The sequence below is a fragment of the Klebsiella sp. 64 genome, assembly GCF_018223915.1.
GTDB lineage: Bacteria > Pseudomonadota > Gammaproteobacteria > Enterobacterales > Enterobacteriaceae > Klebsiella > Klebsiella pneumoniae.
This window is the reverse complement of the sequence record NZ_JAGRQZ010000005.1, coordinates 228,374-284,974: the sequence shown is the minus strand read 5'-3', so window position 1 is coordinate 284,974 and position 56,601 is coordinate 228,374. Positions and strand designations below refer to the sequence as shown.

Here is a 56,601-nt window from a genome sequence, read left to right as displayed (position 1 = left end):
CTGCGAGGGAGATCTGTTCCGACAGGTCTGCCGCCGGAATGATCAGCTGCGCCAGGCTAACGCTGTAGTTGGGGATAAAGACGACCTTCAGCTTGTCGCCAATCTGCGGATCGTTATTAATCACCGCCGCCACATCGTTGATCAGGTGAATAATGTGCTTGGCCATATAGTAGGCCGAGGCCGCCTTACCGGCGAAAATATTTACCCGCGGCACCCACTCGGCCTGCGGATCGGCCTTGATCCGGTTATAGCGGGTGATGACGTGCAGCACATTCATTAGCTGCCGTTTGTATTCATGGATACGTTTGATCTGCACATCAAACAGCGCCTTCGGATTGACCACCACATTGAGCTGTTGAGCAATATAGCTGGCCAGCCGCTGTTTGTTCTCAAACTTGGCCTGACGCACCGCCTGATTGACCATCGGGTAGTCGATATGCTGTTTCAGCTCATCAAGCTGACTCAGATCGGTCCGCCAGGTGCGGCCGATATGCTCATCCAGCACTTTCGACAGCGGCGGGTTGGCCAGCGCCAGCCAGCGGCGCGGCGTCACACCGTTGGTCACGTTGATAAAGCGCATTGGGAAGATTTTGGCGAATTCGGCAAACAGTGACTCCACCATCAGTCGGGAATGCAGCTCGGACACCCCGTTGACCTTGTGGCTGACCACTACCGCCAGCCAGGCCATCCGCACACGGCGGCCGTTAGACTCGTCGATAATCGAGGTGCGACTGAGGAGGTCGGTATCGTTCGGATACTGCTCCTGCAAAGTCTTGAGGAAATAGTCGTTAATCTCGAAGATAATCTGCAGATGGCGCGGCAGAATTTTACCCAGCATATCCACCGGCCAGGTCTCGAGCGCTTCGCTCATCAGGGTGTGGTTGGTATAGGAGAAGACCTGACAGGTCACCTCAAACGCCTCGTCCCAGCTGAACTTATGTTCGTCGATAAGCAGACGCATCAGCTCCGGTATCGACAGCACCGGGTGGGTGTCATTCAGGTGGATGGCAATCTTGTCCGCCAGGTTGTCATAGGTCTTATGCAACATGTAATGGCGACTCAGGATATCCTGCACCGTGGCCGACACGAGGAAATACTCCTGGCGCAGGCGCAGCTCGCGGCCGGAGTAGGTCGAGTCGTCCGGATAGAGCACGCGGGAGACGTTTTCGGAGTGGTTTTTATCCTCTACCGCGGCGAAGTAGTCGCCCTGGTTGAATTTACCGAGGTTAATTTCGCTGCTGGCCTGCGCGCTCCACAGACGCAGCGTGTTGGTGGCGTCGGTGTCAAAGCCGGGGATGATCTGGTCGTAGGCTTCCGCAATGATCTCCTCCGTCTCAATCCAGCGGGTTTTCTTTCCTTCCTGCTGAATGCGGCCGCCGAAGCGCACTTTATAGCGGGTGTTGTGGCGCTCAAACTCCCACGGGTTACCGTACTCCAGCCAGTAGTCAGGAGACTCTTTTTGTCGGCCATCGACAATATTCTGTTTAAACATCCCGTAGTCGTAGCGGATGCCGTAACCGCGTCCCGGCAGACCCAGCGCCGCCAGGGAGTCAAGGAAGCAAGCCGCCAGACGGCCCAGACCGCCGTTGCCAAGCCCGGGGTCATTCTCTTCATCGATCAGCTCTTCGAGATCAAGCCCCATCTCCGCCAGCGCGCTGCTCACATCGTCATAAATGCCCAGCGACAGCAGCGCATTCGAGAGGGTGCGGCCGATCAGAAACTCCATCGACAGATAGTACACCTGGCGCACTTCCTGGGAGAGCTGCGCGCGGTTGGAGCGCAGCCAGCGCTCCACCATGCGATCGCGAACGGCAAACAGCGTGGCGTTAAGCCATTCATGCTTGTTGGCGATGGCCGGATCTTTACCGATGATAAACATCAGTTTATAGGCAATAGAATGCTTTAACGCCTCAACGCTCAGCGTCGGTGATGCATAGCTAAAGGGTACATTCATAACAATGACTCCAGTGGTTACATCAAGCGTTGATAAAGTTCGCGATAGGAGTTCGCGGCAACCTGCCAGCTAAAATCCATATTCATCGCCTGACGCTGCACGTAGCGCCAGAGCGACGGGCGCGACCAGAGGACAAAGGCGCGACGGATAGCGCGCAGCAATGACAGCGCATTGCTGTCCTCAAAGACAAACCCTGTCGCCAGACCATCGGCCAGATTCTCCAGCGAACTGTCAGCGACGGTGTCCGCCAGACCGCCGGTGCGGCGCACCAGCGGCAGCGTCCCGTACTTCAGACCATACAGCTGGGTCAGGCCGCAGGGTTCAAAGCGGCTCGGGACCAGAATGACGTCGGCGCCGCCCATAATGCGGTGGGAGAAGGCCTCATGGTAGCCAATCTGCACACCCACTTTGCCCGGGTGTTCGGCGGCGGCGGCGAGGAAACCTTCCTGCAGCACCGGATCGCCGGCGCCCAGCAGCGCCAGCTGGCCGCCCTGCTCAAGCAGACCCGGCAGCGCTTCAAGCACCAGGTCCAGCCCTTTCTGGCTGGTAAGACGGCTGACGACGGCAAACAACGGCGCTTTATCATCGACCTTCAGGCCCATGGCAATCTGCAGCTGACGCTTGTTCTCCGCCTTCTCCTCCAGCGTGTCGCGATCGTAGCGCATCGGCAGCAGCAGATCGTTTTGCGGGCTCCAGATACCGTCGTCAACGCCGTTGAGAATTCCCGACAGCCGACCTTCATGATGGCGCTGGCGCAGCAGCCCCTCCATGCCGTAGGCGTACTGCGGCTCGGTGATCTCGCGCGCGTAGGTCGGGCTCACCGCCGTAATATGGTCGGCGTAGTAGAGGCCGGCCTTGAGAAACGAGATCTGCCCGTTAAACTCGAGGCCATGCATGTTATAGAACGACCAAGGCAGCTCAATGTCATTCATATGCCAGGAGTAAAACATCCCCTGGTACGCCAGGTTGTGCACGGTAAACACCGATTTAGCCGGGCGTCCGCGCGCCGCCAGGTAGGCCGGCGTCAGGCCGGCGTGCCAGTCATGGGCATGCACCACATCCGGGCGCCAGAACGGATCCAGTCCGCTGGCCATTTCACTTCCCACCCAGCCCAGCAGCGCAAAGCGCAGGACGTTGTCGGGATAAGCGTGCTGGTTGGTATCGTGGTAAGGGCTCCCCGGACGGTCATAGAGATGCGGGGCGTCTATCAGGTAGATCCCCACGCCGTTAAAGTGGCCGTACAGCAGCGTGATCCGCCCGGCGAAGGTATCCCGGCGGGTCACCACCTGGGCATCCACCACGCCGCGACGGATATCGGGAAACGCCGGCAACAGCACGCGCGTATCGATACCCTCCGCGATTTGCGCCGCCGGCAGTGCGCCGATGACGTCCGCCAGACCGCCCGTCTTTAACAGCGGGAACATCTCAGAACATACATGTAAGACCTGCATTAGCGCTCCTGTTTGTGCCCTAATTTCCGCAGCATGTCGCGGGTCACCAGCACGATACCTTCCTCTGAGCGATAGAAGCGGCGTGCATCCTCTTCCGCATTCTCACCAATCACCATTCCTTCCGGGATAACACAGGCGCGGTCAATCACGCAGCGACGCAGGCGGCATGAGCGCCCCACCCAGACATCTGGCAACAAGACTGCCGAATCAATGTTACAGAACGAATTCACCCGCACGCGCGGGAACAGCACCGACTGCACCACCACCGACCCGGAGATAATGCACCCCCCGGAAACCAGCGAGTTCAGGGTCATGCCGTGACTACCGGAGCGGTCCTGCACGAACTTCGCCGGCGGCAGCGATTCCATATGGGTGCGGATCGGCCAGTTCTGGTCGTACATATCCAGCTCCGGCGTGACTGACGCCAGATCGAGGTTAGCCTTCCAGTAGGCTTCCAGCGTCCCCACGTCGCGCCAGTAAGGTTCGGCGTTCGGGTCGGACTGCACACAGGAGAGCGGGAAAGGATGTGCATAAGCCATGCCAGCTTCGGTGATCTTCGGAATGATGTCTTTGCCGAAATCGTGGCTGGAGTTCTCGTTGCGATCGTCTTCTTCCAGCAGCTCATAAAGATAGGCGGCGTCAAAGACATAAATGCCCATGCTGGCCAGCGATTTGGTCGGGTCGGTCGGCATCGCCGGCGGGTTGGCGGGTTTCTCGACAAACTCAATGATTTTTTCGTTTTCGTCGACCGCCATGACGCCGAAGGCGGATGCCTCTTCAATGGGCACCGGCATGCAGGCCACGGTGCAACGCGCCCCTTTTTCGACATGGTCGATCAGCATGCGCGAGTAGTCCTGCTTATAAATATGGTCGCCCGCGAGGATCACCACGTACTCGGCCTTGTAGCGGCTGATGATATCCAGGTTCTGCGTCACCGCATCCGCCGTGCCGCGATACCAATTTTCGCCATGCACGCGCTGCTGAGCCGGCAGCAGATCGACAAACTCGTTCATCTCTTCGCTGAAGAACGACCAGCCGCGCTGGATGTGCTGCACCAGCGTGTGCGACTGATACTGGGTAATAACGCCGATGCGGCGGATCCCTGAGTTAATGCAGTTAGATAATGCGAAATCGATAATACGGAACTTGCCGCCAAAGTGAACGGCAGGTTTCGCACGCTTAATGGTGAGATCCTTCAGCCGGGTGCCACGCCCGCCCGCGAGGATCAACGCCACGGATTTGATGGGTAATTGACGCGCCAGCATCAGCGGATCGTTTTTTTCAAGCCTAACCATGATTAACTCCTTTTTACACCCCCGCTTTCCAGCTCATCCCGCCGCGCCGCCGCCACGGGTGCAACCGAAAGCTTCAGGGCTTACGACCTTTGAAATACGCACACTCCGTGCGCGGGCCCATGCCAGACAGCCATGATGACCGGATTATCCTCTCCGGCGAATGGAGGAACGGCGCGCCATTCCCCCTCGGGTAAAACCATATCCACCACCTCTGCGGTGGCGTTCAGCGTGAGCAGCCAGCGATCCGACAACTGGATCTGCATACACGCGGCCCCCTGCTGCCACTCCGCGGCAGTCAGGGGCTGGGCGTTGCGATTAAGCCAGCGGACGTTGCCATCCCCCTCCTGCCACCAGCGGTTGCGGGTGAGCGCCGGAATACGGCGCCGCAGGTGGATCAGCGCCGCGGTAAAGGCGGTTAATCCCGGGTTCGCCTGGCGCCAGTCCAGCCACGTCAGGGCGTTGTCCTGGCAGTAAGCATTATTGTTACCGTGCTGGCTGTGGCCCTGTTCATCGCCCGCCAGCAGCATTGGCGTCCCCTGAGCCAGCAGCAGCGTCGTCAGCAGCGCATGCGCGCTGGCGCGCCGCCGTTCAATCACCGCAAAATTCGCTTCTAATCCTTCTATACCATGATTGTTGCTGTAGTTATTGTTAGTCCCATCGCGATTCTCCTCCCCGTTTGCCTCATTGTGTTTCTGATTGAAACAAACGCAGTCGCGCAGCGTGAAGCCATCGTGGGCCGTCACCAGGTTGACCGTCGCCGATGGCGGTTTGCCATCGCGGGCAAAGAGATCGCTGGAGGCCGCGAAACGTTGGGCAAAATCCCCCAGGGAGACATTTTGCTGTAGCCAGAAGCGTCGGGCGCTATCGCGAAAATGGTCATTCCATTCAGCGAACAGCGGTGGGAAATTACCCACCTGATAGCCGCCCGGGCCGATATCCCAGGGTTCCGCAATCAGTTTCACCTGCGACAGCACGCTGTCGCGGCGGATAGCCTCAAACAGCGGCGCATCCTGGCGGAATTCCGGCGTCCGCCCCATCACTGAGGCGAGGTCGAAGCGAAAGCCGTCGACATGGCACTCATCCACCCAAAAGCGCAAACACTGGCGCGCCCACTCCACCACGCCGGGGTGGCTAAGATTGAGCGTATTACCGCACCCGGTCCAGTTGTGATAATCGCCATCCTCCCTTACCCAATAATAGCTACGGTTGTCGATTCCGCGCAGGGAGACGGTGGGCCCTTCGAGATCGATTTCCGCACTATGGTTGAGCACGATATCCAGAATCACTTCGATACCGGCGGCGTGCAGCGCCTTAACCGCATCGCGAAACTCATCCAGGGCGCGATCCGGGTCGCTGGCGTAGCGCGGATCCAGCGCGAACCACGCCAACGGGTTGTAGCCCCAGTAGTTGCTTAACCCCATCCGCTGCAGTCGCGGCTCGCTGGCGAACTGCGCCACCGGCAACAGCTCAAGGGCGCTGATGCCCAGCGATTTGAAGTAAGCGATCATCGCCGGGTGGCCCAGCGCTTTATAGGTTCCGCGAATGGCTTCCGGTAGCTGCGGATTAAGCAAGGTGAGCCCTTTCACGTGCGCTTCATAAATCACCGTTTCCCCCCATGGGGTACGCGGCGGTTTATCGCCACGCCAGTCATAGCGCAGATCCACCACCTGCGATTTTGGCGCGACCGCGGCGCTGTCGCGGCGATCGGGCTGCCACATGCCGCCGTGCAGGCGCTCATCGTCAGGCAGATCGCCCTCGACCCGGTGGGCGCTGGGATCGATCAACAGCTTGGCCGGGTTAAAGCGGTGCCCCTGCGCCGGGTCCCAGGGACCATGTACCCGATAGCCGTAGCGCAGGCCCGGCCCGGCGGCGGCCAGCCAGCCGTGCCAGATGTCGCCGCTGCGCGCCGGGAGATCGAAGCGTTGCTCGTTGCCCTGCTCGTCGAATACGCACAGCTCCACCCGCTCCGCATGGGCGGAGAAGAGGGCGAAATTCACCCCCTTGCCGTCATAGCTGGCGCCCAATGGCGCAGGTTTGCCTGCCGCGAGTGAGGTCATTGCGCCTCCCGGACCAGCCAGATCGTCGCCAGCGGGGGCAGGGTCAGCGACAGCGAATGTTCGCGGCCATGGCTGGCGATAGCGTCGCTTTCCACCACGCCGCCATTGCCCTGATTGCTGCCGTGATAGTGCATGGAGTCGGTATTTAGCGCCTCGCGCCAGCGGCCCGGCTGGTTAATGCCGAAGCGGTAGTCGTGGCGCGGCACCGGCGTGAAGTTGCTGGCGACGATAATCTCGTTGCCCGCCCGGTCACGGCGTACAAAGACAAACACCGAGCGCTCATGGTCGTCGACCACCAGCCATTCGAAGCCGTAGGGGTCAAAATCCAGCTCGTGCAGCGCTTTATGATGACGGTAGGTATGGTTCAGGTCGCGCACCAGCCGCTGGACGCCGTGGTGCCAGTTGTCGCCGCCCTCCAGCAGATGCCAGTCGAGGCTAACGTCATGGTTCCACTCGCGCCCCTGAGCGAACTCATTGCCCATAAACAGCAGCTTTTTCCCCGGGAAGGCGAACAGCCAGCCGTAGTAGGCGCGCAGGTTGGCGAACTTCTGCCAGGCATCGCCCGGCATGCGGTCGAGAATCGATTTTTTGCCGTGCACCACTTCATCGTGGGAGAGCGGCAGCACAAAATTCTCGGTGTAGTTGTAGAGCATGCCGAAGGTCATTTTGTCATGATGGTAGCGGCGATGCACCGGATCGAGCTTCATGTAATCCAGGGTGTCGTGCATCCAGCCGAGGTTCCATTTGAACCAGAAACCGAGGCCGCCGCCGGCTGGCGGACGGGTCACCCCGGCAAAATCGGTGGACTCTTCCGCCATGGTGACCGCGCCCGGCGTCTGTTCGCCAAGGATGCGGTTGGTGTTGCGCAGAAACTCAATGGCTTCCAGATTCTCCCGACCGCCGTATTCGTTGGGGATCCACTCTCCCGCCTTGCGGCTGTAATCGCGATAGATCATCGAGGCCACCGCGTCGACCCGCAGCGCATCGATGCCGAAGCGTTCGATCCAGTACAGCGCGTTACCCACCAGGTAGTTGCTGACTTCCCGACGTCCGTAGTTGTAGATCAGGGTATTCCAGTCCTGGTGATACCCCTCGCGCGGATCGCTGTGCTCATACAGCGAAGTGCCGTCAAACGAGGCAAGGGCAAAATCATCCGCCGGGAAGTGGCCGGGCACCCAGTCAAGAATGACGTTCAGCCCGGCGGCGTGCGCGGCATTGATAAAGTAACGGAAATCGTCGCGGGTGCCGAAGCGGCGGGTCGGCGCATAGAGCCCGGTGGGTTGGTAGCCCCAGCTGCCGTCGAACGGGTGCTCGTTAACCGGCAATAGTTCGAGATGGGTGAAGCCCATCCATTTCGCATAGGGCACCAGCTGGTCGGCCAGCTCGCGGTAGCTCAGCCAGAAATTATTATCGGTATGACGGCGCCAGGAGCCGAGATGCACTTCATAGATAGAGATCGGGGCATCAAACTGGTTCGCCGCTCTGCGGTCCGCTGGCTGTTCCACTTTGGGCGGCAGGTCGCAGATAAGCGAGGCGCTTTCCGGACGCATTTGCGACTCAAAGGCGTAAGGGTCGGCTTTGACCCGCAGATTGCCGTGGGCGTCAATCAGTTCGAATTTATACAGCTGGCCATTATGCGCGCCGGGAACGAACAGCTCCCAGATCCCGGACTCTTTGCGGAATCGCATCGGGTGGCGACGGCCATCCCAGTAGTTAAACTGCCCCACCACCGATACGCGGCGGGCGTTCGGCGCCCACACCGAGAAACGGGTACCGGTGACGCCGTCCATGGTGGCAGCGTGCGCGCCCAGCGTTTCGTAAGGGCGCAGGTGGGTCCCTTCCGACAGCAGCCAGACGTCAAGGTCCTGCAACAGCGGACCAAAGCGATAAGGGTCATCGATCAGATTCTGCTGCCCGTGCCAGGTGACGGCCAGCTGATAGCGAAAAGCGTTTTTACGCCGCGGCAGGACGCCGCTGAAGAAACCACGCGAGTCGAGACATTCGAGCTTGCCGACTTTGCGTCCGGTTTTCGGTTCAATAACCCACACGTCGGTGGCATCGGGTAATAATGCGCGCACTTCCAGCCCGGCGTCAGTACGGTGCATGCCGAGCACGGAAAAGGGATCCGCGAAATGACCGGCGATTAGCGCATTAATCACGTCTCTATCAATATGATTAGACATGCTTTCATCCTGTTGTAAGTGTCGCTCATTCCTGTAACTGGCGACTTTTTTTGACCTGAACGGCGCAGTGCTCTCAGCATCCTCCTGCTCCGTCCCACCTTCAGGTAAGGAATTCCTTACTTAAAGCATAGCCAAGGCTGAGTTACCTCCGTGGGGAAAAATCTATCATCCGCGTTTACTCCTTGTATTACGCAAAAAAAAAGGGGGCTTGAAGACCCCCTTTCTGTTCATCCTGGGCTTACGCCAGCTGGCGAAGCATCCGGCGCAGCGGCTCCGCGGCGCCCCACAGCAGCTGGTCGCCAACGGTAAAGGCCGATAGATACTCCGGCCCCATATTCAGTTTACGCAGGCGTCCTACCGGGGTGGTCAGGGTGCCCGTCACCGCGGCTGGGGTCAGCTCGCGCATGGTAATCTCACGATCGTTCGGTACCACTTTGGCCCACGGGTTGTGCGCGGCCAGCAGCTCCTCAACGGTCGGGATAGAAACATCTTTCTTCAGCTTGATGGTAAACGCCTGGCTGTGGCAGCGCAGCGCGCCAACGCGAACGCAGAGGCCATCTACCGGGATAACGGACGAGGTGGCGAGGATCTTGTTGGTCTCCGCCTGGCCTTTCCACTCTTCGCGGCTCTGACCGTTATCCAGCTGTTTGTCGATCCACGGGATCAGGCTGCCCGCCAGCGGTACGCCAAAGTTATCGACCGGCAGCTCGCCGCTGCGGGTCAGCGACGTCACTTTGCGCTCAATATCCAGGATGGCGGAAGCCGGGTCCGCCAGCTCCGCGGCCACATGATTATGCAGCTGCCCCATCTGGCTCAGCAGCTCGCGCATATGACGCGCGCCGCCGCCGGAAGCCGCCTGGTACGTCGCCACGCTGACCCACTCCACCAGATCCTGAGCAAACAGGCCGCCGAGGGACATCAGCATCAGGCTGACGGTGCAGTTGCCGCCGACAAAGGTTTTCACGCCGTTGTTCAGGCCGGCGGTGATCACATCCTGGTTAACCGGGTCGAGGATAATGATCGCATCGTCCTTCATGCGCAGCGAAGAAGCCGCGTCAATCCAGTAACCCTGCCAGCCGCTTGCGCGCAGCTTCGGGTAAATCTCGTTGGTGTAATCGCCGCCCTGGCACGTGACAATAATGTCCAGCGCCTTCAGCGCGTCCAGATCGAACGCATCCTGCAGCGTGCCACCGGTGCTACCGCCGAATGACGGCGCTGGCTGTCCCAGCTGGGAGGTAGAGAAGAACACCGGGCGAATGGCGTCGAAATCGCGCTCTTCAACCATGCGTTGCATGAGAACAGAGCCGACCATTCCGCGCCAGCCGATAAAACCAACATTTTTCATAACGTATTCCTGCGAGGTGTGTGCTGTTTGTGCCTGGCCAGTTTCCAACTGGATTATCCCTCACCTTACAAAATGCAGCTAAAGTCGCAAGTGAAATTAATCAATGATTGCTGAACAATCAGAAAAGCAACTTATCCTGCACATTGTCCACCGTCGCTGGTCGTCGTCAAAAGCGCAACGATTATCGGGGAAAACCCCCGGGGAATGGAATATTTTCCGTCGCTATTTTATTGATCCTGATTATGGATTAAGCGTGAAATCTGGTGCTTTTCCGCTTGCCAAAAAAAAGCGACAAACCCAGTCACAGCAAGGGCTGACGAGGGATACGAGCATCGTCGTAGCGCTAATAAGGGCCAATAGCTGGCAAGGAAAAGAGGGAAAAAGGGCGGCTTATTGCAAAGAAGCCAGGGTAAGCAGCGTTACCCTGGCTTTTTATTTCCCACGAGCGGGAGATGAGCGGGCTTAGCTCAGCAGCTGGAAGGCGATCATACCGACAATCGCCCCGGTGGTGCCAAGGATGGTTTCCATCATGGTCCAGGTCTTCAGCGTCTGGGCTTCACTGGCGCCGGTAAATTTACCGAACAGCCAGAAGCCGGCGTCGTTCACGTGGCTTACCACAATCGAGCCGCCGGCGATACAGATAGACAATGCCGCCATCTGCGCGCCGCTGTAGTTCAGCTGCTCAATCACCGGCATCACCAGGCCGACCGCCGTCAGGCACGCCACGGTGGCAGAGCCCTGAATGATACGCACCGCCGCCGCCAGTACGAAGCAGGTAATAGCGATCGGCAGCCCCATTCCGGTCAGCGCTTCACCAAGCGCCGGGCCAACGCCGGAGTCAACCAGCACCTGCTTGAAGACGCCGCCAGCCCCGATCACCAGCAGAATAATCCCGGCCGGCTGCAGCGCGTGGCCGCAAATCTCCATCACCCGGTCTTTCGCCATTCCCTGACGTACCGCCAGACCGTAAATCGCCACCAGGCAGGCCACCAGGATCGCGGTGAACGGGTGGCCGATAAACTCGAACCATTCGTAGGCAGTGGAACCCACCGGCACAAAGCGCGCGGCGATGGTTTTCAGGCCAACCAGCACCAGCGGCAGCAGGATCAGCGCCAGGCTGAAGCCGAAGGAGGGCATTTTGCCTTCGCCGAGATGCGGTTCCGTGACGTCGTCAGGAATATGCAATTCGACGTAGCGGCTGATGAAGTTGCCCCATAGCGGACCGGCGATAATCATCCCCGGAATGGCCGCACACAGGCCAATCAGGATCATCCAGCCAAAGTCGGCGTGCATTTGCGACGCCAGCAGCATCGGCGCCGGTCCAGGCAACAGAAACGCCGCGGCGGCGGCAACGCCGGCAAACAGCGGGATCACCAGCTTCACGAGGTTAGTACCGGTATGGCGCGCCATCGAGAAGGCGACGCTAATCAGCAGTACGATCGCCACTTCGAAGAACAGCGGCAGCGCGCAGATGAGACCGGCGAGACCAATCGCATAGTGCGCGCGATTGTGGCCAAAGGATTTGAGCATCTTGACGGCAATCTGATCGACCGCCCCCGTTTCATGCAGGATCTTACCGAACATCGCGCCGAGCGCGACGACGATCGCCAGGAAGCCCAGCGTACCGCCCATCCCTTTCTCCATCGTCGCCGCGATTTTATCCAGCGGCATGCCGGAGAAGAGGCCGGCGCCAATAGAAACCACCATCAAAGCCACGAAGGCGTGCATTCGCGCCTTCATGACTAAAAACAGCAGCAGCAATACCGAGCCGACTGCTGTTAAAACAAGCGTTAAAGTACTCACTAGTGACTGCCTTTGTTGATCACCTCGATGGTGCTGGCCACCACGCCTTCCAGCGGCTGGTCGATATCGACGATAAGCACATCGCTCTCGTCGGCGCCTGGTTCCTGCAGCGTTTCAAACTGCGTCACCAACATTTGGGTTTTAAAGAAGTGCCCTTTACGCGCCTTCAGACGGCTTTCGATCACGTCGAAATCGCCTTTCAGGTAGATGAAGGAGAGGTTCGGGTTGCCCTTGCGCAGAATGTCGCGATAGCTCTTCTTCAGCGCCGAGCAGACGATCAGCGACACCTTGTTGGTACGCTGCATGGCGAACGCGGCGTCATTTAGCGCCTGCAGCCACGGCGTGCGGTCGTCATCGTTGAGCGGCTCGCCGGAGGCCATCTTGGTGATATTGCTGCGCGGATGGAGAAAGTCGCCGTCAAGAAACGCGGCATGCAGTTGATGCGCCACTTCGCTGGCGACAGCGGATTTTCCGCTGCCGGAAACGCCCATCAGGACATAGACGTGGTGATCATGGTTAGTCGTGCTCAAAGCGTCCTCCCACTGGACTGGTACGCCGCGCCGGGGCTGACTCATCCAGCGCGAAGGCGGCGTATCGGTTAATTGTTACGGGTAACTGTTATCGGTAACATTGTCATGCCGGACCTGTGGAGAAGCAATATCCATTCGTGCCAGATGTGAATATGTGTGATCTACTTCAAACTTGTCAGTTTAAATTGATCCGCCCGGTGACAATGTGAAACCTAAATCTAACATCTTAGGGGTAATCGCTTCACCACGAATGCGCGCCAGCAGCCGTTCGGCGCCGATGCGCCCCATTCGCTCGCGCGGGGTCAGGACGCTGGCCAGCCGCGGCTCCATCACCTGGCCGATATCATGGCCGTGGAACCCGGCGATCGCCATATCATCGGGTATCTTCAGCCCCAGACGCTGGCACTCGAACGCCGCGCCGACCGCGAGGTCATCGTTGGTGCAGAAGATGCCGTCGAGCTGCGGATATTCGCGGCGCGCCTGGCGCATCAGCTCAATCCCCGAAGAATAGGACGAGGATTGCTCCACCATCACGCTGTAGGGCGTCATCCCGGCGTCAAGCATCGCCTGCTCGTACCCCTTCTGTTTGATGATAGTACGTTCATCAAGACGCGCCCCCAGATAGGCGACATGGCGATGGCCGCGGGCGATGATCGCCGCGGTCATCTGCCGGGCGGCTTCAAAGTTATCAAACCCGACGGCAATATCGAGACACGGCGACCGGCTGTCCATCAGCTCCACCACCGGAATGCCGGCGACTTCGATCATCTTCAGGGTGCGCGGCGTATGGGTGCGTTCGGTGAGGATCAGGCCATCAATGTTCCAGGAGAGCATCGATTCGAGGCGTTTCTCTTCCATTTCCGGCTTATAGCCGTAGTGCGCCAGCATGGTTTGATAGCCGAAGGCGTCGGTGACGCTTTCGATACCGCGCAGTACTTCCGAAAAGACCTGATTGGTTAACGACGGCAGCAGCACGCCGATGGCGCGGCTGGTGGCGTTGGAAAGAATGTCAGGGGCGCGATTGGGAATATAACCCAGTTCATCGAGGGCAACGGCAATCTTGCCACGCAGCGCTTCGGAGACCTGCTCCGGGTTGCGTAAATAGCGACTGACCGTCATTTTGGTCACGCCGACAAGATCGGCTACATCCTGAAGTACGGGTCTTTTCTTTTTCATCGTCCTGACTGTGATCAACGGGAAACATTTTCTCAGTTTATCACGGACAAAGCGCAACCTTCCCTAACATGAGGGAAGGCTGCGCAATTTATTTAACCTGGCTCAGATAACTATCAAACCGGCGGCAGATCGAACAGCAGGATCTCGCTATCGCTGTCGGCATGAACCGAAATCGCCTGCTCGTCCCAGATGGCCAAACCGTCGCTGGTGGTGGCTTTGGTACCGTTGATGGTCACTTCGCCTTTGACCACCTGGATCCACACGCGGCGTTCCGCGGCAATCTGGTGAACCGACTGCTCATCTTTCAGCAGCGCCCAGCGATAGAGTTCCATATCCTGGTACACCTTCAGCGAGCCATCTCGCGCATCCGGCGACAGCACCAGCTGTTTGCCCTGGGCGGCGTCGAAGCGGCGCTGCTCGTAGCGCGGGGTAATGCCGGTTTCTTCCGGAATAATCCAGATCTGATACAGACGCAGACGATCGGTTTTGCTCGGGTTGTACTCAGAGTGGCGCACCCCGGTACCCGCGCTCATGATCTGGAACTCGCCCGCCGGCACCTGCTCTTTGTTGCCCATGCTGTCCTGGTGCTCCACCGCCCCTTCCAGCACATAGGTCAGGATCTCCATGTCTTTGTGCGGGTGGGTACCGAAGCCCTGACCGGCGTCGATGACGTCGTCGTTAATCACCCGCAGGGCCGAGAAGCCCATAAAGTTCGGGTCATAATAGTTGGCGAAAGAGAAAGTATGCCAGGAATCCAGCCAGCCATGGTTAGCGTGGCCACGTTCGTTCGCTTTGCGTAAATAGATCATGTTGCACCCCCGTATGTTGTCGATGGAGTCAGTGTGGACCCATTTCGCCGGCGATCATAGAGGGTGAAAATTGACTCCTCTGTTCAAAAAATATGAACAAGCGCAGAAGAGCCAATTTGACTTATCGGGTAAGGGTAATGGTGGCCGGTGAAGGCTGCTCAAAGCCGCGCTGCAGGATCTCCATATTGGTGAGAACGTCAGTTTCCTTGACGTAATTCGGCTGGCCGTTGACGAGGGTGTCGTACAGCGCGTCGTACACCCGACCATAATCGCCGCTCTCCAGCGGCACCGCTTCGCGCACCATCTCCCCTGCCTCGTTGACATACACCAGCTCGCCAACGCTGTCGTCCGCGCCAAATCCCGGCTCGCCCGGCATGATATTGGCCTTCAGGCTGGTCTCCTGCTGGTCAATGCCGTACTTCACAAACGAACCTTTGTGCCCGTGAACGATAAATTTCGGGTAATCGATCTGCACCAGATGGCTGGTCTTAACGATGGCCTTCATATCGCCGTAGAACAGCTGGGCTTCAAAGGTGTCATCCGGGTTGGCTTTATTGCGCAGCGAGCGCAGATCGTAAGAGACATGGTCCGGGCGGCCGAACAACGAAATGATCTGATCCAGGGTATGCACGCCAAGGCCATAGAACTCGCCGTTTTGCGGACCGCCGGGGTTGGTCTCCGCCAGCGGGCGGTAGTTATCGAAATGGCTTTCGATCTCCACCAGTTCGCCGAGTTTCCCGCTCTCAATCACCTTTTTGGTGGTCAGGAAGCAGGAGTCGAAACGGCGGTTCTGATAGGGCGTCACCGTCAGGCCTTTGCTGTTCGCCAGGGCAAACAGAGTTTTTGCTTCCTCCAGCGTCGGGGTGAACGGCTTTTCCACCAGCACGTTTTTTCCTGCCTCCAGCGCCTTTTTCGCATATTCAAAATGGCTGTCGGCGTGAGTGCAGACCACCACCAGCTTGACCAGTGGATCGTTTAATACTTCTTCAAGGTCGCTGGTGAAATGAATATGGGAATACTGCGGCGCCTGCTCCTCGGGCTTCGCCCGGCGGCGGTAAATGTGCGCTACCTGCCAGCGGTCTTTGCGGTGCAAAACGTAAGGAAGGTGATAGCGGGTGGTGCTTTTACCAAAGCCAATAAATGCGCAGTGCAGAGTCATAACGCTGTCCTTAGTTAATGAGCTACCTTCAACCATAGCGCAAGCCGGTCCCTCACTTCATCCTCTCTGTTTGCTTGCAGTGAAGATTCGTTAGGAAAATAGTTCGAGTATCACTCATACGTAATTATTAATAACTTATTGATTAATAAGTGATTAAATCAGCAGTTTTCGGCAAAAAACCTTGATCGCCATGGCAAAACTGCGGATAAGTGGAGAGCAAACCAGGAGGTTGCTGATGACTAACGGAGTAGCCAGCCGCTGCTGATGGACAAACAGTATCTCGCCATAAACGGCGCCCTTTTTTTCTGGCTTCTCGCGCTGATCGCCTGGTCTGTCGATGCAAGCGCGCTGGCGCGCCTGGCGGCCGCCTGCGCGCTTATCGCTTTCCTCCTCCATAGCCAACGGAACAAGATTAACGCGATGTTTATTAAGAAAAATAAAACGGAACCTCTGATATCAGAAGCAGCCACGCCTCCGGCAATTAACCCAGAACCCGAAGCGGTCGCCAGCAAAAAACACGAGACTACGGTCATCGCCAGCGGGGTGCATTTCGTCGGCAATATAGTCGCCAGCGGCCATGTCTATATCCACGGTCAGGTCACCGGCAACATTGAGGCCAAAGAGCATTTGATTAAGGTAATGCGTGAAGGCCAGGTGGAGGGCAACGTCAGCTGCCGGGAGCTAATAATTGACGGCAAGGTGCAGGGCCAGTGTCATGGCGACAGCATCACCATCGAGGAGCACGGCCATCTGGAGGGTACCCTCGCCTATCGCGCGCTGGCGATCAAGAAAGGCGGCGTTTTTAGCGGTCGCGCTGAAATGCTGGCCGCCGCGGAGAACAAAAGTCATATTCTCGGTCTGGTAGCAGACGCACCCTCCAAAACCGACGCGGAGCCCGTCAGGCCGCAGAGCGCCTGAGATAGCAGCAAAAAAAAAAGCCAGCACCCGGCTGGCTAAAGTAATACTGGAAGCAATGTGAGCAATGTCGTGCTTTCAGGCTTTCCGCAAGGGTCTCCCTGAATGCAGGACAATAATAATCATTCTCATTCGCACTTGTCTACTTTTTTTTGCAAATAATGCGTGTTGACTCGAACGCCGTAGTCAGTGATGTTTAAAGGGACTTTTCACCTGAATGAGGAACAAGGAATGAGTGACATCGTGATACGCCATGCTGAACCGAAAGATATTGACGCGATTCGTCAAATTCACGCCCAGCCGGAGGTGTATCACAACACGCTACAGGTCCCTCATCCATCCGAACATATGTGGCGGGAGCGGCTAACCGATACGCCCGGCGTGAAGCAGCTGGTGGCCTGTATCGATGAGCAAGTTGTCGGCCATTTAAGCATTGCCGTCGTCCAACGTCCCCGCCGTAGCCACGTCGCCGATTTTGGTGTCAGCGTGGATTCGCGCTGGCACAACCGCGGCGTCGCCAGCGCGCTGATGCGCGAGATGATCGACCTGTGCGACAACTGGCTGCGCGTCGAGCGTATTGAGCTGACGGTGTTCGCCGATAATGCCCCGGCGATTGCGGTGTATAAGAAGTACGGCTTTGAGATCGAAGGCACCGGCAGGCGTTACGCGCTGCGCAACGGTGAGTATGTGGATGCGTATTATATGGCGAGAATGAAGTAGCGTGTTGCCGGGTGGCGGCTTCGCCTTACCCGGCCTGCGTTCGCACAGTTGTAGGCCCGGTAAGCGCAGCAGCGCCACCGGGCAACACATCAATACCCCGCCGTTAAATCATCCGGCGAACGCGGATCGGAGGCGCCATACAGCATGCCGTCCGGTCCCACCATGATGCTCTGGGTACTGCCCATCGCCTCTTTCAGCGCCACTTTCTGCCCCTTCGCCTCCAGCAGCTTGAGGGTATCCGGGCTAAAGCCTTTCTCCACCCGCAGCTCATCCGGCAGCCATTGATGGTGGAAACGCGGCGCGTTGGTGGCTTCCGCGACGTTCATCCCGAAATCGATGGTATTGACCACCATCTGCAGTACGGTGGTGATGATCCGACTGCCGCCCGGGCTGCCGGTCACCAGCCAGGTTTTGCCATCTTTCACCACAATGGTCGGCGACATTGACGACAGCGGGCGTTTTTTCGGCTCCACCGCATTGGCGTCGCCGCCCACCAGACCATAGACGTTAGGCACGCCGGGCTTCGCCGAGAAATCATCCATCTGGTTATTGAGCAGAATGCCGGAATCACCGGCCACAATGCCGGTACCGAAGGTGGTATTCAGCGTATAGGTCACCGCCACCGCATTGCCGTCTTTATCGACCACCGAGAAGTGGGTGGTCTGGTTGCTTTCATAGGGCGCCAGCTTGCCCGGACGGATCTGGCTGGAAGGCTTCGCCTTGTTGACATCAATCTCGGCGGCGATCGCTTTGGCGTAAGCCTTGCTGGTCAGCGCCTGCCACGGCACGTTGACGAAGTCAGGATCGCCGAGATATTCGGAACGGTCGGCATAGGCATGTTTCTCCGCCTCCGCCATCACCTGCATGGCGTCGGCGCTGCCAAAACCATATTTCTGCATATCGAAGTTTTCGAGGATATTGAGGATCTGCACGATATGGATCCCGCCGGAGGACGGCGGCGGCATAGAGTAAACCTCATACCCGCGATACTCGCCGCTAACCGGCGTACGCTCCACAGCCTTATAGCCGGCGAGATCGGCTTTGGTGATTAGCCCGCCGTGCTTTTTCATCTCGTCAGCGATCTGGTCGGCGATGGCCCCTTTATAGAAGGCGTCCGGGCCGTGCTCGGCAATCAGCTCCAGGCTCTTACCGAGGTTCTTCTGCACCAGCCGATCGCCCTTTTTCAGCGGCTCGCCGTTCTTCCAGAAGATCGCTTTACTATTTTCATGCTGCGGGATCACTTCGCTGCCGTAGGTCTTCAGATCGTCCGCCAGCGCATCGTTAACGATAAACCCCTCTTCCGCCAGCTTAATCGCCGGACGGATCACTTTGTTCAACGGCATGGTGCCATACTTTTCCAGCGCGAGGGAGAAACCGGCGACGCTGCCTGGCGTGCCGGAGGCCAGATGCGAAGTCAGTGATTTTTTACTGTCCGGGTTGCCCTGGTCGTCAAGGAACATGTCGCGGGTGGCCTGCTCTGGCGCCATTTCGCGGAAATCGATCGCCGTGGTCTTGCCGTCTTTAGTCCGCAGCATCATAAAACCGCCACCGCCAATATTCCCGGCCTGCGGATGGGTGACCGCCAGCGCGTAGCCTACCGCTACCGCCGCATCGACAGCGTTACCGCCCTGGCGCAGGATATCCACGCCGACGCGGGTCGCCAGCGCGTCCACCGAGGCCACCATCCCCTGCCGGGCGCGTACCGGGTGGAACACATCTTCCTCTACGCCATAAGAGACCGGCGGCGGCGGTGGCGGATTGGCGGCGACGGTAAAGCTGCCCCCCGCCAGCAACGCAGCGATGACCACCTGACGCCATATTGTTGTTTTTATCATTGTCTTACTCCTGAAAGGTAGGTTTCATTCCCCGCTTAAGCCTGGTTGATAACTCCTAAAAAATCATTGTTATGGCAGATTCGAGGTACACTTAAGTGATCCCACGCACGGGAGGAGAAAACCATGAAAGCGATTCTGTTTCTGGCGGCGCTGATGCCGCTTGGCGTATTAGCCCAGCCGATCAATATTAATAACAACCCTAACCAGCCGGGTTACGTGGTCCCCAGCCAGCAGCGCATGCAAAATGAGATGAAGATCCAGCAACAGCAGCAGCAGAGCATGCTGAAGCAGGATCTGAACAATCAGACCCGCTCGCAGCAGCAGCATTTGCAAAACCAGCTGCAGACTAATCAGCAGCGCGCGGCCCAGGGCGGCAATCTGAATGCGCCGCAGCAGGTGCGGCCAAATAACAACGGTGGGATGCTGCGGCAGACTAATCCGTAAAGATCGTCCGCCGCAAATCCGTCTTAAGGCTGGAAATTCGGCCCGATGACATCAATGGCATCGGTGCAGATGCAGTCTACGCCCCAGCGCAGCAGTTCGGCGGCGCGCTGGGGTTTATTGACCGTGTACACCAGAATGTGCAGGCCGGCCTGTTTCAGGCTCGCCACCCGCGCCGCATCCAGCAGTTTGTGATTGAGGTGAATCGACACGCAGCCCAACCGGGTGGTCAATTCGCGCCAGTCATCGCGCCACTCATCCAGCAGCAGCCCGCGCGGCAGCTCGGGCGCGGCTTCCTGCGCCGCCTCCAGGGCGTCGATTTCAAAAGAGGAGAGCAGCGGCGCGGTCATGCCTTGCCATAGATCGCGCGCGGCCAGCGCCACCACTTTCCCGGTCTGCGGCCCCAGCCCGGTGGTCGGCTTAATTTCGATATTCGCCATCATGCCGTGACGACGGCAGCGCTCCGCCACCTGGGAGAGCAACGGCAGCGGCTCGCCCTTAAATTCACGGCTGAACCAGCTACCGGCATCGACCTTCAGCAGATCGTCCCACGCCAGCTCGCCCGCCACGCCCCAGCCATTGCTGGTGCGTTCGAGATTATCGTCATGCAGCAGAAAGATCTGCCCGTCCTTCGACAGCTTGGCGTCAAATTCAATCATCGTGTGCCCGTAGCGGGCGCCGACGTCGATAGCCGCCAGGGTGTTCTCCGGCGCCAGTTTACCGCCGCCGCGATGGGCGACGATGCGGGGATAAGGCCAGTTACTCATGCGCGTTGTCCTGTTTCACCATCAAAGAGGTGCAGATGTTCCAAAGGCAGATGCAGCCATAGCGTGCTGCCTGCCGCCGGGCGCTGCTGGTGCGGCAGTCTGACCACCAGCTTCTGTTCGCCCCAGCGCCCGTGAGCGAGGTTATCGGCACCTAAAATTTCCAGGGTGTCCATCAGCAGCGGAATGCCGCCTTGCGCCTGCGAGCTTAAGATAAAATGCTCCGGACGGATACCGAGCGTCATTTTACGCCCAGCGTGGCGCCGGTGCTCATGATTCGTCGGCAGCTGCATGCCGCCCGCCAGCTCAAAGCGACCGCCGTCATCGCTGATGCGCCCTTCCAGCAGGTTCATGGCCGGGCTGCCGATAAAGCTCGCCACAAAGCGGCTGGCTGGCTTCTCATACACTTCCACCGGGGTGCCGATCTGCTCGGCAACGCCTTTGTTCATCACCATCACCCGCTGGGCGAGGGTCATCGCCTCCACCTGGTCATGGGTGACGTACAGCGAGGTGGTTTTCAGGCGGCGATGCAGCTGCTGCAATTCCAGACGCATCTGCACGCGCAGCTTGGCGTCGAGATTTGACAACGGTTCGTCGAAGAGGAATACCGCCGGGTCACGCACGATAGCGCGGCCCATCGCCACGCGCTGGCGCTGACCGCCGGACAGTTCCCGCGGGCGGCGCTTGAGCAGACCATCCAGCTCAAGAATGCGCGCCGCCTCCTGCACCCGCTCGGCGATCAATCCCTTACCCATGCCGCGAATCTTCAGCCCCCACGCCATGTTCTCTTCCACGCTCATATGCGGATAAAGGGCATAGTTCTGGAACACCATCGCGATGCCGCGATCTTTCGGCTCCATCTCGGTCACCCGTTTGCGATCGATCCAGATATCGCCGCTGGTCACCCGTTCAAGTCCGGCGACCATCCGCAGCAGCGTTGATTTCCCGCAGCCCGACGGGCCGACCATGACGATAAATTCCCCGTCCGCCACGTCCAGCGTCAACGGTTGAATTACCTGGGTTTTGCCATCCCAGCTTTTGCTTACTGCCTGTAGTTTTAAACCAGCCATTTTATTTCTCACTATCGACCAGGCCGCGCACAAACGCGCGCTGCATGGCTAAAACGATGACGACCGGCGGGATCAGGGTCAGCAGCATCGCCGCCATCACCTGATTCCACTGGGTAGTACCTTCGCCGGTGGCGATCATGCCTTTAATACCGGCGACGGCGGTGCCAAGATTCACATCCTGAATAATCAGCAACGGCCATAGATACTGGTTCCAGCCGTAGATAAAGGTGATGACGAACAGCGCGGCGAGGTTGGTTTTCGACAGCGGCAGCACGATGTCGCGAAAGAAGCGCATCGGCGAAGCGCCATCGATACGCGCCGCTTCAATCAGCTCGTCCGGCAGGGTCATAAAGAACTGGCGGAACAGGAAGGTAGCGGTGGCCGAAGCCATCAACGGCAGCGTTAACCCGGCATAGCTGTCGAGCATGTTGAGGTTGGCGATCACCTCCACCGTCGGGAAAATACGCACCTCGACCGGCAGCATCAGGGTGATAAAGATCATCCAGAAGAACAGGTTACGCAGCGGAAAGCGGAACCAGACGATAGCGAACGCCGAAAGCATCGACACCACGATTTTGCCGACCGTAATGGCGAACGCCATGATGAAGCTGTTGAGCATCATCAGCCAGAACGGCGCGCTGTTGACGCCGACGCCGTTCACCCAAATGGTCTTCATGTTCTCCAGCAGATGGCTACCGGGGATCAGCGTCATCGGCGTTTCAAATACCGATTTGTTATCCAGCGTCGCCGCCACGAAGGCGACGTACAGCGGGAATAAAATGACGGCGATACCCAGGATCAGCATGGTGTGGCTGAAAATCGTCAGCCCGCGACGGTTCTCAATCATTGGTAACGCACCTTACTTTCAACGTAACGGAACTGCACCACCGTCAGGATAATGACGAGGAACATCAGCACCACCGACTGCGCGGCGGAAGCGGATAGATCGAGCCCGGCGAAACCTTCGCGATAGATTTTGTAGATCAGAGTGGTGGTCGCCTGCACCGGGCCGCCAGCGGTGGCGGCATCGATCACCGGGAAGGTGTCGAAGAAGGCATAAACCAGGTTGACCACCAGCAGGAAGAAACTCACCGGCGCAATCAGCGGCAGCGCCAGCTTAAAGAAGCGTCGAATCGGCCCGGCGCCGTCGATGGCGGCGGCCTCAACCAGCGAACGCGGAATCGACTGCAGCGCGGCGAAGAAGAACAGGAAGTTGTAGCTTATCTGCTTCCACACCGAGGCGAAGACCACCAGAAACATCGCCTGGCCGCTGTTCTGCGCATGGTTCCAGTCATAGCCCAGCTCGCCGAGGAAATGGGTGATCAGCCCGCGCCCGGGGTTAAAGAGGAAGATCCACAGCACCGCCGCGACGGCGGGGGCCACGGCGTACGGCAGCAGCATCAGCGTTTGATAAAAGCGGCTGCCGCGCACCACATAGTCGACCAGCGCGGCGAAAAACAGTGAAATGAGCAGGCCGCTGACGGTCACCAGGGCGCTAAATTTTATGGTGGTCCAGAACGAGTCCAGGTAGTACGGATCGTGGAACAGCGCAACGAAGTTATCCAGGCCGACGAACTGGCTGGAAAGGCCAAAGGGATCGACGCTCTGCAGCGAGTACCACAGCGCTTCGCCTGCGGGCCAGATAAAGAAAATCAACGTGATAATCAGCTGCGGCGCGACCAGCACATAGGGCAGCCAGCGCGAGCGGAATACCGGACGGGATGATGACATTGAGATTGGGTTCCTGAACAATGCCGGGTGGCGGCTACGCCTTACCCGGCCTACATAGGGCACATCGTAGGCCCGGTAAGCGCAGCGCCACCGGGCAAGTTACAGATTACGATTTGGTCGCTTGCTCGAAGCGACGCAGCAGCTGGTTTCCGCGCTGCACGGCGGAATCCAGCGCCTGCTGCGGGGTTTTCTTGCCGGTCCACACGCTCTCCAGCTCTTCATCGACGATGGTGCGGATTTGCGGCATGTTGCCCAGGCGCAGACCTTTGGTGAACGGCAACGGCGGCTTGTTCAGCATCTGGCGGGTAGCGATATCGGCGCCCGGGTTCTTATCATAGAAGCCCTGCTGACGCGTCAGATCGTAGGCCGCGGTAGTGATCGGCAGGTAGCCGGTTTTCTGGTGCCACTCGGCGGCGTTTTCCGGTTTGGTCAGGAAGTCGAGGAACTTCGCCACGCCGGTGTAGGTCTCTTTGTCTTTGCCCTGCATCACCCACAGGCTGGCCCCGCCGATGATGGCGTTCTGCGGCGCGCCTTTCACGTCGGCATCGTAAGGCATCATGCCGACGCCGTAGTTAAATTTGGCGTACTGGCGGATATCGGCCAGCGATCCGGACGAGGCAGTGGTAATGGCGCAGTCGCCGTTATAGAACTTTTCGGTAGACTCGTCTTTACGCCCGAAGTAGCTGAAATCGCCCTTCTTGTTCATCTCTTCGAGCAGCGCGATATGCTTCACCTGCTCCGGCTTGTTGAACTCAAGAACCGCGTCGGTACCGTCGAAGCCGTTATTCTTCGTGGCCACCGGCAGACCGTGCCAGGCGCTGAAGTTTTCAATCTGGATCCAGCCCTGCCAGCCGCTGGCGTAGCCGCACTTCATCCCGGCGGCTTTCAGCTTCGCGGTATAGGCCGCCAGATCCTGCCAGGTCTTCGGCGGCTGCTCCGGATCTAAGCCGGCTTTTTTGAAGGCGTCTTTGTTGTAGTAGAGCACCGGGGTAGAGCTGTTAAACGGCTGGGAGAGCAGATGGCCGGTTTTCGAATCGGTGTAATACCCGGCCACCGTCGGTACGAACTGCGATTCATCAAACTTGATGCCCGCCTCGCTAAACACCTGGTAGACCGGCTTAATGGCTTTTGACGCCATCATGGTGGCGGTGCCGACTTCATACACCTGCAGGATAGCCGGCGCGTTGCCGGTACGGAAGGCGGCGATACCGGCGCTCAGGCTCTGCTCGTAGTTGCCTTTGTATACCGGAACGATTTTGTAATCAGGATTGGCCGCGTTAAAGCGTTGCGCCAGAGAATCCACTTCTTTACCCAGCTCGCCTTCCATTGAGTGCCAGAATGGGATGGTGGTAACCGCCAGGGCCTGACCGGCAAAAGCCAGGCTCAGCGCCAGTCCTAAAGCTGTATGTCGTAACGATATCATCGGTTATCTCTCTTGTTGTGCCGGATGCGCGATTTCACGCGTTTTATGCTCGCGGGGTAACATGACATGTTCGAATTACAGAAAAATAACTTTTTTATTACAAAAAAAAGATAGTAACGGGTCAGAGAGATGACAAGCCGATGAAAGGACGGGGGAAGTAAAGTGGGAGCTGAGACACGGATAATATTCGTGCGGTCGGCTCCCGGGGTCGGCGCAAGCGCCTCGCCCGGGCTACAAACCGGCGAAGCCGCCGGGTTGCAACGAGTTAACCGTCATCCACGCAAACGCGCGACAATCTGTTCCAGGGTAAGTTGCCCTGCTGCTGCCTCGACGGTCATGCCGACGAAGTCTGGATTCGCCGGCAATATAATTCCATTTCGCTTTAAAAAAAGCAGGGTGATAAACAGTGCCGTACGCTTATTACCATCATTAAATATATGACCGCGAGAAATCGCCAGCAGATGCATCGCAGCGAGTCGCCACACGTCTGTCACACCTTCATATTCAATTTTGTTTAGCACCCTATACATTATCGCTTCGGCACGCCCCAGATCGGGCATACCGGCAACGCCAGGCGTGACGCGGAGCAGCCTGTCGTGAAACTGTATTATCTCTTCCGCTGAGATAATCTGCAGCGTCATTTATCCGCAAGCTCCCTGATCTCATCACCATGAACCGCCATGATAGCCGCGAACTCATCATCCATTCTGGCCGCCTGGTAGCGTTCAAACTCTTCTGCACTAATGATGACTGCAGATTTATGCCCACGACGGGTAATGGTCACAGGTACACCTGTCACTGCGCTTTCCAGCACATCGGCCAGATTTTGCCGGGCTTCGCTATAGTTAACCGTTCTCATAAAAACCTCCAAAGCTGTACTCTTTTATTGTACAACATACATGTACAAAAAAAGAGCCAACAGGCTCTTTTAAATGTATTCTTGCGATCGGCTCCCGGGGTCGGCGCAAGCGCCTCGCCCGGGCTACAACCCGGCGAAGTGAACGACGCCGGGTTGCGATGAATTAACCGCCGAGATAGGCGCTGCGCACCGCCTCGTTGGCCAACAGCGCGTCGCCAGTGTCCTCCAGCACCACGTGGCCGTTCTCCAGCACATAGCCGCGGTCGGCCAGCTTCAGCGCCTGGTTGGCGTTCTGCTCAACCAGGAAGATCGTCATCCCTTGCTCGCGCAGCTGCTCGATGGTGTCGAAAATCTGCTGAATGATAATCGGCGCCAGCCCCAGCGACGGTTCATCCAGCAGCAGCAGGCGCGGTTGGCTCATCAGGGCGCGACCGATCGCCAGCATCTGCTGCTCGCCGCCGGACATGGTGCCGGCGCGCTGAATACGGCGTTCATGCAGACGCGGGAACAGCTCATACACCCATTTGATGCGGGTCTGGAACTGATCGCGGTCGGCAAAAAAACCGCCCATCGCCAGGTTCTCTTCCACCGTCATACGCGAAAAGACGCGCCGCCCTTCCGGAACGATCGCCACCGCCTCGCGCATGATCTTCGCGGTTTGCCAGTCGGTAATATCCTTACCGTCAAAGACAATGCGCCCGCTGGAGGAGCGCGGGTCGCCGCACAGCGTGCCGAGCAGGGTGGTTTTCCCCGCGCCGTTGGCGCCGATAAGCGTGACGATCTCGCCCTGTTTGATATGCAGGCTGACGTTGTGCAGCGCCTGAATCTTGCCGTAGTGGGCGCTGACGTTGTCAAAAGTTAACATCGCGTTTTCCATCTTATGCCTCACCAAGGTATGCGCGGATCACATCCGGGTTATTACGAATCTCTTCCGGCGTCCCGTTGGCCAGCGGTGTTCCCTGGTTCACGACGTAGATGCGATCGGAAATGCCCATCACCAGCTTCATATCGTGTTCGATAAGCAGGATGGTGGTGTTGTGATGGTTACGCAGCTCGGCGATAAGCTCGTCCAGCTCTTTGGTCTCTTTCGGGTTCAGCCCCGCCGCCGGTTCATCGAGCATCAGAATTTCCGGCTGGGTCACCATGCAGCGGGCAATCTCCAGCCGACGCTGGTCGCCGTAGGCCAGGTTGCTGGCCTGACGGTTGGCATGCTCCAGCAGGCCGATGCGCTCCAGCCAGGTGGCGGCCCTGTCCAGCGCTTCGCTCTGCGCCCGACGGAAGGCCGGCGTTTTCAGCAGGCCGGAGAAGAGCCCGGTTTTCAGCTGCTGATGCTGCGCCACCAGCAGGTTTTCAATCACCGTCATTTCGCGGAACAGGCGCACGTGCTGGAAGGTCCGCACCACGCCCATCCGCGCAATCTGCTGACCCGGCAGCCCTTCCAGGTGCTGGTCGCGCAGCAGAATAGTGCCGCCGGTGGGCTTGTAAAAACCGGTCAGGCAGTTAAAGACGGTGGTCTTCCCGGCGCCATTGGGGCCGATCAGCGAGACGATCTCGCGCTCTCTGAGCTCCAGCGACACATTGTTGACGGCCAGCAGACCGCCGAAACGCATCATCAGGCCGCTAACGGATAATAATGGCTGACTCATGCCTGCTCTCCTTTCGCCTGACCGTTTTTCAGCTTCAACTGCACGCGCGTCATTGGCAGAAGCCCCTGCGGACGCCAGATCATCATCAGCACCATCAGGCCGCCGAGCATTAACATGCTGTATTCGTTGAAGTCACGCATCAACTCGCGCGAGACCACCAGCAGAATAGCCGCGAGGATCACCGCGAACTGCGAGCCCATCCCGCCCAGCACGACGATCGCCAGCACAAAGGCTGACTCGGCGAAGGTAAAGGATTCCGGGCTGACGAAGCCCTGGCGCGCGGCGAACAGCGTGCCGGCGAAGCCAGCAAACGCGGCGCTGATGGTAAAGGCGGTCAGCTTGATGCGCGTCGGGCTCAGGCCCAGCGAACGACAGGCGATCTCATCTTCACGCAGCGCTTCCCACGCCCGGCCCAGCGGCATTCGCAGCAGGCGGTTGATGACGAACAGGCTGAGCACTACCAGCAGCAACGCCACCAGGTAGAGGAAAATCACCCGGTCGGAGGGATCGTATTTGACGCCGAAGAAGTTGCTGAAGGTATCCCAGCCGCCTTCGCGGGCGCTGCGGCTAAATTCGAGGCCAAAGAAGGTCGGTTTCGGGATCTGGCTGATGCCGTTCGGCCCGCCGGTGATCTCGGTATTGTTGAGCAGCAGAATGCGCACGATCTCGCCGAAGCCTAAGGTCACAATCGCCAGGTAGTCGCCGCGCAAACGCAACACCGGGAAGCCCAGCAGGAAACCGGCCGCCGCGGAGACCAGGCCGGCCAGCGGGAGACAGGTCCAGAAGCCGAGACCGTAATAGTGGTTCAGCAGCGCAAAGGTATACGCGCCGATGGCATAGAACCCGCCGTAGCCCAGCACCAGCAGGCCGGAAAGGCCGACCACCACGTTCAACCCGAGGCCGAGGATGATATAGATCATCGTCAGGGTGGCGATATCCACCGTGCCGCGCGACACCATAAACGGCCAGGCCACGGCAATCACCAGCAGGGCGATCAGGAACAGCTTCTGCTTCACCGTCGACCCGTCAATCGCCGGCATAATAAATTTCGGCCCGGAGACGTTCTTAACCGCTTTCTGGAACAGCGGCCGCAGCAGCTGGAAGAAAAAGACCACCGCGGTACCGATGAAGATCCACTGCCAGCGAATATCGGCGGCGGTATCGACCACCAGTTTGGTGCCGTTCAGCTCCAGCTGCACGCCCATAAAGACGCCCGCCAGAATGAAGAACATCACGGCAGAGAGCAGCGCCATTGCAATTTGCATCGGTTTCATACTTTTTCCACCTCCGGGCGGCCCAGAATGCCGGTCGGCATCACTAACAGCACCAGAATCAGCAGCGCGAAGGAAACGACGTCCTTATATTCGGTGCTGAGATAGGCGGAAGAGAGCGCCTCGGCAATACCCAGGATCAGGCCGCCGATCATCGCGCCAGGGATACTGCCGATCCCGCCGAGCACGGCGGCGGTGAACGCCTTCATCCCGGCCATAAAGCCGATGTAGGGGTTAATCACGCCGTAGAACTGCCCCAGCAGCACGCCGGCCACCGCCGCCATCGCTGCGCCGATGACAAAGGTCAGGGCAATGACGCGGTCGGTGTTAATCCCGAGCAGGCTGGCCATTTTCAGATCTTCCGCGCAGGCGCGGCAGGCGCGCCCCATCCGCGAGTAGCGAATAAACAGCGTCAGGGCCAGCATGGCGATAAAGGTCACCACCCAGATCACCAGTTGCATGGTGGTGATTGTCGCGGAGAAGCTGTCGCTGTGGCCGACGACCCACTGGCCGTTAAACAAGCTCGGCAGCGCCACGTCGCGGGAGCCCTGGGTCAGGCTGACGTAGTTCTGCAGGAAGATAGACATCCCGATGGCGGAGATCAGCGCAATCAGGCGCTTGGAGTTACGCACCGGCCGATAGGCCACGCGCTCAATGCTCCAGCCGTAGGCGCTGGCAATCACAATGGCGCCCACGAATCCGGCGGCGACCAGCAGCCAGCTAGTGTCAATGCCCATCATCATCAGCGCGGCGATGATCATGAAGGAGACATAGCTGCCAATCATATAGACCTCGCCGTGGGCGAAGTTGATCATGCCGATAATGCCGTACACCATCGTATAGCCGATGGCGATCAACGCATAGGTACTGCCCAGCGTGACGCCGTTAAACATCTGCTGCAGAAAATAGAGAAACTGCTCGGACATAAGGTAACCTTTTTCAAACCGCCCGCGGTTCGCAGGCGGAGGGATAACTCGTCTTCAGCGCTTATTTCGCCGCGCTCGAAGAGCCATCGGCGTGCCACTGGAAGACACCAAACTCAAATCCCTTCAGATCGCCTTTTTCATCCCAGGTCAGCGGCCCAATCACGGTTTTCGCCCCGTGCGCTTTCAAATCGTTGATTAAATCCAGCGGCTGCTGGCTGCCGGTTCTGTCCATCGCCTGCGTCAGCGACTGCACGGCGGCATAGGTGATCCAGACGTACGGTCCGCTCGGATCTTTCTTCTCCGCTTTCAGCGCGTTGACGATGGCGCTGTTGGCAGGGTCCTGATCGTAGCGTTTTGGCATTGTCACCAGCATGCCTTCCGCCGCGGCGCCCGCGATATTGGACAGCGAGGCGTTGCCGACCCCTTCCGGCCCCATAAACACGGTTTTCAACCCGACGGAGCGCGCCTGGCGCAGCATCTGGCCCATTTCCGGGTAGTAGCCGCCGTAGTAGACGAAGTCGATGTTCTCTTTCTTCAGGCGCGCCAGCAGGGCGGAGAAATCTTTTTCCCCCGCGGTGATGCCATCGAAGAAGACGATGTTGGCCCCGGCTTTCTTCAGGTTGTCCTGCACCGAACGCGCCAGCCCTTCGCCGTACTGCTGCTTGTCATGAATGATGGCGATACGCTGCGGTTTCACTTTCTCGACGATATATTTCGCCGCGGTCGGCCCCTGCGAGGAGTCGAGGCCGGCGGTACGCATGATGTACTGGTATCCGCGCTGGGTCAGCTCCGGGTTGGTCGCCCCGGGGGAGATCATCAGGATGCCTTCATCCTCATAGATGTCGGAAGCCGGCTGGGTGGAAGAGGAGCACAGGTGGCCGATAACGTACTGAATGCCGTCGTTGACGATTTTGTTGGCCACCGCGACCGCTTGCTTCGGATCGCAGGCGTCGTCATATTCGACGGCCACCAGCTTGTCGCCCTTAATGCCGCCGCTGGCGTTGATGTCTTTAATCGCCTGACGCGCGCCATTGAACTCCATGTCGCCCCACTGGGCCACCGGACCCGACATCGCGCCGACCACGGCGACCTTAATATCCTTGGCCATCGCCGCGTGCGACATCGCTAATGCGACAATGCCCGCGACGATGGTTTTCGCGTTCCTTTTCATGCTGCAGAACCCCGTTCGTGATGTGGTGTAAATGTTTTGTATTTTTATGGTTAAAAAGCATTCTGTGCTTTTATTAAACAACGCCATTTTTACCATTGAGTTTAATGGTTTAGCGCAGTTTTTCACTAAAAAACAGATTAAAATCTCTATTTTTCAGTCGATTAAGCAAAGATAATATTCTGTATTTTGGTGAAGATAAACAAAAAAAAGTCCATCCTGCAGCATAAAATAACGATACATAAGGCGGAATAAAACGCTGCACATTAGGTTAAAATTCTGCTTATTTTTCGATCCATGACGGATTGAGCTACCCTGACAACGCCAGGAAAACGAATCCCCTGATGTACGCGCAAAAAACAGCGCTCCGCCAGACAGCAATTTTGGGTACACTGGCGCCTCTGTTTTGCACTGGATTTGCCGCCCATGAAACTGACCATTATCCGTTTACAGCACTTCAGCGATCAGGATCGCATTGATCTGGGGAAAATCTGGCCGTCGCAGGATCTGTCGACGCTGACCCTTGATGAAAACCATCGTCTCTACGCCGCCCGATTTAACGAGCGCCTGCTGGGCGCCGTGCGCGTTACCCTGCGCGGCGTCGAAGGTGAGCTCAGCGATCTGTGCGTGCGTGAAGTGACCCGCCGCCGCGGCGTCGGACAATACTTAGTGGAAGAGACATTGCGTGATAACCCGGCGATCAATAGCTGGCGCGTCGCCGACCATGGGGTGGAGGACCGCGGCGTGATGGCGGCCTTTATGCAGGCGCTCGGCTTTAGCGCCCAGCAGAATGGTTGGGAAAAGCATTAAGCCGTAGCCCCAATAAGCGGAGCATGACCAAGGAAGAACCCGGCGGCGCTTCGCTTAGCCGGGCTACCTGGCGACTGTAGCCCCGGTAAGCGCAGCGCGACCGGGGTCAGACAACGCATTTGCGGCGTGAAAGGCGCCCCCATTTAACCCAGCATTTCGCGTTGCAAAAAGGCGTCAAGACCCGAAATCCCCGGGAGCTTACATCAGTAAGTGACCGGGGTTGAGGGCCGCAGACAACGCATTTGCAGCGTGAAAGGCGCCGGTTAAATTATTTGGCGTCGGTCGCCGTACCGTTCGCATGCCAGGTAAAGACCCCGAACTCGAAGCCTTTCAGGTCGCCTTTCTGATCCCACGACAGCGGGCCCATCACGGTGTCTACTGTCGCGCCTTTCAGGTATTTAGCGATTTCCGCCGGATCGTCAGACTGATTCAGACCTGCCTGCAGCGACTGCAGCGCCGCGTAGGTGGTCCACACGAAGGCGCCGCTCGGATCCTGTTTCTTCGCCTTGATCGCATCCACGATCGGTTTGTTCGCCGGCACCTGGTCGTAGTTCTTCGGCTTGGTTACCAGCAGGCCTTCCGCCGACTCGCCGGCGATGTTAGACAGGGAGACGTTCGCTACGCCTTCCGGGCCCATAAACTGGGTTTTCAGACCGGCGGCGCGCGCCTGACGCAGGATCTGGCCCATTTCCGGGTGATAGCCGCCGTAGTAGACGAAATCGATATTCTCTTTCTTCAGGCGCGCCACCAGGGTGGAGAAATCTTTCTCACCGGCGGTGATCCCGTCGAAGAAGACCACGTTTGCCCCGCCTTTTTTCAGGCCATCCTGCACCGCACGGGCCAAACCTTCGCCGTACTGCTGTTTGTCATGTACCACTGCGATACGCTGCGGCTTCACTTTGTCGAGAATGTATTTCGCCGCGGTTGGCCCCTGATCGGAGTCCAGACCGGTGGTGCGCAGGATCAGCTTATAGCCGCGCGCCGTCAGCTCCGGAGCAGTCGCTGCCGGGGTAATCATCAGAATGCCTTCGTCTTCATAGATATCAGACGCCGGCTGAGTGGAAGAGGAGCACAGGTGACCAATGACGTATTTGATGCCGTCGTTGACCACTTTGTTGGCTACCGCTACCGCCTGTTTCGGGTCGCAAGCGTCATCATATTTGACGATCTGCAGCTTATTGCCCTTGATGCCGCCCTTAGCGTTGATATCCGCTACCGCCTGCTCTGCGCCGGTAAACTCCTGGTCGCCGTACTGGGCCACCGGGCCGGACATCGCCCCGACTACCGCGATTTTGATATCTTCCGCCAGCGCCGCGCTGCTCATAACTAAGGCAATACATCCTGCCAGTAACGCTTTACCCTTCATATTCATCCTGAGGCTCCCCATTATTATGGTTTTTGCATTTGTTGTGATGTTGTTTATTAGCGCATTATTTTGTTTATACCGATAGGAAAAGCATATGATAGCTAATCAACCGGGGGCTGCCCGCGCTTTTGCAGCACACTATGCTAAACATACCGTCATTCTGAGGAATTTGAAACGACTAAATTGCGGGCTATGTAACAGATAAGTGACAAATAAAAAAACCGCGCCAGCATGAACCGGACGCGGTGCAAAACAGAGCCTGATTACCAGCCTGCGGGTAGGTAGCCCACCGCGGATGCTATCGCGTAGGCGGCGCTGCAAAGATACAACAACACAATGAAGCATTGGATAAGCGGATGGGTCATCCAGGCCGGACAGGTCCAGCCCGGGGTCAGATCGCCACGCTGGCGGGCGCCCTTGAGCATCAGGATCGGCATAATCGATAAAATGACGCCGCTGAACACCCCGGCAAAATAGAGCGCGTTGACGAAGGAGACCATGCCGCTATAGGCCAGTACGAACGGCGGGATCGCCACCACCAGCAGCACCATCAGGCGCCGGGCGGGCTGTTCGTCATTCCCCAGGCGGAACTGATCGAAGATATTGGTCAGGAAGCTGCCGCCCAGTCCCCAGTAGGAGGTCAGCATCGCGCACAGCGCAAACAGATTGGCTGAGAAGAAGGCCCATTCGCCAAGCGCCCGGCCCCAGGAGATGGTGGCCACATCCGAGATATTGTCCAGACCGTTAAGCGAGATCACCGACAACGGCACCAGCGCCAGCAGGGTAAAGGTCAGCGCCATGCCGACCATGATGGCTTTAGGCAATTTTTCCGGTTTGTCGGCGAAGCCCCGCGCCATCTCCGGCACGATATACTGTGCCGAGAAGCAGAATGCCACGACGTTGAAGACCGGAACCATATACAGCCAGTTGCCGTCGAGCAGATAGCCGACGCGAGTGGTCTCTTTCAACAGCGTGGCAATCACCAGCACCGAGATCATCACCACCATGCCGATGCTGATAAATTTCTCACCGCGGCCGATCGCCTTCAGCCCCAGGTAGAGTACCCCTGCCGCCGGAACGAAAAACAGCACGCTACCCAGCGCCGGCGAGATGCCAAACAGGGAGTGCAGCAGCTTACCGCTGCCAGTCATATACGCCGTCAATGCCCCGACGCTATTGACGCAGACGGAGAGAAACATCATCAGCGCGCCAAAGCCGCCGACGTAGCGCTTCGATAATCCACTGAGCTGCAGATGTTTACGGGTGCGCAGCGTGGATTCCGCGACATAGAGCATAGTCACCGTCGTCAGGCTGCCCACCAGCACCAGCCAGAACAGCAGCGGTAAGAAGCCCGCTTTGCTCGACGCATAGGCGATAGAAAGGACGCCCGCGCCAATATTGGTACCGACAATCATCGATACCCCTTCGACGAAGCTCAGAGATTTTGCAGGGACAGCCGTACGTTCCCGGCCGGTGAGGACGGGAGAAAAGGTGGAGTTTTCAGACATAATACTTTCCGTTTTACTCCGGCGGTTGTCACCGCCGGAAAAAAGGTGATATCAGGGTGATAAACCACTCACGCTGAGCATAAACAGCCGGCTGCGGCGTCCTGTTTCTGTTCGGCTTCCCTGCCGCCGCAGCCCGCCGGGGAGACGTTAGCTCTTCAGTACGCGCGCCAGAATATCCAGCGCTTTCGAGAACTGGGTATCCGGGATAGTCAACGGATACAGGAATCGGATCACGTTGCCGTAGACGCCACAGCTCAGTAGCAGCAGGCCGTTCTCCTGCGCTTTCTGTTGCACCTGGCGGGTGAATTCCGGCGACGGTTCGCCTGTTTGCGGATCGTTAAACTCCACCGCCACCATCGACCCCCGGCCGCGGACATCCACGATCGCCGGGCAGGTAGCGCGCGCCTGGTTGAGCACTTCCTGCAGATGGCTACCCAGCTGTTCAGCGCGCTGACACAGCTGCTCTTCGGCAATCACATCCAGCACCGCGTGCGCCGCGGCCACCGCCAGCGGGTTACCGGCATAGGTTCCGCCCAGCCCGCCAGGCGCTGGCGCATCCATCACTTCGGCGCGACCAACGACGCCCGACAGCGGGAAACCGCCGGCGAGGCTTTTCGCCATCGTCATCAGATCCGGTTTCACCTCATAATGCTGCATGGCGAACAGCTTGCCGGTACGGGCGAAACCGGTTTGCACTTCATCGGCGATCAGCAGAATGCCGTGGGTATCGCACAGGTCGCGCAGCGCCTGCATAAAATCGGCCGGCGCGACGTTAAAGCCGCCTTCCCCCTGGATCGGCTCGAGGATGATGGCCGCGACCTGATCCGGCGCAATATCCGCTTTGAAAATGCGCTCCAGGCTTTTCAGCGCATCCGCGGTGGTCACGCCATGCGCCGCATTGGGGTAAACGCCGTGATACACCGAGCCCGGGAACGGCCCGAAGCCGATTTTGTAGGGTGCGACCTTACCGGTGAGGGCCATGGTCATAAAGGTACGGCCGTGGAAACCGCCGCCGAAGGTAATCAGCCCCGGACGACCGGTGTAAGCGCGGGCGATTTTCACCGCGTTCTCGACCGCTTCCGCGCCGGTGGTGAAGAAAGCCGTTTTTGCCGGCCCGTCAATTGGCGCCAGATCGTTGATACGCTCCGCCAGCGAAACATAGCTTTCGTACGGCACAATCTGATAGGCGGTGTGGGTGAACGCCTGCAGCTGGTCGGCAACCGCGGCGACCACTTTCGGATGGCGGTGACCGGTATTTAACACGGCGATCCCGGCGGCGAAATCGATCACCTCATTGCCTTCGATATCCCACAGCGTGGCGTTTTCCGCCTTCTCGACAAAGTAGTTACACATTACGCCTACGCCGCGCGGCGTCGCCTGCTGGCGACGTTGATTCAGTTCTGAGCTTTTCACCTGCGAATCTCCTGTCGTGTATGTCACGTTATCGCAACAAATTAGAAACGATGTCGTTTATTTACACAGGAGTTGGCCCTATAATCGAGTACCAATTTTGAATATCTGAGGGATCCAATTGCGTTCGCTGGTGGGTGACCTGGTGCTGGTCCGTCTGCAGGAAGAGCGGGATCCTCTTCTGCACAAACGCTTATATAACGCGCTGCGCCGCGCGATCCTCGACGGTTCGCTGGCGCCTCAAAGCCGTCTGCCGCCGTCGCGGGACCTGGCGGGCGAACTTGGCGTATCAAGAAACACCATATTAACAACTTATGAACAATTGCTGGCGGAAGGATATGTGGTTTCCCGTCGGGGAAGCGGAACATTCGTTGCCCAAACCGCCCCTGAGAGCTCATTGACGGCTAAAGGTCAGCAAGAAAACAGCAGTATCGCAGCACCGACGGCGCATCTTTCACGCCGAGGCCAACATCTGCTCGGCCAGGTCAGCGCCAGCCCGCGCCAGTGGGGAGCGTTTATACCCGGCGTGCCGGACGTTAACGCCTTTCCCCACCCGCTGTTCAGTAAGATCCAGGCCCGCATCAGCCGTCGGCCCAAACCGGAGCGGCTCAGCTATAGCTGCAACGGCGGCACCCCGGAACTGCAGCAGGCGCTGGTGGATTATCTGCGCGTGTCGCGCGGCGTCCACTGTCAGTCAGATCAAATTCTTATCACCGAGGGGATCCACCAGGCGATCGATCTGGTCACCCGCATGCTGTGTGATAACGGCGATCTGGCGTGGGTGGAGGAGCCTTCCTACTGGGGGATCCGCCACGTGCTGGCGATGAACGACGTTCGGGCAGAGCCCCTGACCGTCGATGCCAACGGCCTGTGCCCGCCGGAGACGGTTGACGATGCGCCGAGGCTGATCTTCGTTACGCCTTCCCACCAGTATCCGCTGGGCGCGGTGATGAGCCTTGAGCGCCGCCAGCGCCTGCTGGCACTCGCCCGTCAGCAGGGGAGCTGGATCGTCGAAGATGATTATGACAGCGAGTTTCGCTTTTCCGGTCAGCCGATCCCCGCCCTGCAGGGTCTGGTCGCCGACGCCCCGGTGGTCTATATCGGCACCTTCAGCAAGACGCTCTATCCCGGCCTGCGCCTGGGCTACGTGGTGATCCCGCGGCCGCTGGTCAGCGATCTGAAGCACGCCCATGCCGAGCTTTACCGCGGCGGCCATTCGCTGATCCAGATGGCGCTGGCGGAGTTTATTACCGCCGGCCACTATTCGGCCCATATCCGCCGTATGCGGCTGCTCTACAGCCGTCGCCGGGTCTTTTTAACTGAGCTTATCCAGCGGCACTGTATGCCGTACGCCCTGTCTGACTTCAGCGATAATGCCGGACTGCATTTGATCCTCAATTTGCCCGCAGAGGCTGACGATGTGGCGATCGCCAGAGAGGCCAATGCGCGGCACATTCTGGTGCGGCCGCTGTCGCGCTACTACCTGACGGCGGCGCGCAAGAAAGGATTACTGATGGGATTCGCCAGCCAGCCCGAAGAGCAGATGGCGTCGGCGTTCAGCGTCTTACTCGGCTGCCTGCAGACGCACTGCCCGCAGACGCTCCTGCTCCGGGAGGACGCAGAAAAACAAAACGCCCCAACCTGAGGCGGGGCGTTATCGGGGAGCCTGGTATCAGGTATCAGGCAGGCATGGCGTATCAGGCTTCGATAGCGGCACGCAGTTTTTTCATGGCGTTCTTTTCCAGCTGACGCACGCGCTCTGCGGAGACGCCGTAGCGGTCGGCCAGTTCCTGCAGCGTGGACTTGTTATCTTCGTCCAGCCAGCGGGCGCGGATGATGTCCTGGCTACGCTCGTCCAGGCCCTGCATCGCATCAGTCAGCTTATTCGCCGCCTGCTCTTCCCAGTTATCGTCTTCGATGCCGTCGGCAAAGTTAGACGTTTTGTCCTGCAGATACAGGACCGGCGCCATCGGCTGGCTGTCGGACTCATCGTCGGACGACATGTCGAAGGTCATGTCCTGGGCCGCCATACGGGATTCCATCTCGCGGACGTCTTTGCTCGACACGCCCAGCTCACGGGCCACCATTTCCACTTCATCCTGGTTGAACCAACCCAAACGCTGTTTGGTTTTACGCAGGTTAAAGAACAGCTTACGCTGTGCTTTGGTGGTAGCGACCTTCACAATACGCCAGTTGCGCAGCACGTATTCGTGAATTTCGGCTTTAATCCAGTGCACGGCGAAGGAGACCAGGCGCACACCCACTTCCGGGTTGAAGCGACGCACGGCTTTCATCAGGCCGATATTGCCTTCCTGGATCAGATCCGCCTGCGGCAGGCCATAGCCCGAGTAGTTACGAGCAATGTGAACAACAAAGCGCAGGTGAGACAGAATCAGCTTTTTCGCTGCTTCCAGATCGCCCTGGTAATGCAGCTTTTCAGCAAGCTCCCGCTCTTCATCAGCCGACAGCATCGGCCAAGTGTTAGCGGCCCGGATGTACGATTCCAGGTTACCAACGGGGGCTAAAGCTAAAGTTTGCATTTCTTTGGTCATTCAAATCCTCTCAATTGATATCTTCTGACGCGTTCTTGTCCCCATCAGGCAACAAGCATGCCAGCATTCATGAGCAACGAGAATATCACTCACATTAGTATCAGACAGTGATTTTATCCACAAGTTCCATGCAACGGTGTGAATAAATTACGCACAAAATGTGACACCACGATGAAAAAGTGAGGGCAGGAAAAGGGGAACAAGCTTGCGGTATCTTTCCCTGCGAACAGGAACTCATTGCAGCAGGGAAAGATTATATCACGCTTTTATTAATCGGGAGTAAAGTGACGTAAATGTTGCACTGTCGCCAGCCAGGCGGCTACCCACCCGATCATCGAGCAGACGATCAACATCAACAGACACTCGTCGAAGCCTAAGCCGCTCAGCTCAAACTGGGTGCCGAAGACTTTCGCCACTTCGGTCACCGCCGACGAGAGGCGCATTACCAGAATCTCCGACAGGATCAGCGATAAAAACGCGCCGGAAAAGCCCAGCATCGCTCCGCCGTAGAGGAACGGACGCAGGATAAAGCCGTCGGTGGCGCCGATAAGCTTCTGAACGTTAATGGTATCGCGGCGGGCGAAGATGCTCAGGCGCACGCTGTTGCCGATCACCAGGAACACCGCCGCCACCATCAGCACGCCGATCATCGCCGACACGCGTCCTACCAGCCCGGTGAGCGAGGAGAGACGGGCAAACCAGCTGTCGTCCATCCGCACTTCATCGACGCCCTGGATCCGCGTTACCCGATCGCGCAGGGTATTCAGCGCCTCGGTGCTCTGGAAATCCAGCTTCGGCACCACGATGGCGACCGCCGGCAGCGGGTTCTCCTCCAGCATATCCAGGGCGCCGCCAAAGCCAGACCAGTTACGGAATTCCCCCAGCGCCTCGTCACGGGACAAATAGTTTACCTTGTCGACGCCCTGCTCCGCCTGCAGCTGGCCCACCACCCGCGCCGCGGCATCGTCATCCAGCGTTTTCTCCAGATAAACGGTGATCTGCGGCGAGGGATAATACTGGGACGCCGCGCTGCTGACGTTTTTGTAGACCATGTAGCAGACGCTTGGCAGGGTCAACGAAATGGCGATGACCATTACCGTCAGGAAGGTCGCCAGCGGCGTGCTTTTTAGATCCTGCAGCGCGCCGTGCCAGGCATAGCGCACCTGCTCGTTGAATACGTTGCTCTTACGCGAGGCCGGGTTAGGCGCCGCTTTCGGCCGTTTTGGCGCATTGCGCCCGCCGCCGCCGCCGCCCGCGGCGTTGCGCAGGCGATCGAACTTGCTGCCGAACTGGCGAATCTGGTTCATTGCGTCGCGCTTATTCACCCCGAATGCCTCCATGCAGATGGCCGTCGCTAAGCGTCAGCACGCGGTACGGACGACTGGAGATAAGCCCCAGATCGTGCGTGGCCATCAGTACCGTCACCCCGACGCGGTTAAACTCTTCAAACAGACGTAAAATCCCCTCCGAGAGCGCCTCGTCGAGGTTGCCGGTCGGTTCATCCGCCAGCAGCACCGCCGGCTTGTTGACCACCGCGCGAGCGATTCCCACGCGCTGCTGCTCACCGCCGGAGAGCTGAATGGGAAAATTCTTCGCTTTGTCCAGCAGGCCAACCTTGTCCAGCGCCGCCGAGACGCGACGACGAATATCATCGCCGCTGGCGCCGGCGATAATCAGCGGGATCGCCACGTTGTCATACACGGTACGATCCATCAGCAAATGGTGGTCCTGGAAAATCATACCGATCTGGCGGCGCAGGAACGGCACCTCACGGCTCTTCAGACGGCTGATTTCATGACCGCTGAAGAAGATTTTCCCGGCGCTGGGCCGTTCGATACCACAGATAAGCTTCAGCAGGGTACTCTTCCCTGCGCCGGAATGGCCGGTCAGAAACGCCATCTCGCCCGGCTGCAGGTGGAAGGTCACCCCCTGCAGCGCTTGTCTCCCACCGAGATAGGCTTTGCTGACTTGTTCAAAGCGAATCATTCTTAATCCTCTCGGGCAAAAAGTGCCTCAATAAAGTCGCCCGCATTAAACGGACGCAGATCCTCAATACGCTCGCCGACGCCAATATAGCGAATCGGAATGCCGAACTGATCGGCCACCGAGAAGATCACGCCGCCTTTGGCGGTGCCGTCCAGCTTGGTCAGGGTGATCCCGGTCAATCCTACCGCTTCATGGAACAGTTTGGCCTGGCTAATAGCATTCTGCCCGGTGCTGGCGTCAATGGTTAACATCACCTCGTGCGGCGCGTCGACGTCCAGCTTTTTCATTACCCGGACAATCTTCTTCAGCTCTTCCATCAGGTGCGATTTATTCTGCAAACGCCCGGCGGTATCGGCAATCAGTACGTCAACATGGCGCGCCTTCGCCGCCTGAATGGCGTCGAAAATCACCGAGGCGGAGTCGGCGCCGGTGTGCTGGGCGATCACCGGGATATTATTACGCTGGCCCCAGACCTGCAGCTGTTCCACCGCCGCCGCACGGAAGGTATCCCCCGCCGCCAGCATCACCGACTTACCCTGCTGTTCAAACTGACGCGCCAGCTTGCCGATGGTAGTGGTTTTCCCCACCCCGTTCACGCCGACCATCAGAATAACAAATGGCGTTTTGCCTTCAACGTTCAGCGGCTCGTCTACTTTGGCGAGAATCTCGCCCATCTCTTCTTTCAGCAGGCCGTACAGCGCTTCCGCATCGCGCAGCTGCTTACGGCTGGCGCCTTCCGTCAGGTTGGTAATGATCTTGCGGGTGGTTTCCACCCCGACGTCGGCGATCAGCAGCTGTTCTTCCAGCTCTTCAAACAGATCATCGTCGATCTTCTTACCGCGGAACAGGCTGATAAATCCGGAACCGAGATTTTGCTTCGTTTTCAGCAGGCTACGCTTGAGGCGGGCGAAGAAGCCTTCTTTTGTCGGTTTTTCCTGCTCCTGAGCCAGCGCTTCAAGCGGCGCCTCGTCCTCGGGCGCCGGCACCACTACCGCCGCCTCTTCTGCCGCTTCGGCCGCCAGCGCCTGCGCTTCCAGCTCTTCATCGCTTAACGGCGCGTCCTCTTCGGGCGCTTCTGTCTCCTGCGGCTGGACAACGATGCCTTCCACAGGCTGCTCTGCTACGGCTTCCGCCACCACCGGTTCGGCGATAACCTCTTCCGCCAGCGGCTCAACCACCGCAGGCTGTTCAGGCGGTTCGCTGACCGCGGGCTCCGGTTCAACAACAGGCGTTTCTTCGGTCAGAGCAGGCGTTTCCACCCACTCTTCTTCCTGCGCGCTGGCAGGCTCCGCGAGGTGCGCTTTTTCGCTTTCGACCACCGTCTCGGTCACTTCGACGACGTCTTCGGCAAACGCCTCCGGGTCTGCTTTCGGCGCGCTCGGCTCAGCAGGGGTTTCAACCGCCGGTATCTCTTCGGCAACCGCTTGCTGTTCTTCTACTTTTTGCTCAGTCTCGGTTTCCTGTGCCTGTTCTTTCTGTCCAAAGCCCAGCCAGGAAAAGAAGCCACGTTTTTTCTCTTTTGCCATTTGCGACCACACTCCTCGCTGTTTATTCATGGCGCAGCTTCATCAGAAGCTGAAAAAATGATGAAATTAGTTGGATAGTCTATCACTTAACTTAACTCGCAGCACCGCCCCCGGATTAAGGTTTCGTCAACCGCCGTCGATCGCTAGAATAGCAGGCTGGAAGTTGAGACTTGAGCAGAGAGATGAAAAAACCAAACCACGCGGGCAGCGGTCAGATCCGCATCATCGGCGGGCAATGGCGCGGCCGTAAATTACCGGTGCCGGAGAGCCCGGGCCTGCGGCCGACCACCGACCGGGTTCGCGAAACCCTTTTTAACTGGCTGGCGCCGTCCATTGTTGACGCGCACTGCCTCGATTGCTTTGCCGGCAGCGGCGCGCTGGGGCTGGAAGCGCTGTCCCGCTATGCGGCCAGCACCACGCTGCTGGAGATGGAGCGCGGCGTAGCCCAGCAGCTGCAAAAAAATCTCGCCACCCTGAAAGCGGATCGCGGCAAGGTGATCACCACCAACACCCTCAGCTTCCTGAGCCAGCCGGGGACCCCGCACCAGATCGTGTTCGTCGACCCGCCGTTCCGTCAGGGGCTGCTGGAGGAGACGCTACGTCTGCTGGAGACACAAGGCTGGCTGGCCGATGAGGCCCTGGTGTACGTCGAAAGCGAAGTCGAAAACGGCTTACCGCCGGTGCCGGCTAACTGGCAATTGTATCGTGAAAAAGTGGCCGGACAGGTCGCCTACCGTCTTTACCAACGTGAGGCCCAAGGAGAGCACCATGCTGATTAATTTAGGCCGCCTGCTGATGCTGTGCGTCTGGGCCTTTCTGTTATTGAATCTGTTTCAGCCCTTCCCGAAGCCGCTGAATATCTTTGTCAACGTCGCGCTGATTTTCATGATCCTGATGCACGGTCTGCAGCTGACGCTGCTCAAGGCGACGCAGCCGAAAGAGGCGCCGCCGCTGAGCCGCTTTGAGCAAATCCGCATTTTTATTTTCGGCGTGTTTGAGCTCGTGGCCTGGCAGAAAAAACTGAAGGCGACGCTGAAAAAATAGTCCTGAAAAGGGCTCAGGGATCGGGCGTAAACGCCACGAACGCTGTGCCCTTATAACTCAACATCCCACGATCGCCGACGCTCAGCGCGTGATATTGCGGCGCGTCAAGGCGAAACACCACCTCCAGCCCACCGTTTTCGGGGCGAAAGCTCGCTTCATAGCGCATCTCACTGCCTGCAGGCGTCACCGTCTGCTGCCGCGAGCGCCGATCGTTAATCACTTTTTCCCGTTTATTGCTGACGATAACCCGCTTTTGTAGCAACGGCGCGGCGTCATTCGCCTGTTTCTCACGGCGCTGCTGGACATAGCGAAACGAAGCCGCCACCACAATCACCGCGACGACCAGAACAAAAAAGAGGGGCATTTTACTCATTAGGGTTACCCATAAAAAATATCAGGAATCAGCATACTGCGTCGGGAATAACATTGTCATCTGCTACGCCAAACCACTACACTGAGTAGTAGCATCACGCATCCGTAACTTTCTTTATGATAACAGATACAGGGACTTACTATGCTTTGGTCATTTATTGCTGTCTGTTTCTCCGCATGGCTTTATGTCGATGCATCCTATCGTGGGCCGGCATGGCGACGCTGGGTTTTTAAACCTGTCACCCTGATTCTGTTGCTGTTACTGGCCTGGCAGGCGCCGATGTTCAATGCCATCAGCTATCTGGTGCTGGCTGGCCTGTGCGCCTCGCTGCTCGGCGACGCCCTGACCCTGCTGCCGCGCCAGCGGGTGATGTACGCGGTGGGCGCTTTCTTCCTGTCACATCTGCTGTATACCATCTGGTTCGCCAGCCAGCTGACGCTGTCGTTCTTCTGGCCGCTGCCGCTGGTGCTGCTGGTATTCGGCGCCCTGCTAATGGCGGTGATCTGGAGTCGGCTGGAAGAGATGAAAATGCCGGTGCTGACCTTTATCGGAATGACGCTGGTAATGGTCTGGCTGGCCGGTGAGCTGTGGTTTGCCCGCCCCACCAACACCGCGCTGTCCGGTTTCGCCGGCGCAGCCCTGCTGCTGCTGAGCAATGCCGTGTGGCTGGTGAGCCACTATCGTCGCCGCTTCCGCGCCGATAACGCCATCGCCGCCGCATTCTACTTTGCCGGCCACTTCCTGATCGTGCGCGCGCTGTACCTGTAATTTAGTCCTTGACTCTGGAGTCGACTCCAGAGTGTATCCTACGGCTAATGAGAAAATTATCATTTCCCGGAGGGTGCCATGTCGACTCCAGACGCGCAGGATAAAAAAGTTCCACAATTCTCGTCTTTCACCATGCGGCCAGCAACCGCCCCGGCGGAGAGCTGCTGTACAGATCACGCCTGCGCCACAGAGTCCGCCCCTGCCGCCGAAGCGCTTAGCGACGCCCGCTACCGCTGGCAGGTAGATGGCATGGACTGCGCCGCCTGCGCCCGCAAGGTGGAAACCGCGGTCCGTCAGGTGCCCGGGGTCAGTCAGGTCCAGGTGCTGTTCGCCACAGAAAAGCTGCTGGTTAACGCCGAGGGCGATGTCCGCGCTCAGGTTGAGAACGCGGTCCGCCAGGCGGGGTATACGCTGCGCGATGCCGATGCTCCCGCAGCAGAGCAAACCCGAGGGTCGCTGCTGCGCGACAATCTGCCGTTACTGACGCTGGTTATCATGATGGCCTTGAGCTGGGGGCTGGAGCAGGCCAACCACCCTGCCGGTCAGTTGGCCTTTATTGCCACCACCCTGGTTGGCCTGTGGCCGGTTGCCCGCCAGGCGCTACGCCTGATCAAGAGCGGGAGCTGGTTCGCCATTGAAACGCTGATGAGCGTCGCCGCCATCGGGGCGCTGTTTATCGGCGCCACCGCGGAGGCGGCGATGGTCCTGCTGCTGTTCCTGATCGGCGAGCGTCTCGAAGGCTGGGCCGCCAGCCGCGCACGGCAGGGGGTGAGCGCGCTGATGGCGCTGAAGCCCGACACCGCCATCCGTCTGCGCAACGGCGTGCGGGAAACCGTCGCCCAGCGCGACCTGCGTCCCGGAGATGTGATTGAAGTGGCTGCCGGCGGGCGTCTGCCGGCGGATGGCCAGCTGCTGTCGCCGTTTGCCAGCTTTGATGAAAGCGCCCTGACCGGCGAGTCGGTGCCGGTGGAACGTCAGGCCGGGGAACGGGTAGCGGCGGGCGCCACCAGCGTCGACCGCCTGGTGCAGCTTACCGTGATATCCGAACCAGGCGACAGCGCCATCGACCGCATCCTGAAGCTGATTGAAGAGGCTGAGGAGCGTCGGGCGCCGATCGAGCGCTTCATCGACCGCTTCAGCCGGATCTACACCCCGGCCATTATGGTGGTGGCCTTGTTGGTCGCTATTGTCCCGCCGCTGTTCTTCGCCAGCGCCTGGCTGCCGTGGATTTATAAAGGGCTGACGCTGCTGCTGATCGGCTGTCCGTGCGCGCTGGTCATCTCCACGCCGGCGGCCATCACCTCCGGCCTGGCGGTCGCCGCTCGCCGCGGGGCGCTAATCAAAGGCGGCGCGGCGCTGGAGCAGCTGGGCCAGGTGCGCCAGGTGGCGTTCGATAAAACCGGCACCCTGACCGTCGGCCAGCCGCAGGTGACTTCGGTTATTGCCACGGCCGAAGTTGACGACAACGCGCTGCTGGCGCTGGCGGCGGCGGTGGAGCAAGGCTCCAGCCACCCGCTGGCGCAGGCTATCGTCCGTGAAGCGCAGCGGCGTCAGCTGAGCATTCCGCTTGCCAGCGGCCAGCGGGCGCTGGCGGGCTCTGGTATCGAAGCCGAAGTCAACGGCAGCCGCATCCTGATCTGCGCCGCCAGCAAAGCCGCCCCGGCAGAGCATGAGGCGCAGATCCAGCAGCTGGAAAGCGCCGGGCAAACGGTAGTGCTGGTGATGCGCGGCGAGACGCTGCTCGGCATTCTGGCGCTGCGCGATACCCTGCGCGACGACGCGCGTCAGGCGGTGGATGCTTTGCATCAGTTGGGCGTTCAGGGGGTGATCCTTACCGGGGATAACCCGCGCGCAGCGGCGGCCATCGCCAGCGAACTGGGGCTGGAATTCCGCGCCGGTCTGCTACCGGCGGACAAGGTCAACGCGGTGATAGCGCTGAATGCCGACGCGCCGCTGGCGATGGTCGGGGACGGTATCAACGACGCGCCGGCGATGAAAGCGGCCACCATCGGCATCGCCATGGGCAGCGGAACCGACGTGGCGCTGGAGACGGCCGACGCCGCGCTGACCCATAACCGTCTGACCGGCCTGGCGCAGATGATTTCCCTGGCGCGCGCCACCCACGCCAATATCCGCCAGAACATCGCGATTGCCTTAGGGCTGAAGGGGATTTTCCTCGTCACCACCCTGCTCGGCCTGACCGGTCTGTGGCTGGCGGTGCTGGCGGATACCGGCGCCACCGTGCTGGTAACGGCTAACGCGCTGCGGTTATTGCGTAAGAAGTTGTAGCATCGATACCGGCTTCCCTGCTCGCGCTACGCTTAGCAGGGCTACGGTTCCAGACCGTCGGGTAGCCCGGATAAGGCGCTACGCGCCGCCATCCGGGAGAGGCTCAGTGGCTTTTGCGGATCAGGTAGCGGTACGGCAGGGCTTCGGTTTCCTGGGCCACCAGCTCATGCTCCATAAAGCGGCAGAATCCCGGGATATCGCGGGTGGTGGCCGGATCGTCAGCAATAATCAGCAGCGTCTCGCCCACCAGCATCGTCCGCACGGTTTTACGCACCATCATGACCGGCTCCGGGCAGCGGAGTCCCAGGGCATCCAGGGTGTGGTCAGGAGTGGAGAAAAGTTCGCTCATTTTAGTCTCACGTCAACAAAACGGCCTTAGTTTACCCCCTGCTCGCCAGTACGCAAGCCAGGTTAACGTTTGCGCGAAAAACAACCATTGCATTACGCCGGCAACGCAGTATCATGCAGCCGTTTTTAATTGGGTTCCCTCACCCCAACGTTCCGCTGCCGATTGCTCATTTACCTGAAGCATGACGGGCATAAAAAGGTCACAATATGAATCCGTTTACTACCGTACAGCGCAAAAAAGCGCTCGTCTGGCTTTCGCTATTTCATTTGCTGGTCATCACCTCCAGCAACTATCTGGTTCAGCTGCCGATCTCCATTTTTGGTTTCCATACCACCTGGGGCGCGTTTAGTTTTCCTTTTATTTTCCTCGCCACCGACCTGACGGTGCGGATTTTTGGCGCCCCGCTGGCGCGACGCATCATTTTCGCGGTGATGGTCCCGGCGCTGGCCATCTCTTACGGCATCTCCGCGCTGTTCTACATGGGCGAATGGCAGGGCTTTGCCGCTCTGGGCACCTTTAATCTCTTCGTCGCGCGCATCGCCGTCGCCAGCTTTATGGCCTATGCGCTGGGGCAGATCCTCGACGTTCACGTCTTTAACCGCCTGCGGCAGAGCCGCCGCTGGTGGTTGGCCCCTACCGCCTCGACGCTGTTCGGCAACATCAGCGATACCGTGGCGTTTTTCTTTATCGCTTTCTGGCGCAGCCCGGACCCGTTTATGGCCGCCCACTGGGGGGAAATCGCCCTCGTCGACTACAGCTTTAAAGTGCTTATCAGCATCATTTTCTTCCTGCCGATGTACGGCGTGCTGTTAAATATGCTGTTGAAAAGACTGGCGGATAAATCTGATTTGTCGGCATTACAGCCGAGTTAAAGGTACTCGCGGGCTGATGTGTTAAGATAGCCGGATGAGCCATTAGTGGCCGTTTATCGAAAGGAAGATGTCAATGCGCAATTTGGTTAAATATGTCGGTATTGGCCTGCTGGTGATGGGGCTTGCCGCCTGCGATAACAGCGATTCAAAAGCGCCAACCGTTGGCGCAGCAGCGGAGAGCAATGCCAGCGGCCAGGCAATCAGCCTGCTGGATGGCAAGCTGAGCTTCACCCTGCCTGCGGGCATGGCCGACCAGAGCGGCAAACTGGGTACCCAGGCGAACAATATGCACGTCTACTCTGACGCTACCGGCCAGAAAGCGGTCATCGTCATCGTCGGCGACAGCACCAATGAAGATCTGGCGGTGCTGGCGAAACGCCTGGAAGATCAGCAGCGCAGCCGCGACCCGCAGCTGCAGGTGGTAAGCAATAAACCGCTGGAGATTAAAGGCCATACCCTGCAGCAGCTGGACAGCATCATCTCCGCCAAGGGGCAGACCGCCTGGTCTTCCGTGATCCTCGGCAAAGTGGATGACAAGCTGCTGACCCTGCAGGTCACCCTGCCGGCGGATAACCAGCAGCAGGCGCAGACCGAAGCGGAAAGCATCATCAACACCCTCACCATCCAGTAATTACTGGCCTGGTGCGCTGGCCTCCGGTTCGCTAACCGGGGGCCGTTTTTTTAGCCGCCAGCCCAACAGCAGCGCCGCCATCACCAGCCCCGCCGCGGCGAGATAAATCATCGAGATCCCGGTCCAGGCCATCAGCAATCCGGCCAGCGGCCCGCTGACGCCCAACGACAAATCCATAAACACGGTATAGGTCGCCAGCGCCGACCCCTGATTGTGCTGCGGCACCGCTTTCACCGCCACCACCCCCAGCGCCGGAAAGACCAGCGAAAAGCCAGCCCCGGTAAGGAAAGTACCGATTTTCGCCATCATCGGCGTATCGGCAAAGCCGACCAGCAGCAGGCCGATCGCCTCCACGCTAAAGCAGAGCATCGCCACGTTCAGCCCGCCGAGTCGGTTAATGGCGTTGGGAAACAGCAGCCGCGCGCCAACGAACGCGCAGCTGAATAATGTCAGCGCGAAAGCCGCGCCGTCCCAACCTTTGGCGTCATAAAATAGCGTGATAAAGGTGGCGATCACCCCAAAGCCGGCGGAGGCCAACGCCAGCGCCATGCCGTAGGGCCAGACCCGGCCGAGCACCGCGCGAAACGACATCGCTTTGCCTTTGGCAGCCTTCACCGCCGCGCGGGGCAGCGCGCAGAGGATAGCCACCAGCGCTACCGCCATAATGACCCCGGCCAGACCGCTGAGGCCAATGTGCGAATAGCACAGCACGCCGAGCGGCGCGCCCATCGCCATCGCCCCATAGGTCACAATCCCGTTCCACGAGATCACCCGCCCGATATGCAGCGAACCGACCACGCCGACGCCCCACAGCGTCGAGCCTGTGCCGGCGAAGCTCTGGCCGATACCAAGGATCACCCGTCCAAGGCATAACAGCAGCAGGCTAATCAGTGGCCAGCCGCTGCCCCAGGCGGCCAGCAGATAGCTCAAACCGCTCAAAAAGCAGCCGCCGAGGCCGAAGACGACAATCTTTTTGGGCCCCAGCAGGTCGGCATAGCGCCCGGCATGCGGGCGGCTGAGCAGCGTGGCGAAATATTGCAGGCTAATCACCAGCCCGGCCCAGAAAGCGCTAAAGCCCATGACATCATGCACATAGCCGGGCAGCACCGCCAGCGGCAGGCCGATGGTGAGGTAGCTGGCAAAGTTAAAGATAACGACAGAGACAATCCGCAGATTGAGGCGCAGTCCATTAAGCGCCGGTTCGGCGACGGGTTCGGGCATCAGGTTCCACCAGATTTCGACAACCAGCTTTCACTATTACCACGCTGTCGGCGGAAAAGCAGCCCTCCTTTCGGAATATTGGCAGTCGGCGAACCGCTACACTTATCTGGCGCGACTCATAAAAGGAATACCTATGTCCCCTCCGCAGGCTGATAAAGCCGGGCTTCATATTTTACTTAAGCTGGCGGCGCTGGTGATTATCCTCGCCGGGATCCACGCCGCCGCCGATATCCTGGTGCAGCTGCTGCTGGCGCTGTTTTTCGCTATTGTTCTCAACCCGCTGGTCACCTGGTTCATTCGCCGCGGGGTGCGGCGTCCGTTCGCCATTACCCTGGTGGTGACGGCGATGCTGGTGATGCTCACCGCGCTGCTCGGCGTGCTGGCGGCGTCGCTCAATGACTTTGTCGCCATGCTGCCCGATTTCAACCGCGCCCTGACGCGCAAGATCCTCCAGCTCCAGGAGTATCTCCCCTTCCTTAATCTGCATATCAATCCGGAGCGGATGCTGCGGCGCATGGATTCAGAACGGCTGATGACCTGGGCCACGACGCTGATGACCCAGCTTTCCGGGGCGATGGCCAGCATCGTGCTGCTGGTGATGACGGTGATCTTTATGCTGTTTGAGGTTCGCCACCTGCCCTACAAACTGCGTTTTGCCCTCAATAACCCGCGCCTGCATATCGCCGGATTGCACCGGGCGCTGAAAGGCGTCACCCATTATCTGGCGCTGAAGACGCTGATTAGCCTGTGGACCGGGCTGATTGTCTGGCTGGGGCTGCTGGCGATGGGGGTACAGTTCGCCCTGATGTGGGGGGTGCTGGCGTTTTTGCTGAACTATGTGCCGAACATTGGCTCCGCCATCTCCGCTATCCCCCCCATGCTGCAGGCGCTGCTGTTCAGCGGCATCTATGAGTGCCTGTTGGTAGGGGCGCTGTTTCTGGTGGTGCATATGGTGCTGGGCAACATGGTGGAGCCGCGCATGATGGGCCACCGGCTGGGGATGTCGACCCTGGTGGTGTTCCTGTCGTTGTTGGTCTGGGGCTGGCTGCTGGGGCCGGTGGGAATGCTGCTCTCGGTGCCGTTAACCAGCGTCTGTAAAATCTGGATGGAAACCACCGTCGGAGGCAGCAAGCTGGCGATCCTGCTCGGCCCGGGCCGTCCCAAAAGCCGGCTCCCCGGCTAGCGGCGTTTCACCGGCCAGAAGATGGTCAATACGCCGGCGACGATGATCGCCACGCCCAGCAGCGATTGCCAGTAGAACGGCTCATGCCAGCCGGGCAGCCAGATGGCGGCGGCCCACACGAGGATATAGCTCAGGCTCAGTAGCGCATACGCTTTCGACAGCGGCAGGCGATGGAGGGCAAAGTACCAGCAGACCATCGACAGCAGGTAGCCCAGCAGGCCGAAAAACAGGCCGAAAGTCCCGGGCTGGAAATGCAGCAGATGCTGGAGAAATGCCACAATATCGGTCAGCGGCGGCAAGGCCACCATGGCGCTGCGCAGCAGCAACTGCGCGGCGCTGACGAGGCCGACGCTGAGTAATGCCCAGAAAAAGCCCATCAGACGCTGGTCCCCAGAATGACAATGCCCACGACGATCAACCCGACGCCAAGCCAGTGGCGACGGGCGACCGGCTCATGCCAGATGCCCCAGCCCGCGAGGGTAACCCAGACGAAATTCAGACTCAGCATCGGATAGGCGATGCTGACCGGAATAGACTGCAGGACGCTCAGCCACAGCAGCATGCCGCAGCCCAGACATAACAGCGCCATCCCCAACCAGAAGAGTATATGACGACTCCGCCGTCCGCGACGGGACGGGCGGGTCGCCTGTTTCTGGCAGAGCTGTCCGGCGCAGCTCAGCAGGCTGGCGCACACCAGACAGATCCAGACGCTCATTGCGGCAGGTACTGAAGGAAAACGACCCGGCCCAGCTCGTAGGCGTTATCCGGTTTCGGTAACGGTAAGTCGAGCATACTCTCTCCTTTATCCATCAACAGCACCAGCGAGACCGGCCCCTGCTGACGATGCGCGGCCAGCCAGTCGGCAAAACCGGCCTGGCTGACAAAGCTTCCCTGAGCATCCGGCCAGTCGAGACCGTACTTCAGCTCACCCTGTTTGTCGAACATAATAATATCGCTTCGCTTCAGCTCCCAGGCCAGGCCGCCGGCGATCCCAACGTTGTTGGTCAGGACGTAACGGCTGGGCTGCAGGGATTCGCTGACGATCTCCACAAGGAACTGCGGCTGTTTGCTGTCGATAACCCGGTCCGGGATGGCGAAGCCCACCAGCAGCGCCAGGCCGAGCGGACAGAGCGCGGCGAGGCTCCAGCGGCGGCCAGAGTCTTTCATCGCCAGCCAGCCCATCAGCGCCCAGACGGCAAAAGCGATCGCCGCCAGCAGACATTTATACAGCTCAATCTTGGTCCACACCGGCTTATGCATGAAGCCCCACGGCGAGACCACCAGCACGGCGATAAGCCCCAGCAAACCAACGCCCAGGTTGATCATACCGTTGATGCGCAACGCTTTCGCGCCGGTCTTTGCGGCCTCCAGCGCGTAGCGGGCCATCAGGATCGACAGCGGCGCAAAGCACGGCAGAATATAGGTCGGCAGTTTGCCTTTGGCGATACTGAAGAACAGGAACGGCATCGCCACCCAACCTAACAGATACAGCGCGCCGCGGGCCTCATCGCGCTCAAGCCAGCCGCGCTTTAGCGCCCCCGGCAGCAGGGCCAGCCACGGCAGACTGCCGGCGATCAGGAACGGGATGTAGTACCAGAACGGCGCTTTGTGCTGGGCGTCTTTTTCAGCAAAACGCTGAATATGCTCGACCCAGAAGAAGTAGCGCCAGAAGTCCGGCTCGCGCTGAGCGATAGCCAGCCCCCAGGGCAGCACCACCAGCGTACAGACGATTACCGCCAGCCAGCCGTAGGTCAGCACTTCACGCCAGCGTTTACGGGCGATCACCCACGGCAGAACGCCCACCACCGGCACCGCCAGCGCCAGGAAGCCTTTGGTCATCACCCCCATCCCGCAGGCGACGCCCAGCAGCACGTAGCTCAGTATTTTGCCGCTGCGGCTGTGCGCCTGCGCCGCGCCCCAGAAGCTGCACATCGCCAGCGCCAGCCACAGGGTGATCATCGGGTCCAGCACCGCATAGGTGCCAATCGCATACACCAGCATCGCGGTGAGGAAGATAATCGGCGACAGGATAGCTACCCGCTTATCACGAAAGATCCGCCACGCCAGCCAGGCCACCAGCAGGGCGGTCATGGTGATAGCGAAGACCGACCCGAAGCGTACGCCGAAGTTATTATGGCCAAACAGCCACTGACCAATACTGTTGATCCAGTAACCGGCAATCGGTTTTTCGAAGTAGCGCAGGCCGAGAAAATGCGGTACCACCCAGTCGCCGGTGGCCAGCATTTCACGGCTGATCTCCGCGTAGCGGGTTTCGTCGGGTTGCCAGAGCAAACGGAAATTGAGCGGCAGCAGATAATACAGCGCAAACAGCGCAATCAGAGAGACGCCATAGCGAATGCTTTTCATCAAACACCCGAAGTCAGTAATTGTTCACGTCCGAGCCAGCCTTCCCGGCCAGCCAGTTCACCACGAACCACTTTGCCTGAGGGCAGCTCGCTAAAGTCAGCGGGCAGCAGCTGGCTCAGTGGGCAAAACTGAATTTCTTCTTCCGCCGCCATGGTCAGTAGTTCATTGAACTGATCGGCGTAGGCAATGCCTTCCACTTCAGCGTGAATGGTATAGACCGGCACGCCCGCATCGCGATGGATGCAGTCCAGCAGGTAGCGGTTAAAGCCGGCGATATCCACCGCCGTGCCCACCGCCTCGTCCCAGGTCGGCAACGTGACCGGGATCTGCACGGTACCAGAGACGCCGCTGCCGAGCTGGGGCAGAAACGGCCGCGTGCCGCGACAGTCGCTGTTGTAGAGAAAATCGAAGGATTCTTTGGCTTTAACCACCCGCTGATCGGCGCGCCAGCCGGCGACGGCCGAGCAGGTCACCGGCCGGCCGATGATGCGCTCGAGCTCCAGCAGGCCGCGCTCAACCTCCAGCGCCAGCCGTTCCTGCGGCCAGACGCCGCTCCACGCCTGCCAGCTGTAGTGGTCCCAGGCGTGCAGGCCGACTTCATGAGATTCGGCGGCGGCGCGGATCACCGCTTCGTTCCCTGCGCCGATGCGGCGCCCCGGCCAGGCGGTGCCGGCCAGCAGAATATCCCAGCCGTACAGCGAGGCGGCTCTGGAACGCAGCATCTTCCACAGAAACTTCGGTTTTACCAGGCGCCACAGGTGGCGCCCCATATTGTCCGGCCCGACGCTGAAGAAGAAGCTTGCCTGGATCCCATGCCGGCCCAGCAGCTCCAGCAGCCGCGGAACGCCGTCCCGCGTGCCGCGAAAGGTATCGACATCTATGCGTAAGCCGACCTGTTTCATGGATTTTTATCGTCCACCAGTTCAACCGTGCGCAGGAAGAAGTCCAGCGTGTGTTCGACCGTTTCTTCCATCTCCACCTTCGGCTCCCAGTTCAGGCAGCGTTTGGCGTTGCGGATGCTCGGCTTACGATGCTCAACGTCCTGGTAGCCCTTTCCGTAGTAATCGCTGCTTTCCACTTCACGGAAGCCGGCGAACGGCGGGAAGCGATCGCGCAGCGGATGACGTTCGAAGCAGGCGAGCAGCATTTCGGCCAGCTCTTTGATACTCGCTTCGTTATCCGGGTTGCCGATGTTAATGATCTGCCCGTCGCAGCGGCCGTCTTTGTTCTCGATGATGCGGAACAGCGCTTCGATACCGTCGCTGATGTCGGTGAAGCAGCGCTTCTGCTTGCCGCCTTCGATAAGCTTGATCGGCGACCCTTCCACCAGGTTGAGGATCAGCTGAGTGATGGCGCGGGAGCTACCGATACGCGCGGCGTTGAGGTTATCCAGACGCGGCCCCATCCAGTTGAACGGACGGAACAGGGTGAACTTGAGGCCATTCTTATCGCCATAGGCCCAGATCACGCGATCCAGCAGCTGCTTGGAGACCGAGTAGATCCAGCGCTGTTTGTTGATCGGCCCCACCACCAGGTTGGAGCTATCTTCGTCGAAATTTTTGTCGGTGCACATGCCGTACACTTCCGAGGTCGACGGGAAGATAATGCGCTTATTGTATTTCACGCAGTCGCGGATGATTTTCAGGTTCTCTTCGAAATCCAGCTCGAACACGCGCAGCGGGTTGCGGGTGTATTCGATAGGCGTGGCGATGGCCACCAGCGGCAGCACCACGTCGCATTTCTTAATGTGATACTCGATCCACTCGGAGTGAATGCTGATATCGCCTTCCACAAAGTGGAAACGCGGACAGTCGAGAAAACGGCTGATGGCGTCGGAGCCGATATCCAGACCGTAAATCTCATAGTTGTCGTCCTGCAGCAGGCGCTCGGTCAGGTGGTTACCGATAAAGCCGTTGACGCCGAGGATCAGCACCCGGGTGCGACGCTTAATCGCCACCACCGGTTTGCTGCTGATCACCGCCCCGGACACCAGGCCCAGCGCCTGCGCCAGCTGAGCGCCCTGCATGTACACGCCGCGTTCGGTCTGGCCGGTGACAATCTCCAGCGCCCCGTCCTGGCACGCGACGATCAGCGGCGCAATGGAGAGCACGGTGCCCGGTTTAGCTGCTGGCAAATCGTGGCGAACGCGGGATTTCCAGACGATAAACTTGTTCGCTCCGGCGTAGCCGAAGGCGCCCGGCCACGGATCCGAGACCGCACGCACCAGATTGTGCAGGGTCTGCGCCGGCAGCTCCCAGTCCAGCCGGCCATCTTCCGGGGTACGACGCCCCACATAGGTTGCCTGGCTGTGATCCTGCGGACGCTCATCGGTGGTGCCGGCGAGGATCGCCGGCAGCGCCCGGCTCAGCAGCTCAGTGGCGGCGGCGCACAGCTTACGATGCAGCGTCAGGGCGGCGTCATCCGCGCCAATCGCCACGGCCTGCTGGGCGACGATATCGCCAGCGTCTGCGCGGTTCACCATCCGGTGCAGGGTGACGCCGGTTTCGCTTTCGCCATTGACCAGCACCCAGTTCAGCGGCGCGCGGCCGCGATATTTTGGCAGCAGCGAACCGTGCAGGTTGAACGCCCCTTTCGGCGCCAGATTGAGGATCTCATCGCCCAGCAGGTTGCGATAGTAGAAGGAGAACAGCACGTCCGGCTTCATCTCGCGGATACGCTCAATCCACAGCGGATGGTTCACGTCTTCCGGCGCCCACACCGGAATGCCCTGCTCGGCGGCAAGGCGCGCCACGGAGCCAAAGAAATGGTTTTCGCCAGGGTTATCCGGGTGGGTGAAAATAGCAGCGATATCATACCCGGCGTCCAGCAGAGCCTGGATACCGGTGCAGCCCATATCGTGATAAGCGAAGACTACGGCTTTCATGAACGATCTTCCTCTTTAGATGCCGTTTCCGGCTGGCGAACAACACGTTGAATAAAGTAGCGGGGGCGGGCGCGCACGTCGTTATAGATGCGGCCGATATACTCCCCGAGCAGGCCCATACCGACAAACTGGGCGCCGATGAACATGAACAGCACGGCGAAGAGCATAAACACCCCTTCCGCCGCCCACTGCGGGCCAAAGGCCAGACGCAGCACCACCAGCAGCAGGCCGAAGGCGAAGCCCAGCAGGGCAATCACGCTGCCGAAAATGCTGAGCAGACGCAGCGGCGTGGTGGTCAGACAGGTCACCAGGTCGTACATCAGGTTGATCAGGCGCATGAAGCTGTATTTGGAGTCGCCGAATTCGCGCTCGGCGTGCATCACCGGGATCTCCACCGCGCGCCGGGCGAAGGTATTCGCCAGGATCGGGATAAAGGTGCTGCGCTCATGGCAGTTGAGCATGGCGTCGATGATATGGCGGCGGTAAGCGCGCAGCATGCAGCCGTAGTCGCCCATCGCTTTGCCGGTGGTGCGCTGGATCAGGCGGTTGATCATCTTCGACGCGGTTTTACGGAAGATGCTGTCCTGACGGTTCTGGCGGACGGTGCCCACCACGTCGTAACCTTCATCAGCCTTCGCCACCAGCCGCGGGATCTCCTCCGGCGGGTTTTGCAGGTCGGCGTCGAGGGTAATAATCAGATCGCCGGTTACATGGCTGAAGCCGGCCATGATCGCCGAGTGCTGGCCGTAGTTACGGTTTAACAGCACGGCGACGACGTGGCTGCCTTCCGCCTCGGCGGCTTCGGTGAGCATGCGCGCGGAATCGTCGCTGCTGCCATCGTCGATCAACAGAATTTCATATTGCCGCCCCAGGGTGGCGCAGGCGGCATCCGTACGACGAAGCAGTTCCGGCAGGCTATCCTGTTCGTTAT

General features: G+C 59.1%; 53 protein-coding genes (2 of these 53 only partly in view). 13 read left to right on the top strand and 40 right to left on the bottom strand.

Translation table 11 applies throughout. The features are described 5' to 3' along the window. The 6 genes from glgP to asd all read right to left on the bottom strand — a co-directional run. Positions 1-1,954, bottom strand: the 5' portion of a protein-coding gene (glgP, locus tag KHQ23_RS06910; RefSeq protein ID WP_002920561.1) for a glycogen phosphorylase. It extends 494 nt beyond the left edge of the window; only the first 1,954 of its 2,448 coding nucleotides appear in the window; it begins with the start codon at positions 1,952-1,954; the stop codon falls past the left edge of the window. 17 nt (positions 1,955-1,971) lie between these two features. Beyond that, positions 1,972-3,405 (bottom strand): glycogen synthase GlgA, encoded by a 1,434-nt coding sequence (gene glgA, locus KHQ23_RS06905; protein WP_002920564.1) that lies wholly within the window; start codon positions 3,403-3,405, stop codon positions 1,972-1,974. After that, positions 3,405-4,700, bottom strand: a complete 1,296-nt coding sequence (glgC, locus tag KHQ23_RS06900) for a glucose-1-phosphate adenylyltransferase (protein ID WP_002920566.1) — start codon at positions 4,698-4,700, stop codon at positions 3,405-3,407. Before glgC ends, glgA begins: the two co-directional genes overlap by 1 nt. Before the next feature lie 80 nt (positions 4,701-4,780). Further along, positions 4,781-6,757: a glycogen debranching protein GlgX gene (glgX, locus tag KHQ23_RS06895; RefSeq protein WP_004174015.1), complete on the bottom strand. Its 1,977-nt coding sequence runs from the start codon at positions 6,755-6,757 to the stop codon at positions 4,781-4,783. Next, positions 6,754-8,940, bottom strand: a complete 2,187-nt coding sequence (gene glgB / locus KHQ23_RS06890; RefSeq protein ID WP_004150069.1) for a 1,4-alpha-glucan branching enzyme — start codon at positions 8,938-8,940, stop codon at positions 6,754-6,756. The genes glgX and glgB overlap by 4 nt, the downstream gene beginning before the upstream one ends. Positions 8,941-9,178: 238 nt before the next feature. Beyond that, positions 9,179-10,285: an aspartate-semialdehyde dehydrogenase gene (gene asd, locus KHQ23_RS06885; RefSeq protein WP_002920570.1), complete on the bottom strand. Its 1,107-nt coding sequence runs from the start codon at positions 10,283-10,285 to the stop codon at positions 9,179-9,181. Between the two features lie 103 nt (positions 10,286-10,388). On the opposite strand from asd, the gene KHQ23_RS06880 reads away from it, so the two are divergent. Then, positions 10,389-10,751, top strand: coding sequence for a hypothetical protein (locus tag KHQ23_RS06880; RefSeq protein WP_020804865.1), 363 nt, complete (start codon positions 10,389-10,391; stop codon positions 10,749-10,751). On the opposite strand, the gene gntU is transcribed toward KHQ23_RS06880, so the two are convergent. From gntU to KHQ23_RS06855, 5 genes are all read right to left on the bottom strand, one after another. After that, on the bottom strand, positions 10,748-12,088 hold the full coding sequence (gene gntU, locus KHQ23_RS06875; protein ID WP_002920773.1) for a gluconate transporter: 1,341 nt from the start codon (positions 12,086-12,088) through the stop codon (positions 10,748-10,750). The genes KHQ23_RS06880 and gntU overlap by 4 nt on opposite strands. Beyond that, positions 12,088-12,618 carry a gluconokinase gene (gntK, locus tag KHQ23_RS06870; RefSeq protein ID WP_002920775.1) on the bottom strand — a complete coding sequence of 177 codons (531 nt, stop codon included), beginning with the start codon at positions 12,616-12,618 and terminating at the stop codon, positions 12,088-12,090. Before gntK ends, gntU begins: the two co-directional genes overlap by 1 nt. A 180-nt stretch (positions 12,619-12,798) precedes the next feature. Further along, positions 12,799-13,794 (bottom strand): gluconate operon transcriptional repressor GntR, encoded by a 996-nt coding sequence (gene gntR, locus KHQ23_RS06865; RefSeq protein WP_002920777.1) that lies wholly within the window; start codon positions 13,792-13,794, stop codon positions 12,799-12,801. Between the two features lie 113 nt (positions 13,795-13,907). Continuing rightward, positions 13,908-14,603, bottom strand: coding sequence for a pirin family protein (locus tag KHQ23_RS06860; RefSeq protein ID WP_002920779.1), 696 nt, complete (start codon positions 14,601-14,603; stop codon positions 13,908-13,910). A gap of 121 nt (positions 14,604-14,724) precedes the next feature. Further along, positions 14,725-15,762 carry an oxidoreductase gene (locus KHQ23_RS06855; protein WP_004174013.1) on the bottom strand — a complete coding sequence of 346 codons (1,038 nt, stop codon included), beginning with the start codon at positions 15,760-15,762 and terminating at the stop codon, positions 14,725-14,727. Between the two features lie 264 nt (positions 15,763-16,026). On the opposite strand from KHQ23_RS06855, the gene KHQ23_RS06850 reads away from it, so the two are divergent. Both KHQ23_RS06850 and yhhY read left to right on the top strand, forming a co-directional pair. Further along, complete coding sequence (locus KHQ23_RS06850; RefSeq protein ID WP_004174012.1) at positions 16,027-16,680, top strand: polymer-forming cytoskeletal protein; 654 nt, start codon at positions 16,027-16,029, stop codon at positions 16,678-16,680. A gap of 228 nt (positions 16,681-16,908) precedes the next feature. After that, positions 16,909-17,397 carry an N-acetyltransferase gene (gene yhhY, locus KHQ23_RS06845; protein ID WP_004174011.1) on the top strand — a complete coding sequence of 163 codons (489 nt, stop codon included), beginning with the start codon at positions 16,909-16,911 and terminating at the stop codon, positions 17,395-17,397. 89 nt (positions 17,398-17,486) lie between these two features. Here yhhY and ggt read toward each other — a convergent pair whose 3' ends face one another. Next, positions 17,487-19,232 carry a gamma-glutamyltransferase gene (gene ggt / locus KHQ23_RS06840; RefSeq protein WP_004150072.1) on the bottom strand — a complete coding sequence of 582 codons (1,746 nt, stop codon included), beginning with the start codon at positions 19,230-19,232 and terminating at the stop codon, positions 17,487-17,489. 123 nt (positions 19,233-19,355) lie between these two features. Between ggt and KHQ23_RS06835 the strand changes: the two genes are divergently transcribed. Then, positions 19,356-19,676: a DUF2756 family protein gene (locus KHQ23_RS06835; RefSeq protein WP_004150073.1), complete on the top strand. Its 321-nt coding sequence runs from the start codon at positions 19,356-19,358 to the stop codon at positions 19,674-19,676. A gap of 23 nt (positions 19,677-19,699) precedes the next feature. Here KHQ23_RS06835 and ugpQ read toward each other — a convergent pair whose 3' ends face one another. The 12 genes from ugpQ to livK form a co-directional block, all read right to left on the bottom strand. After that, positions 19,700-20,440 (bottom strand): glycerophosphodiester phosphodiesterase, encoded by a 741-nt coding sequence (ugpQ, locus tag KHQ23_RS06830; protein ID WP_004174010.1) that lies wholly within the window; start codon positions 20,438-20,440, stop codon positions 19,700-19,702. Next, entirely contained in the window at positions 20,437-21,507 is a 1,071-nt protein-coding gene (locus KHQ23_RS06825; RefSeq protein WP_004150074.1) for a sn-glycerol-3-phosphate import ATP-binding protein UgpC, read from the bottom strand. Before KHQ23_RS06825 ends, ugpQ begins: the two co-directional genes overlap by 4 nt. A 1-nt stretch (position 21,508) precedes the next feature. Further along, positions 21,509-22,354 (bottom strand): sn-glycerol-3-phosphate ABC transporter permease UgpE, encoded by an 846-nt coding sequence (gene ugpE, locus KHQ23_RS06820; protein ID WP_004174009.1) that lies wholly within the window; start codon positions 22,352-22,354, stop codon positions 21,509-21,511. Further along, the gene (ugpA, locus tag KHQ23_RS06815) at positions 22,351-23,238 is read right to left on the bottom strand and encodes a sn-glycerol-3-phosphate ABC transporter permease UgpA (protein WP_002920792.1); all 888 of its coding nucleotides are present in this window, start codon (positions 23,236-23,238) and stop codon (positions 22,351-22,353) included. Before ugpA ends, ugpE begins: the two co-directional genes overlap by 4 nt. 106 nt (positions 23,239-23,344) lie before the next feature. After that, positions 23,345-24,661 (bottom strand): sn-glycerol-3-phosphate ABC transporter substrate-binding protein UgpB, encoded by a 1,317-nt coding sequence (ugpB, locus tag KHQ23_RS06810; protein WP_004174008.1) that lies wholly within the window; start codon positions 24,659-24,661, stop codon positions 23,345-23,347. 272 nt (positions 24,662-24,933) lie between these two features. Next, positions 24,934-25,302 (bottom strand): type II toxin-antitoxin system death-on-curing family toxin, encoded by a 369-nt coding sequence (locus KHQ23_RS06805; RefSeq protein WP_004174007.1) that lies wholly within the window; start codon positions 25,300-25,302, stop codon positions 24,934-24,936. Further along, a complete protein-coding gene (locus KHQ23_RS06800) occupies positions 25,299-25,520 on the bottom strand; it encodes a type II toxin-antitoxin system Phd/YefM family antitoxin (protein WP_004174006.1) in 222 nt (73 codons plus the stop codon). Before KHQ23_RS06800 ends, KHQ23_RS06805 begins: the two co-directional genes overlap by 4 nt. Positions 25,521-25,683: 163 nt before the next feature. After that, positions 25,684-26,397 carry a high-affinity branched-chain amino acid ABC transporter ATP-binding protein LivF gene (gene livF, locus KHQ23_RS06795; RefSeq protein ID WP_211776805.1) on the bottom strand — a complete coding sequence of 238 codons (714 nt, stop codon included), beginning with the start codon at positions 26,395-26,397 and terminating at the stop codon, positions 25,684-25,686. Between the two features lies 1 nt (position 26,398). After that, positions 26,399-27,166, bottom strand: a complete 768-nt coding sequence (livG, locus tag KHQ23_RS06790) for a high-affinity branched-chain amino acid ABC transporter ATP-binding protein LivG (RefSeq protein ID WP_002920803.1) — start codon at positions 27,164-27,166, stop codon at positions 26,399-26,401. Continuing rightward, positions 27,163-28,440 carry a branched chain amino acid ABC transporter permease LivM gene (gene livM / locus KHQ23_RS06785; RefSeq protein ID WP_004174005.1) on the bottom strand — a complete coding sequence of 426 codons (1,278 nt, stop codon included), beginning with the start codon at positions 28,438-28,440 and terminating at the stop codon, positions 27,163-27,165. Before livM ends, livG begins: the two co-directional genes overlap by 4 nt. Continuing rightward, on the bottom strand, positions 28,437-29,363 hold the full coding sequence (gene livH, locus KHQ23_RS06780; protein WP_002920807.1) for a high-affinity branched-chain amino acid ABC transporter permease LivH: 927 nt from the start codon (positions 29,361-29,363) through the stop codon (positions 28,437-28,439). The genes livM and livH overlap by 4 nt, the downstream gene beginning before the upstream one ends. A 61-nt stretch (positions 29,364-29,424) precedes the next feature. Further along, positions 29,425-30,534, bottom strand: coding sequence for a high-affinity branched-chain amino acid ABC transporter substrate-binding protein LivK (gene livK, locus KHQ23_RS06775; RefSeq protein ID WP_009484077.1), 1,110 nt, complete (start codon positions 30,532-30,534; stop codon positions 29,425-29,427). A 423-nt stretch (positions 30,535-30,957) separates the two neighbouring features. Between livK and panM the strand changes: the two genes are divergently transcribed. Beyond that, positions 30,958-31,341 carry an aspartate 1-decarboxylase autocleavage activator PanM gene (panM, locus tag KHQ23_RS06770; protein ID WP_002920810.1) on the top strand — a complete coding sequence of 128 codons (384 nt, stop codon included), beginning with the start codon at positions 30,958-30,960 and terminating at the stop codon, positions 31,339-31,341. 268 nt (positions 31,342-31,609) lie between these two features. Here the strand turns inward: panM and livJ are convergent, their stop codons facing one another. From livJ to KHQ23_RS06755, 3 genes are all read right to left on the bottom strand, one after another. Further along, on the bottom strand, positions 31,610-32,713 hold the full coding sequence (gene livJ / locus KHQ23_RS06765; protein ID WP_002920812.1) for a branched chain amino acid ABC transporter substrate-binding protein LivJ: 1,104 nt from the start codon (positions 32,711-32,713) through the stop codon (positions 31,610-31,612). Between the two features lie 257 nt (positions 32,714-32,970). After that, positions 32,971-34,215, bottom strand: a complete 1,245-nt coding sequence (locus tag KHQ23_RS06760) for an aromatic amino acid transport family protein (protein WP_004150081.1) — start codon at positions 34,213-34,215, stop codon at positions 32,971-32,973. Positions 34,216-34,362: 147 nt separating this feature from the next. Then, on the bottom strand, positions 34,363-35,628 hold the full coding sequence (locus KHQ23_RS06755; RefSeq protein WP_020803514.1) for a 4-aminobutyrate--2-oxoglutarate transaminase: 1,266 nt from the start codon (positions 35,626-35,628) through the stop codon (positions 34,363-34,365). Between the two features lie 118 nt (positions 35,629-35,746). Between KHQ23_RS06755 and KHQ23_RS06750 the strand changes: the two genes are divergently transcribed. Continuing rightward, positions 35,747-37,270 carry a PLP-dependent aminotransferase family protein gene (locus KHQ23_RS06750; protein ID WP_004173997.1) on the top strand — a complete coding sequence of 508 codons (1,524 nt, stop codon included), beginning with the start codon at positions 35,747-35,749 and terminating at the stop codon, positions 37,268-37,270. A gap of 52 nt (positions 37,271-37,322) precedes the next feature. On the opposite strand, the gene rpoH is transcribed toward KHQ23_RS06750, so the two are convergent. The 4 genes from rpoH to ftsY form a co-directional block, all read right to left on the bottom strand. Further along, positions 37,323-38,177, bottom strand: a complete 855-nt coding sequence (gene rpoH / locus KHQ23_RS06745) for an RNA polymerase sigma factor RpoH (protein WP_002920815.1) — start codon at positions 38,175-38,177, stop codon at positions 37,323-37,325. 269 nt (positions 38,178-38,446) lie between these two features. Next, positions 38,447-39,502 carry a permease-like cell division protein FtsX gene (ftsX, locus tag KHQ23_RS06740; RefSeq protein WP_004173994.1) on the bottom strand — a complete coding sequence of 352 codons (1,056 nt, stop codon included), beginning with the start codon at positions 39,500-39,502 and terminating at the stop codon, positions 38,447-38,449. After that, entirely contained in the window at positions 39,495-40,163 is a 669-nt protein-coding gene (ftsE, locus tag KHQ23_RS06735) for a cell division ATP-binding protein FtsE (protein WP_002920817.1), read from the bottom strand. Before ftsE ends, ftsX begins: the two co-directional genes overlap by 8 nt. 2 nt (positions 40,164-40,165) lie before the next feature. Continuing rightward, entirely contained in the window at positions 40,166-41,689 is a 1,524-nt protein-coding gene (gene ftsY / locus KHQ23_RS06730) for a signal recognition particle-docking protein FtsY (RefSeq protein WP_004173992.1), read from the bottom strand. Between the two features lie 182 nt (positions 41,690-41,871). Between ftsY and rsmD the strand changes: the two genes are divergently transcribed. After that, entirely contained in the window at positions 41,872-42,468 is a 597-nt protein-coding gene (rsmD, locus tag KHQ23_RS06725; protein ID WP_002920820.1) for a 16S rRNA (guanine(966)-N(2))-methyltransferase, read from the top strand. After that, positions 42,458-42,733 (top strand): DUF1145 family protein, encoded by a 276-nt coding sequence (locus tag KHQ23_RS06720; protein WP_002920822.1) that lies wholly within the window; start codon positions 42,458-42,460, stop codon positions 42,731-42,733. The genes rsmD and KHQ23_RS06720 overlap by 11 nt, the downstream gene beginning before the upstream one ends. Before the next feature lie 13 nt (positions 42,734-42,746). Here KHQ23_RS06720 and KHQ23_RS06715 read toward each other — a convergent pair whose 3' ends face one another. Further along, positions 42,747-43,097 (bottom strand): DUF2500 domain-containing protein, encoded by a 351-nt coding sequence (locus tag KHQ23_RS06715; protein WP_004173989.1) that lies wholly within the window; start codon positions 43,095-43,097, stop codon positions 42,747-42,749. A gap of 150 nt (positions 43,098-43,247) precedes the next feature. On the opposite strand from KHQ23_RS06715, the gene KHQ23_RS06710 reads away from it, so the two are divergent. Both KHQ23_RS06710 and zntA read left to right on the top strand, forming a co-directional pair. After that, entirely contained in the window at positions 43,248-43,874 is a 627-nt protein-coding gene (locus KHQ23_RS06710) for a lysoplasmalogenase (protein WP_004173987.1), read from the top strand. Between the two features lie 78 nt (positions 43,875-43,952). Next, a complete protein-coding gene (zntA, locus tag KHQ23_RS06705; RefSeq protein ID WP_004173985.1) occupies positions 43,953-46,163 on the top strand; it encodes a Zn(II)/Cd(II)/Pb(II) translocating P-type ATPase ZntA in 2,211 nt (736 codons plus the stop codon). A 103-nt stretch (positions 46,164-46,266) separates the two neighbouring features. Here the strand turns inward: zntA and tusA are convergent, their stop codons facing one another. Next, a complete protein-coding gene (tusA, locus tag KHQ23_RS06700; protein WP_004173983.1) occupies positions 46,267-46,512 on the bottom strand; it encodes a sulfurtransferase TusA in 246 nt (81 codons plus the stop codon). Between the two features lie 206 nt (positions 46,513-46,718). Between tusA and KHQ23_RS06695 the strand changes: the two genes are divergently transcribed. Together KHQ23_RS06695 and KHQ23_RS06690 are read left to right on the top strand one after the other, a co-directional pair. After that, a complete protein-coding gene (locus tag KHQ23_RS06695; RefSeq protein WP_002920860.1) occupies positions 46,719-47,384 on the top strand; it encodes a 7-cyano-7-deazaguanine/7-aminomethyl-7-deazaguanine transporter in 666 nt (221 codons plus the stop codon). A gap of 73 nt (positions 47,385-47,457) precedes the next feature. Further along, complete coding sequence (locus KHQ23_RS06690; RefSeq protein ID WP_002920861.1) at positions 47,458-48,015, top strand: DcrB family lipoprotein; 558 nt, start codon at positions 47,458-47,460, stop codon at positions 48,013-48,015. On the opposite strand, the gene KHQ23_RS06685 is transcribed toward KHQ23_RS06690, so the two are convergent. Then, positions 48,016-49,236 carry an MFS transporter gene (locus KHQ23_RS06685; RefSeq protein WP_004173981.1) on the bottom strand — a complete coding sequence of 407 codons (1,221 nt, stop codon included), beginning with the start codon at positions 49,234-49,236 and terminating at the stop codon, positions 48,016-48,018. It lies immediately after the preceding gene. A gap of 133 nt (positions 49,237-49,369) precedes the next feature. Between KHQ23_RS06685 and KHQ23_RS06680 the strand changes: the two genes are divergently transcribed. Beyond that, positions 49,370-50,419, top strand: coding sequence for an AI-2E family transporter (locus KHQ23_RS06680; RefSeq protein WP_004145147.1), 1,050 nt, complete (start codon positions 49,370-49,372; stop codon positions 50,417-50,419). On the opposite strand, the gene arnF is transcribed toward KHQ23_RS06680, so the two are convergent. The 6 genes in view from arnF to arnC are tightly spaced (each overlapping or abutting the next) and all read right to left on the bottom strand, a layout consistent with a single transcriptional unit that may run on beyond the window. After that, positions 50,416-50,796, bottom strand: coding sequence for a 4-amino-4-deoxy-L-arabinose-phosphoundecaprenol flippase subunit ArnF (arnF, locus tag KHQ23_RS06675; RefSeq protein ID WP_002920863.1), 381 nt, complete (start codon positions 50,794-50,796; stop codon positions 50,416-50,418). The two genes, KHQ23_RS06680 and arnF, sit on opposite strands and share 4 nt — an antisense overlap. Then, a complete protein-coding gene (gene arnE / locus KHQ23_RS06670) occupies positions 50,796-51,134 on the bottom strand; it encodes a 4-amino-4-deoxy-L-arabinose-phosphoundecaprenol flippase subunit ArnE (RefSeq protein WP_002920864.1) in 339 nt (112 codons plus the stop codon). Before arnE ends, arnF begins: the two co-directional genes overlap by 1 nt. Beyond that, the gene (gene arnT, locus KHQ23_RS06665; RefSeq protein WP_004173979.1) at positions 51,131-52,786 is read right to left on the bottom strand and encodes a lipid IV(A) 4-amino-4-deoxy-L-arabinosyltransferase; all 1,656 of its coding nucleotides are present in this window, start codon (positions 52,784-52,786) and stop codon (positions 51,131-51,133) included. Before arnT ends, arnE begins: the two co-directional genes overlap by 4 nt. Next, entirely contained in the window at positions 52,786-53,688 is a 903-nt protein-coding gene (gene arnD / locus KHQ23_RS06660; protein ID WP_004173977.1) for a 4-deoxy-4-formamido-L-arabinose-phosphoundecaprenol deformylase, read from the bottom strand. Before arnD ends, arnT begins: the two co-directional genes overlap by 1 nt. After that, a complete protein-coding gene (gene arnA / locus KHQ23_RS06655; protein ID WP_004173963.1) occupies positions 53,685-55,670 on the bottom strand; it encodes a bifunctional UDP-4-amino-4-deoxy-L-arabinose formyltransferase/UDP-glucuronic acid oxidase ArnA in 1,986 nt (661 codons plus the stop codon). Before arnA ends, arnD begins: the two co-directional genes overlap by 4 nt. Beyond that, on the bottom strand, positions 55,667-56,601 hold the 3' portion of the coding sequence (gene arnC / locus KHQ23_RS06650; protein ID WP_002921035.1) for an undecaprenyl-phosphate 4-deoxy-4-formamido-L-arabinose transferase. 49 nt of this gene lie beyond the right edge of the window; only the last 935 of its 984 coding nucleotides appear in the window; its start codon lies off the right edge, out of view; its stop codon occupies positions 55,667-55,669. Before arnC ends, arnA begins: the two co-directional genes overlap by 4 nt.

Excerpts from the sequence above, each read along its gene's own strand:
- glgA (WP_002920564.1), bottom strand. The coding sequence starts at position 3,405 with ATGCAGGTCTTACATGTATGTTCTGAGATGTTCCCGCTGTTAAAGACG.
- glgC (WP_002920566.1), bottom strand. The coding sequence starts at position 4,700 with ATGGTTAGGCTTGAAAAAAACGATCCGCTGATGCTGGCGCGTCAATTA.
- glgX (WP_004174015.1), bottom strand. The coding sequence starts at position 6,757 with ATGACCTCACTCGCGGCAGGCAAACCTGCGCCATTGGGCGCCAGCTAT.
- glgB (WP_004150069.1), bottom strand. The coding sequence starts at position 8,940 with ATGTCTAATCATATTGATAGAGACGTGATTAATGCGCTAATCGCCGGT.
- asd (WP_002920570.1), bottom strand. The coding sequence starts at position 10,285 with ATGAAAAATGTTGGTTTTATCGGCTGGCGCGGAATGGTCGGCTCTGTT.
- KHQ23_RS06880 (WP_020804865.1), top strand. The coding sequence starts at position 10,389 with ATGATTGCTGAACAATCAGAAAAGCAACTTATCCTGCACATTGTCCAC.
- gntR (WP_002920777.1), bottom strand. The coding sequence starts at position 13,794 with ATGAAAAAGAAAAGACCCGTACTTCAGGATGTAGCCGATCTTGTCGGC.
- KHQ23_RS06860 (WP_002920779.1), bottom strand. The coding sequence starts at position 14,603 with ATGATCTATTTACGCAAAGCGAACGAACGTGGCCACGCTAACCATGGC.
- KHQ23_RS06855 (WP_004174013.1), bottom strand. The coding sequence starts at position 15,762 with ATGACTCTGCACTGCGCATTTATTGGCTTTGGTAAAAGCACCACCCGC.
- KHQ23_RS06850 (WP_004174012.1), top strand. The coding sequence starts at position 16,027 with ATGGACAAACAGTATCTCGCCATAAACGGCGCCCTTTTTTTCTGGCTT.
- yhhY (WP_004174011.1), top strand. The coding sequence starts at position 16,909 with ATGAGTGACATCGTGATACGCCATGCTGAACCGAAAGATATTGACGCG.
- ggt (WP_004150072.1), bottom strand. The coding sequence starts at position 19,232 with ATGATAAAAACAACAATATGGCGTCAGGTGGTCATCGCTGCGTTGCTG.
- KHQ23_RS06835 (WP_004150073.1), top strand. The coding sequence starts at position 19,356 with ATGAAAGCGATTCTGTTTCTGGCGGCGCTGATGCCGCTTGGCGTATTA.
- ugpQ (WP_004174010.1), bottom strand. The coding sequence starts at position 20,440 with ATGAGTAACTGGCCTTATCCCCGCATCGTCGCCCATCGCGGCGGCGGT.
- KHQ23_RS06825 (WP_004150074.1), bottom strand. The coding sequence starts at position 21,507 with ATGGCTGGTTTAAAACTACAGGCAGTAAGCAAAAGCTGGGATGGCAAA.
- ugpE (WP_004174009.1), bottom strand. The coding sequence starts at position 22,354 with ATGATTGAGAACCGTCGCGGGCTGACGATTTTCAGCCACACCATGCTG.
- ugpA (WP_002920792.1), bottom strand. The coding sequence starts at position 23,238 with ATGTCATCATCCCGTCCGGTATTCCGCTCGCGCTGGCTGCCCTATGTG.
- ugpB (WP_004174008.1), bottom strand. The coding sequence starts at position 24,661 with ATGATATCGTTACGACATACAGCTTTAGGACTGGCGCTGAGCCTGGCT.
- KHQ23_RS06805 (WP_004174007.1), bottom strand. The coding sequence starts at position 25,302 with ATGACGCTGCAGATTATCTCAGCGGAAGAGATAATACAGTTTCACGAC.
- KHQ23_RS06800 (WP_004174006.1), bottom strand. The coding sequence starts at position 25,520 with ATGAGAACGGTTAACTATAGCGAAGCCCGGCAAAATCTGGCCGATGTG.
- livF (WP_211776805.1), bottom strand. The coding sequence starts at position 26,397 with ATGGAAAACGCGATGTTAACTTTTGACAACGTCAGCGCCCACTACGGC.
- livG (WP_002920803.1), bottom strand. The coding sequence starts at position 27,166 with ATGAGTCAGCCATTATTATCCGTTAGCGGCCTGATGATGCGTTTCGGC.
- livM (WP_004174005.1), bottom strand. The coding sequence starts at position 28,440 with ATGAAACCGATGCAAATTGCAATGGCGCTGCTCTCTGCCGTGATGTTC.
- livH (WP_002920807.1), bottom strand. The coding sequence starts at position 29,363 with ATGTCCGAGCAGTTTCTCTATTTTCTGCAGCAGATGTTTAACGGCGTC.
- livK (WP_009484077.1), bottom strand. The coding sequence starts at position 30,534 with ATGAAAAGGAACGCGAAAACCATCGTCGCGGGCATTGTCGCATTAGCG.
- panM (WP_002920810.1), top strand. The coding sequence starts at position 30,958 with ATGAAACTGACCATTATCCGTTTACAGCACTTCAGCGATCAGGATCGC.
- livJ (WP_002920812.1), bottom strand. The coding sequence starts at position 32,713 with ATGAATATGAAGGGTAAAGCGTTACTGGCAGGATGTATTGCCTTAGTT.
- KHQ23_RS06760 (WP_004150081.1), bottom strand. The coding sequence starts at position 34,215 with ATGTCTGAAAACTCCACCTTTTCTCCCGTCCTCACCGGCCGGGAACGT.
- rpoH (WP_002920815.1), bottom strand. The coding sequence starts at position 38,177 with ATGACCAAAGAAATGCAAACTTTAGCTTTAGCCCCCGTTGGTAACCTG.
- ftsE (WP_002920817.1), bottom strand. The coding sequence starts at position 40,163 with ATGATTCGCTTTGAACAAGTCAGCAAAGCCTATCTCGGTGGGAGACAA.
- ftsY (WP_004173992.1), bottom strand. The coding sequence starts at position 41,689 with ATGGCAAAAGAGAAAAAACGTGGCTTCTTTTCCTGGCTGGGCTTTGGA.
- rsmD (WP_002920820.1), top strand. The coding sequence starts at position 41,872 with ATGAAAAAACCAAACCACGCGGGCAGCGGTCAGATCCGCATCATCGGC.
- KHQ23_RS06720 (WP_002920822.1), top strand. The coding sequence starts at position 42,458 with ATGCTGATTAATTTAGGCCGCCTGCTGATGCTGTGCGTCTGGGCCTTT.
- KHQ23_RS06715 (WP_004173989.1), bottom strand. The coding sequence starts at position 43,097 with ATGCCCCTCTTTTTTGTTCTGGTCGTCGCGGTGATTGTGGTGGCGGCT.
- KHQ23_RS06710 (WP_004173987.1), top strand. The coding sequence starts at position 43,248 with ATGCTTTGGTCATTTATTGCTGTCTGTTTCTCCGCATGGCTTTATGTC.
- zntA (WP_004173985.1), top strand. The coding sequence starts at position 43,953 with ATGTCGACTCCAGACGCGCAGGATAAAAAAGTTCCACAATTCTCGTCT.
- tusA (WP_004173983.1), bottom strand. The coding sequence starts at position 46,512 with ATGAGCGAACTTTTCTCCACTCCTGACCACACCCTGGATGCCCTGGGA.
- KHQ23_RS06695 (WP_002920860.1), top strand. The coding sequence starts at position 46,719 with ATGAATCCGTTTACTACCGTACAGCGCAAAAAAGCGCTCGTCTGGCTT.
- KHQ23_RS06690 (WP_002920861.1), top strand. The coding sequence starts at position 47,458 with ATGCGCAATTTGGTTAAATATGTCGGTATTGGCCTGCTGGTGATGGGG.
- KHQ23_RS06685 (WP_004173981.1), bottom strand. The coding sequence starts at position 49,236 with ATGCCCGAACCCGTCGCCGAACCGGCGCTTAATGGACTGCGCCTCAAT.
- KHQ23_RS06680 (WP_004145147.1), top strand. The coding sequence starts at position 49,370 with ATGTCCCCTCCGCAGGCTGATAAAGCCGGGCTTCATATTTTACTTAAG.
- arnF (WP_002920863.1), bottom strand. The coding sequence starts at position 50,796 with ATGGGCTTTTTCTGGGCATTACTCAGCGTCGGCCTCGTCAGCGCCGCG.
- arnE (WP_002920864.1), bottom strand. The coding sequence starts at position 51,134 with ATGAGCGTCTGGATCTGTCTGGTGTGCGCCAGCCTGCTGAGCTGCGCC.
- arnT (WP_004173979.1), bottom strand. The coding sequence starts at position 52,786 with ATGAAAAGCATTCGCTATGGCGTCTCTCTGATTGCGCTGTTTGCGCTG.
- arnD (WP_004173977.1), bottom strand. The coding sequence starts at position 53,688 with ATGAAACAGGTCGGCTTACGCATAGATGTCGATACCTTTCGCGGCACG.
- arnA (WP_004173963.1), bottom strand. The coding sequence starts at position 55,670 with ATGAAAGCCGTAGTCTTCGCTTATCACGATATGGGCTGCACCGGTATC.